8 protein-coding genes (1 of these 8 running past the window's edge) are annotated in these 57,671 nt (G+C 74.9%); all 8 read right to left on the bottom strand.

The genetic code is table 11. The features are described from left to right. A protein-coding gene (locus tag ABW16_RS26805; protein ID WP_167344297.1) for a beta strand repeat-containing protein crosses the window boundary here: on the bottom strand, positions 1 to 11,199 show its 5' portion. The gene continues 2,082 nt to the left of window position 1, outside the view; 11,199 of the gene's 13,281 nt are visible here — the first part of the coding sequence; it begins with the start codon at positions 11,197 to 11,199; the stop codon falls past the left edge of the window. Between the two features lie 442 nt (positions 11,200 to 11,641). Further along, the gene (locus tag ABW16_RS27850; RefSeq protein ID WP_052956981.1) at positions 11,642 to 24,502 is read right to left on the bottom strand and encodes a beta strand repeat-containing protein; all 12,861 of its coding nucleotides are present in this window, start codon (positions 24,500 to 24,502) and stop codon (positions 11,642 to 11,644) included. Then, positions 24,465 to 26,063, bottom strand: coding sequence for a PGRS repeat-containing protein (locus tag ABW16_RS26530; protein WP_157864261.1), 1,599 nt, complete (start codon positions 26,061 to 26,063; stop codon positions 24,465 to 24,467). The genes ABW16_RS27850 and ABW16_RS26530 overlap by 38 nt, the downstream gene beginning before the upstream one ends. A gap of 661 nt (positions 26,064 to 26,724) precedes the next feature. Next, positions 26,725 to 32,964, bottom strand: coding sequence for a PE family protein (locus tag ABW16_RS27845; protein WP_157864260.1), 6,240 nt, complete (start codon positions 32,962 to 32,964; stop codon positions 26,725 to 26,727). 361 nt (positions 32,965 to 33,325) lie between these two features. After that, positions 33,326 to 40,180 carry a PGRS repeat-containing protein gene (locus ABW16_RS26520; RefSeq protein WP_052956978.1) on the bottom strand — a complete coding sequence of 2,285 codons (6,855 nt, stop codon included), beginning with the start codon at positions 40,178 to 40,180 and terminating at the stop codon, positions 33,326 to 33,328. Between the two features lie 76 nt (positions 40,181 to 40,256). Next, positions 40,257 to 46,655, bottom strand: coding sequence for a PGRS repeat-containing protein (locus ABW16_RS26515; RefSeq protein WP_052956977.1), 6,399 nt, complete (start codon positions 46,653 to 46,655; stop codon positions 40,257 to 40,259). Between the two features lie 57 nt (positions 46,656 to 46,712). Then, complete coding sequence (locus ABW16_RS27840) at positions 46,713 to 51,905, bottom strand: PE family protein (RefSeq protein ID WP_200900684.1); 5,193 nt, start codon at positions 51,903 to 51,905, stop codon at positions 46,713 to 46,715. 58 nt (positions 51,906 to 51,963) lie between these two features. Then, a complete protein-coding gene (locus tag ABW16_RS27835; protein ID WP_459542294.1) occupies positions 51,964 to 57,384 on the bottom strand; it encodes a PE family protein in 5,421 nt (1,806 codons plus the stop codon). Positions 57,385 to 57,671: the final 287 nt, after the last annotated feature.

The following is a 57,671-nucleotide window of genomic DNA, read 5'->3' as shown; positions in this document are numbered from 1 at the left end:
CCGGACAAAGCCGCCCTGAATGTTGCCGCTGCCACCCTTGCCGCCGACGCTGCCGGCACCATCAGCATTGCCACCGGTGCCACCGTGGCCATCACCGGAAGCACTGCCTCCGGTGCCGCCCTCCACACCGGCAGTCACAGCCGAGTAACCACCGGCACCACCGGCGCCACCAGCGGTGGCGTTGCCGCCCGAGCCGCCCGTCGCGGTACCCGCAGTGACACTGCCGCCCAAGGCAGCCGTGACATCAGCGTCCGAGCCGGCACCGCCGACACTGCCGGCGCCGTCGGCCGTACCGCCGTTCCCACCGGTAGCCGCACCGTCGGTGATGGTGCTGGTGAGGCCGTCGGCAGTAATCCTGCCCGCGCCACCGGCGCCGCCGACACCAACATCGGTGCCCCCACCGCCGGTACCACCCGCGGCGTCGCCATTGGTGACCGATGCGCCGTTGCTGGCACTCACGGTGGCCGCACCACCGGCGCCGCCGCTGGTCCCGGAACCGGCGGCACCGCCGACGAGACTGCTGCCCGCGACGCTGCCGCCGGTGGTAGCCGTCACCGTGGCGCTGCCACCGGCACCGCCGACACTGGCCTCACCACCGGCAAGGGTGGTGTCCGCGACGGAGCTTCCGCTGCCGTGGAGCTCGACCTTCACCAAACCGCCGGCGAAGCCGTCCGTGCCGTCGCCACCCGTAGCGGTGACGTTGCTGACGGTCGCATCGTCATAGACCAGGAAGTTGCTGGTGCCGCCCGACGCCGCAGAGGTGACGTAGCCGGCACCGCCGTCGCCACCGTTGGCGTGGCTGTTGAGGATCTGTGCGCCCTCACCGATTGCCTGCAGGGAGCCCCGGCCGCCACCCGCACCGGCGAGACCGTCGTGACCGTCGCCGCCCGCGCCGCCCGTGGCGGTTCCGGTGACTGTGCTGTTCACACCCGAGGCCTGCAGCCAGCCGGTGCTGCCGCCGCCGCCGGTGTTGCCCCCGCCCAGGCCGTCGCCGGCGTCGCCGCCTTTGCCGATGCCCGAGGCGTAGGACCCGTCGGCGGTCGCGGCCACCTGACCGGTGCCGGCAGCCCGGGCGTCGCCGCCGGTCCCGCCGTCGAGACCGCTGCCGCCGTTGGCGCCGAACGCGCTGCCGTGTGCTTCCGCACCGACGCCGTTGCTCAGCACGACTGCCAGGCCGCCGTTGCCGCCCGTGCCGCCGCCGGTGGCGTCGCCGCCGTCACCGCCGGTGGCGTCACCGGTCGCGGTGCCGCCCACCGGGCCGCCATATCCGGCCTGGACCCAGCCGCCGCTGCCGTCACCGCCGACACTGTTCTCGCCGGTTGCCGTTCCGCCGTTGCCGCCGACGCTGTCGCCGTCCGCGGTGCCGTACGCGCTGGCATTGGTCGAACCCTCGGCCCCGGCGCCACCCTTGCCGCCGTCGATACCGTCGCCGCCGTTGCCGCCGGTTCCGGTGCCGCTGGCCGAGCTGTTCGTGCCCGTTGCCTCGACGGCGCCTCGTCCGCCTGCGCCACCGATGCCACCCGTTCCGGCACCGCCCGTGCCGCCGTAGGCGCTACCGGTTGCGGTGCTGCCCGTGCCATCGGCCAGTACCGCGGCCTCGCCACCGGCCCCACCGACACCGCCGTCGGTGCCGATGCCGCCGGCGCCGCCGTAGGCGTAGGCGTCGGTGATCACACCGCCGTTGGTGGCGGCGATGGTGGCCGCACCACCGACACGATCGGTGCCGTCGACGGAGAAGAGCGAGAAGGCAGAGACGCCGCGAGCAGACTCGCTGCCGCCGTTGCCGCCACCGCCATTGCCACCGGTGACGTGGCTGTTGGTGACGTGGCTGCCGTTATCGGCAGTGATCGACGCCTCGCCGCCGGCCGCACTGGCTGAGGCGTCGCCACCCGTCGCCGAGCTCTCCTCGATCGTGCTGTCGCCGGTGGCGTACACCGTTGCCGACCCGCCAGCGCCGCCGTCACCGCCGTTACCGCCGGTGACCTCAGTGTCGGTGACAGAGCTGCCCGTGTCGACCGTCACGGTGGCACCGCCACCGTCGCCGCCGTTACCGGCGTTGCCGCCCACGAGCGTCACGTCGGTGACCGTGACGCCTGCGCCGTCAGCGTTGATGACAGCCGCGCCGCCCGCATAGCTGTCGCCGCCATTACCGCCGGTGACGGAGCTGCCGGTGATCGCGGCCCCGTTGGTCGCGGCCAGGGTGGCATCGCCACCCGCGCCACCGTTGCCGGCGTTACCGCCGGTGATGCTGCCGCCCGTGATGGTGCTGGTCGCGTCGACAATGACGTTAGCCGCGCCGCCCGCGTAGTCCGCCGTGGCATTACCGCCGGTGATCTCCACGTTTTCCACGGTGCCGTCGATGACGAGGGTGGCGACACCACCGGTCAGTCCGGGAGCCCCGGGACCGCTGACAGTGCCGTTCGCGCCGTCGCCGCCCTTACCACCGGTCACCGTGGAGCCGCTGGTGGATCCGGTGCCGCCCACGTAGGCACCGCCACCACCACCGCCGCCACCACCGCCGTAGCCGATGTCGCCGGAGCCCAGGTAGCCCACGCCACCGACGCCGCCGTCACCGCCGAACGCTCCGGCGCCGACCCCCGCACCGGTGCCACCGACGCCGCCGGTACCGCCACTGGCGCCAACGCCGCCGTTACCGCCATTGCCACCGCTACCGCCAGACTGCGGGATCCCTCCGATCAGGCCCGAGGCGTCGCCGCCGTCGCCACCGTTACCACCGGTACCACCGGTGCCGGCGGCTCCGACGGTGCCGCTTGCTCCCGTGGTGCCGCCGGTGCCGCCAGCACCCGCCGCCCCACCAAGACCACTGCCGCCGTTGCCGCCGTTGCCGCCCTTGCCGGCCAACAGACCGGTGCCTCCGTCGGCACCGTCGCCACCGTCACCGCCCTTACCCCCGGTACCGCCGGTGCCGCCGTTTCCGCCCTGGCCGCCGGCACTGCCGGACAGGCCCGTGCCGCCCTTGCCGCCCGCACCACCGGTGCCACCGGCGCCGGCGTTACCGCCATTACCGCCCGCCGCACCCGGGGTTACTGCGTCGGCACCGTTGGTGCCGTCGCTGCCGGTGCCACCGGCGCCGCCCTTACCACCGGTACCGCCGCCAATACCGTTACCGCCGGCGCCACCCGCACCGCCCGCGCCGCCGGCGACGCCGTCGACGCCGGGGCCGGTGGCGCTGGGGGTCGGACCGGCGTCGCCGCCGTTACCACCGGCGCCACCACTGCCGCCGTTACTGGTGGATCCGGTGCCACCGGCGCCACCGGCGCCACCGATGCCGGCCGCACCGCCCGTGGCGTCGCCGCCGTTCCCGCCCGCACCACCGTTGCCGGCCGCGGTGCCCGCGCCCTGGTTGCCGCCGGCACCACCGACACCACCGTTGCCGGCCTTGCCCGGGTTGTAGTCCGAGGCGTCCGGGTTGACGTTGTTTCCAGCGCCCGCCGCGCCGCCGTTGCCGCCGGCGCCGCCGTTGCCGGCCGCGATGCCGGAGGCGCCATCGGCGCCCTTACCGCCCGCACCGCCGCTTCCGGCCCAACCGCCGGCACCCACCGCGCCGTCCTGACCGCCGTCGGTACCGGTGCCGCCCTGGCCGGCGGCGCCGCCGTCGCCGCCGTTACCGCCCTTGCCGCCGTCGAGGCCGCTGCCCGCCGTGGCGTTGGCGCCCGCGGCGCCATTGAGACCCTGGCCGCCCTGGCCGCCTCGGCCACCATTACCGCCGCCGACGCCACCGATGCCCTGACCGCCGGCGCCACCGGCACCACCGGCGCCACCATTACCGCCGTCGTAGCCGTTGCCATTGGCATCGGTTCCCGCGCCTGCGGCCGCCTGGCCGCCGCGGCCACCCAGACCGCCGTCGCCACCATGTCCGTTGGCTCCATCAGCGGCGTCACCGGCACCGGCGCCGCCGGCACCCGCGTTGCCACCGCTACCGGCGTTGCCTCCCAGGCCACCGTCGCGACCGGGAGCGCCCGCCACCGATCCCGGGTTGCCGGCCGTACCGCCGCGGCCACCCAGACCGCCGTTGCCGCCGGCTCCACCGACACCGCCACTGGCTGCGTCAACGCCTTGGCCGCCGGCTCCACCGACACCGCCGTTACCGGCGGCACCGCCCAGACCGCCGTCGCCGGCCGCGAAGCCCGGCGAGCCGTAACCGCCGTGGCCACCGGTGCCACCGGTACCTCCGTCGCCGGCGGCACCGCCGGTACCGCCGATCACACCGTTGCCGCCGACACCACCGTTACCGCCGTTACCGCCGACACCGCCGTTACCGCCGTCGGTGCCCTGCAGCGAGCCCCAGCCGCCACGGCCGGCTTCGCCACCGACACCGCCGGCCCCACCGGTACCGCCCGTGCCGGCGTTGGACTCGCCGCCGCCGCCACCCACGCCGCCTTCGCCACCATTGCCGGCGTTGCCGCCGACCACGCTGTGGTCGTAGCCGTCGGAAAGGGAGCCCGGGTTCTCTGCGCTACCGGCCCAGCCGCCGACACCACCGGCGCCACCCTTGCCGCCGGTGCCACCATTACCGATCAAGCCGGTGGCCGCGCCGCCCTCACCGCCAGCACCGCCCTTGCCGCCGGCGCCACCGGCACCGGTGGTGTTGCCGCCGTGCCCGTTCTGGTAGCCGCCGTTGCCGCCGTTACCGCCGGCACCGCCGGCGCCACCGGCGAAGCCGTCACCGGCGGCGTTGTCGGCGCCGGCCGCACCGGCACCGCCGTTACCGCCAGCACCGCCGTTACCCGCGGGCTTCAAGGGGTTATAGTAGATGTTCTGGCCGAACAGCGCGGTGTCGCCGCCGTTACCACCGGCCCCACCTGCCTGGCCGGTGCCGTCGGGGAGCTGGCCGACACCGTCTCCACCGTCACCGCCGTTGCCACCGTCACCACCGAGACCGACCGCGCCCTGGGAACCGTCGGCCGCCGAGGTGCCGTCACCGTTGTCGCCGCCGGCACCGCCGGCGCCACCCCGGCCGACCAAGCCACCGGTTCCGCCGTCACCGCCCTTGCCCGCGGCGATGTTGGAGGCACCGTCGCCGTCGCCGCCGTCACCGCCGTTGCCACCGTTTCCGGCGTTCCCCCCGACACCGCCCGATCCGCCGACACCACCGGCACCGTGCTGACCGGATCCACCGCCACCCGCCGCGCCGGCCGCACCGCCGGCACCACCGGCACCGCCGTCGCCGCCGACGGTGGCGTTGCCGCCAGTGCCGCCCTTACCGCCGGCAACGCCGGTGTTGCCCGAGTTGTCGGTGCCCGCAGCGCCATCGACACCGGAGCCGCCGGCACCACCGGTACCGCCCTCGCCACCCTGACCGCCATTGCCGCTGACACCGGAGATCACGCCACCGGCACCGCCGGCACCACCGGCGCCACCCTTGCCACCGGTACCGCCCGCGGTGGTCGCCGACGCACCCGCCGTAGCGCCATCAATTCCAGCCGCACCGGTCGCGCCCGCGCCGCCGGCACCGCCAGCGCCGCCGTTGGCGTGCGACCCACCGGCGCCACCGGCGCCGCCCTGGCCGCCGGCCTGGCCGGTCACGCCGTCGGCTTGCAATCCCTGGGCGTCGCCGCCCGCTCCGCCGTCGCCGCCGGCGCTGTCGGTGCCGGCACTGCCGGTGTTGCCGTCGCTGCCACCGGCGCCCGCTCCGGCCAGGCCAACGCTGCCGGCCGCTCCGCCGTCGGCGCCGTCGCCGCCCTTGCCACCGGCCCCTGCGGTGTTGCCACCGCCACCACCGGCGCCGTCACCGCCCTTGCCTGCGGTGCCGGCGTTGCCACCGCTGCCGGCGTTACCGCCGTTGCCGGCGGTTCCGGTGGCACTGCTGCCGCCCGCACCGCCGTTGCCACCGACACCACCCGTGCCGGCGTTGCCGCCGTCAGTGCCCGAGTCGCCGCTGCCGGCTTCGGCGGTGTAGCCGTCACCACCGTTGCCGCCGTTACCGCCGAGGCCGCCCGCACCGCCGGCGCCACCGACGAAGCCGGTGCCACCCTTACCGCCGGTACCGCCGGAGCCACCACTGGTGCCGTTCTCGCCGTCACTCCCGGCGGCGACGCTGCTGTGTCCGCTGTAGCCGTCGCCACCCTTACCGCCGGCGCCACCGGCACCACCATTGCCGAGGTTGGCGCGATCAATTCCGTTGGCTTCCAGACCACCCTGGCCGCCGTTACCACCGGCACCACCGGTACCACCATCTCCGCCGGCAACACCTGCGGTGTGGCTCTCGGAACCGACAGCGCCGTCCTTGCCGTCGCCGCCGTTACCGCCGACGCCGGCCGCGCCGTCCGCGCCGCGCCCACCACCGACCTCGAGGCCACCGTGACCGGCGTTGCCGCCGACACCGCCATCACCGCCGGCAGTACCTGCGGCCGCAGTTGAATCGGTGGCGGCGTCATAGCCAGCACCGCCGGCGCCACCGTTGCCACCCTTGCCGGCCGCACCGTTGGCACCGCTGGCGGCCTGGGCACCGGTGCCACCGGCGAGACCACCCGCGCCACCGGCACCGGCGTTACCGCCGTCGCCACCATCGCCGCCGGTGCCGCCGGTCGGGTCAGATGCACTGCCCGCCTGGCCAATTGAGCCGTCGGCGCCATCAGCGCCGCTGCCCCCGGCGCCACCGACGCCACCGGCACCGTCCACGCCGGCCGTGGCACCGGTACCGCCGACGCCACCATCACCACCGACGCCACCCTTGCCGCCGGATGCGCCCGGCGCGGCACCGTTGTCCGCGGCCGCGTCGTATCCGGCGCCACCCGTCCCGCCGGCACCACCATCGCCACCGTCGCCCTGCGCGGCGTGCGAACCGTCGGTGTTCAGGCCGCCCTGGCCGCCGTTACCACCGGCGCCACCCTTCCCGCCGGCCGTGCCGTCGGGGTCGGCCGCGGTGCCGGCGTTACCGACGGCACCGTCCTTACCGTCGCCACCATTGCCGCCGACGCCGGCCGTGCCGTCCGCGGCGTGCCCGCCACCGACCTGCTGCCCACCGTGACCCGCGTTGCCGCCGACGCCACCGTTGCCACCGGAAGTACCCGCGGCAGCGGTCGCGTCCGAGGCTGCGTCATAGCCAGAGCCACCGGCACCACCGTTGCCGCCCTTACCCGCAGAGCCGTTCGTGCCGGCCGAGGCGTAGTTGCCGCCACCGGATGAACCACCCGCGCCACCGGCACCGGCGTTACCGCCGTCGCCACCATTGCCACCGGCCGTACCGGTCCTGTCCTCCGCGGTGCCCGCGGTACCGGCCGTGCCGTCTGCTCCATCGGTGCCCGAGCCACCAGCGCCGCCGACTCCACCGGCGCCGTGCGCACCGGTCGTGGCGCCGCTACCACCGGCGCCGCCGTTACCACCGGCGCCACCGTTGGTGCCCGACGTGCCCGCTGCCGCACCCGCGGCAACTGCGTCATAGCCGGCGCCGCCCTTGCCACCGGCACCACCAGCACCGCCATTGCCCTGCGCGGCATGCGTGGTGCCATCAGCCTGCAGACCGCCCAGACCGCCGTTACCACCGGCGCCACCCGCACCACCATTGGCACCAGAAACACCCGCAGTCGTGGAGTCGGCGCCGGCATAACCCGCACCGCCCGCAGCACCCGCACCACCCACACCCGCAGTGCCCGCAACTCCATTGGCAGCCGGACCACCGAAGCCCGCCCCACCGGTACCGCCCTTGCCGGCGTTACCGCCCGCACCACCGGCACCACCATCGCCACCATCGACATGCGACGCCGTACCCGCCGCACCCGCGGCACCCTTGCCACCCGCACCACCGGAACCGCCGGCACCGCCGTTACCGCCGACACCCTGCTGGCCGGCCACCGAACCCGTGCCCCCGGCACCACCGGCACCACCGTTACCACCATTGGTGCCCGACTCACCGGCACCACCAGTGGCACCGGCCACCGTCGCGTCAGCACCCGCCTTACCGCTGTAACCAGCACCACCGGAACCACCAGCGCCACCATTGCCGCCCACACCGTCGGCAGCACGCGTGCTGCCATCAACCTGCAGACCGCCCAGACCGCCGTTACCACCAGCGCCACCCGCACCACCATTGGCCCCAGAAACACCCGCAGTCGTGGAGTCGGTGCCGTTGAAGCCCTTACCGCCCTGGCCGCCGGCGCCTCCGACACCGGCGTTGCCATCGGTTCCGCCCGCGGCCGCGACACCGCCGCCGCTGAGTCCACCGCTACCGGCCTTGCCGGCGTTACCACCCGCACCGCCGTTACCGCCGGCGGTGCCGTCGACATGGCTAGCCGTGCCGTCCGTACCGGTTGCGCCCGCGGCACCCGCGCCGCCGTTGCCGCCGTTACCACCGACACCGCCGGCGCCCGCCGCGCCATTGTTGGTGCCGTGCCCGCCGACGCCACCGGCGCCACCGTTTCCGCCGGCACCACCGTTGGTGCCACTGGCGCCCGCGGTGGCTCCGGCCACGCCTTCGAGTCCGTTGCCGCCCTTGCCGCCGGCGCCACCGTCGCCGCCATCACCTTGGGCAGCACGTGTCCCGTTGGTCTGCAGACCGCCCTGACCGCCGTCACCACCGGCGCCTCCGGCGCCACCGTTGGTGCCATCGACACGCCCTGTGCTGCCGTTGACGCCGTCGAAACCCTTGCCGCCGGCGCCGCCCTTACCGCCGACACCGGCCGAGCCGTCGTTGCCGGAGGCGGCGGTGGAGCCGTTGCCGCTGTCGCCGCCGACGCCGCCCTTGCCGGCGTTGCCACCGGCGCCGCCGGTCTGGCCCGCCGTGCCGTCGACGTGGGTGGCCGTGCCATCGGCGCCGTTGCCGCCCGTGGCGCCGTCACCGCCGGATCCACCGTTTCCGCCCACACCGCCGAGGCCGTGGAGGCCCGCGTTGGTGCCGGTTCCGCCGACACCGCCGGCGCCACCGGCACCGCCGTTGCCGCCGTTCTCGCCGGCCGCACCGGCGGTGGCCCCATCTAGGCCTTCGTAGCCGTTGCCGCCCTTACCGCCGGCACCACCGTTGCCGCCATCGCCGTCGGCGGCGCGCGTGTTGTCGGCGTTCAGGCCGCCCTGGCCGCCGTTACCGCCGGCGCCACCGGCCTGGCCCGCGGTGCCATCGGGGTTGGCCTGCGAACCAGCGACACCGTCCTGGCCGTCAGAACCGTTTCCGCCCTTGCCGCCGACACCGGCAGCTCCCGCGGCCGCCCGAGAACCGTTGGCTTCCACGCCACCCACGCCGGCGTTGCCGCCGGCGCCACCGTTGCCGCCCGCGGTACCCGAGGCCGCGCCGTTGTCGGAAGCGGCGTCATAACCGGCACCGCCGACGCCGCCATTGCCGCCCTTACCGGCGACGCCACTGCTGCCGCTGGCGGCGTGGTTGCCGTTGCCGGAGTCACCACCGGCACCACCGACACCGGCGTTGCCGCCGTTGCCACCGTTGCCGCCGGCCCCGCCGTCGGGGTCAGATGCGTTGCCCGCCAATCCAATTGAACCGTCGGCGCCATCGGTTCCGGATCCACCCTTACCGCCGATGCCACCCGCGCCATGAGTGCCCGCCGTGGAGCCAGTGCCACCGGCACCACCGTCGCCACCCACGCCACCATTGCCGCCCGAGGTGCCGGCCGCAGCGCCCGCAGCCACCGCGTCGTACCCGGCGCCGCCCTTGCCGCCGGCGCCACCGTCGCCGCCGGCGCCCTGCGCGGCGTGCGTGGTGCCGTTGGCCTCGAGGCCGCCCTGACCGCCGTTGCCGCCGGCGCCACCGGCACCACCGGCCTTGCCATCGGGGTCGAGCGCCGTGCCCGCAGCACCTGCGGCACCGTCTTTGCCGTCGCCGCCGGCGCCACCGGCGCCGGCCACGCCGGAGTCCGCGCGGGAGCCATCGGTCTCAAGACCGCCCAGACCCGCGTTGCCGCCCGCACCGCCATTGCCGCCGGCGGTACCGGCCGCCGCGGTCGCATCCGTCGCCGCGTCGTAGCCCTTGCCGCCGACGCCACCGCTGCCGCCCTTACCGGCGGTACCGGCCGCGCCGCTATCGGCCTGACCACCAGCACCCTGACCACCAGCACCAGCAAGCCCAGCGTTACCGCCTGCGCCACCGGCCTCACCGGCGGAACCGTCGACATGGGTCGCGGTCCCGTCGGCACCGTCGGCGCCGTCGAGGCCGTCGCCACCGCCACCACCGTTGCCGCCGAGACCGCCGACACCCTGGGTGCCGGCCGCACCCGAAGCGGCGTTGGCGATGAACCAGCCACCGGCACCACCGGCACCGGCCACACCAGCCGCGCCACCATTGCCGCCGACGCCGCCATTGCCACCGCTGGCCCCGTCGATCTCGGAACTGGTGCCGTCAACTCCGTCAGCACCTTGGCCACCGGCACCGCCCGCGCCACCGTTTCCGGCCGCACCGCCCTTGCCGCCGGCACCGAACAGGTACGAGCCCCGGCCACCGGCGCCACCGTTACCGCCGGCACCACCATTGTTGCCGTTCCCGCCATTGCCGTCGCCGCCGTTGGCGAAACTGCCGGCGAGACCGGCGGCACCGGCCAACCCGTCACCGCCCTGGCCGCCCACACCTGCCGTGCTGAACAGTCCCCACAATGCGGCGTCGCCACCGATGCCACCCGTGCCACCGACACCACCCGCGGTGACCGCGTCACCGCCGTTACCCCCGGCGCCACCCTGGCTGAACCAGGCGAACAGACCCGCGGCACCGCCGTCGCCACCATCGCCGCCCAGGTAACCGTCACCGCCGGCGCCGCCGTCACCACCGAACAGACCACCCTGGCCGCCCGCGCCACCGTCGATGCCGGTGCCGGTGCCGTCGGCATCCCAGCCCGCACCGCCAGTGCCGTAAATCCACCCGCCCGCATAACCGTCGGGGTGCAGAGCCGTGCCGTCCGCGCCGTCGCCAAACGGCCTGAACCAGTCGATGTCACCCCAATTGAACGACGCGTCCGCAGCGCCCGGCACATCCAGCGAGGCGGCCCCGATACCTGCCAGGTTTAGGTCCGCCAGGATCGCATCCCACATGGCCTGGTCACCCAGACCATCGAAGAAGGGCGACCAACTGCCCGGATCCAGAACCACCGCCCAGGCCGCCTGGTCACCCCAGTTGGCACCCAGGTCCGCCACGGCATTACCCAGGTCGGCACCCAACAGGTCCACCAGTAGATCGTCAAAATCGGCATGCGCCGGGGGCGCGGCCGCCCACGGCCCCAACCCGAACGCGAGAAACGCACTCACCGCCGTTCCGGCGCCGAACACCCGGTTGCTGCGATGAATCTTTCGACCACTCTGACGATGACGAGACATGGCACGTGCCCCTTAGCTGCAGATATTGACGACGGTGGCAAATCTGATGGGGGGCTAGGCTAGCAGTGGCAAATTCTTAGTCAACCCCTATTTCTGTGAGGAAACTGGAAGGGGGTGCCCGGGTGGATTCGCGGTTGACTGAACAGGTATTACCCAAGCAGCGAAGCGCTTAAGTTAATGCTCGAAATATATTCACAGTCGATCCCAACCACTTATATATTTCTCAGATTAGGTAAAAATACCGACGATTTGTTTGCCAGAGCGGACGGGCCGGGCCAGGCCGGTCAGCCCTGGGGCGTCACGACCATCGGAAGCGCCAGCGCCATTACGGCCCGGTCGAAGGACCGGGCCGTAATGCGTGGCGTGTCGGGGGTTACGGGTTGTTCGCGCCGTCCGCACCCAGAACGTTTTGGTTGTTGTTCGGGTTAGGCCACCCCGGGTTTTCTCCCCCGTTGACCGCATAGACGTCGGCCTCCGTGCCACCGCCGCCGGTATGACCGCTGCCGCCTTCGCCGCCGCTCCCACCGACGACCGTGTTGTTGTTGGCGGTCGGGTTGTCGCCGGGGCTCCCGGCGCTGGTCAGTGCGGACCCGATGTTGCCGTCAGCGCCGGCGCCGCCGGTCCCGCCGCCGCTACCCTTGCCGCCGTCGCCGCCGGTGGCGCTGCCACCGGTGGACGTGGTGTTCTCACCCAGTGCCGTGATCCGGCTGGTTCCGGCGTTGCCGCCCTGGCCACCATCCCCTTCGCCACCGGCGCCGCCCTTGGATGTGCCGCTGGCGACAGCGTTCGCCCCACCGGCGGCGATACTCGCCTTGCCACCATTACCGCCGTGGCCACCGTTGTGGGCTACGCCCCCGGCACCACCGGTCGACGTTCCGCTGGCCGTCCCGCCGGGGCCGCCGAGGCTCGGGTCACCGAAGCCGCCGGTGGTCTTGGCGCTCTCGATGTCGGAGCTTCCACCGTTGCCGCCCTGGCTGCCAGGCCCGTCGGCAGCACCGCCGGAACCGCCGGTGGAGATGCCGTAGGAGTTGCCGCCGAGGCCGTCGGCCTCGAGTTCACCCCACGAGCCGTTACCGCCGTGGCCGCCGTTGCTTCCGGCGCCGCCGTCGCCGCCGATCGCGATCGCGGTATTGCCGCCTCCGCCGATCGAGCCGCCCGCGGCGTCGACGATCAGTTGACCGCTGCCGCCTTCACCGCCGGTCCCGGCATTGCCGAGCCCACCGCTGCCGCCGGTGGCAGTAGCGCCGGTGATGGCGCTGCCGGCCCCGATCGCCGAGGCGACGGCGAAGCCGCCGCCGCCACCCGCGCCGCCGTCCATCCCGTTACCGCCGACACCGCCCGTGACAGTGGTGTCGGTGACATGCGCACCGCCAACCGCTTGGATGCCGGCTGCGCCGCCCCCACCTCCAGTGGCGCCATTGGTGCCACCCACGCCGGCGTTGCCACCGGTTGCGTGACTGTTGGTGATCAGGCTTCCCGACCCGGTGGCGGCCAGGCTCGCCGCGCCACCGGCCGCGGTGTCGCTGGCATCGCCGCCGGTGACCGTGCTGCCGGTGATGACGCCGCCGCTGCTGACCGTCGCCGTGGCCGCGCCGCCGGCGAAGTTGGCGGTGTTCTGGCCGCTGGCGATGGTGGTGTCGGTGACGCTGCTTCCGGCGCCACTGACGATCAGCGAGTTATTCGCGCCGGCATTGCCGTTGACGCCGTTGGGCCCACCGTCAGTGCCATCGCCGCCGACCACATGACCATCGTGGATGGCGCCATTGTCGGAGGCGGACATGGTCGCTGTGCCACCGCTGCCGCCGGTGCCGCCGACGCCAGTGGCCGACCCGGCACCGCCGTCGCCGCCGTTACCGCCGGTCGCGGTGCTGATGGAGTCGATCGTGCCGCCGGTGCTGGTGGAGATGCTGACAGTGCCACCGGCACCGCCCTTACCGCCGTCATAGCCGGCACCACCGACACCACCGACACCGCCATTACCGCCGGTGGCTACGCCACTGCCGGCTGCGGCCGCAGCGTTGGCTCCCGCACCGCCCGCGCCACCACTGCCGCCGTTGGTGCCACCGGTACCGCCGTTACCGCCGTCGCCACCGTGGCCGACATTGCCGGCCGTGTCGCCACCGATACCACCGGCACCGCCGTTACCGCCGGTGCTACCGACGCCGTCGCCGCCCGTGCCACCGTCACCACCGTCACCACCGGAATTGACCGCGCCAGTAGAGGTTTGGCCGCCCGACATCCAGAAGGTGCTGTTGCCGCCCGTGCCACCGTTACCACCAACGGCGCCGTTCGTTCCGTCGACGCCGCCGTCACCGCCGTTACCGCCGGCCGACGAGCCGTTGACGATCTGAGTTCCGGCCGCACCGCTCGGGTCGTAGGCCTGGATCCAGCCCATGCCGCCGTCGCCGCCGTTACCGCCGCGGCCGGCGCCACCGTCACCGGAGGTCGCAACCCCACCGGTGATGCTCCCGTTGAGGCCGGCCACGTTGGTGAACCCACCGTTGCCGCCATGCGCACCCGCAGCACTGGCACCGCCGCCATTACCACCGGTGGCCTGCGCATCAGCAACACCAGTCGGACCAGCCGCCATCACCAAGGCGCCTCCGCCACCACCGGCTTGTCCCCCGTTGGTGGCGACACCGCCGTCACCGCCGGTGGCGGAGCCACTCACCGTTCCGCCGGTGGGAGGCGTGTTGCCCGAGTAACCAGCCTGCATCTGAGCCCAACCACCATCGCCACCGATGCTGTTCGCCCCGGTGCCGCTCCCGCCGGTACCGCCGGTAGCGGTACCGGTGACCGTGCCGCCGGCACCAGCAGTGACGTCCGCCTCACCACCGGCACCACCCTTGCCGCCGGCGCTACCAGCACCGCCATTGCCAGCAACGGCGTGACCATCAGTGATGTGGCCGCCGTTGCTGGCTGCCACGCTGGCGTTACCGCCGACTCCACCGGTGCCCCCGTTGGCGTCACCGGCCCCGGCGTTGCCGCCCTCAGCGGAACTACCACTGACCGCGCTGTTCGCGCCCGCAGCAGTCACAGTGGCCGCACCGCCGACTGCGGTGTCACTACTGTCGCCGCCGTCGACAGTGCTAGCAGAGATGACGCCACCATTGGTGGCGGACGCGCTAGCGCCACCGCCCGCCCCGCCGGCACCACCGTCGCCACCGGTGACGTGAGTGTCACTGACCGAGCTGCCACCAGCCCCAGTGGCCTGGACGACGGCACCGCCACCGACGGCACCGCCACCGGCGTTGCCCGCGATCGCGCTGCTGTCGGTGATCTTGCCCCCAGCGTTGGTGGAGAGCTGCCCAGCATTGCCGGCTACCCCAGTGACCCCGTCACCACCGGTCGCAGTACCACCGGTGATGGAGTCGCCGGCGCCCTTGGTCGAGATCGTGCCGCCACCCCCGGCACCACCATTGACGCCGCCCTGGCCCGCCCCACCGTCACCGCCAGTGGCGGTGCCGTCAGCGGTGGCGTTGCCACCAGCACCAGAGGACTGCCCCGAACTCACCACACCGCGACCACCGGCGCCACCGGTGACACCGCTACCCGAGCCACTGCCACCGTCGCCGCCGGTCGCGGTACCACTGGCCTGAGTGCCGGTGCCCATGGCCACTATCTGCCCCAGCGCACCGGCACCACCGGTCCCGCCGTGATCACCCGCACCGCCGGCACCACCGTAGGTGTTGCCGGTGGCCGTGGAGCCATCCCCGGTGGCCAGCACGGTGGACTGACCACCGACACCACCATGGCCACCGCTGTTCCCGGCACCGCCGGCACCACCAAGGGCATACCCGCTGGCCGAGCTGTTGGCGCCACCGGAATAGAAGCCGGTCTGAATCCAACCGCCGGCACCAGCACCACCCGTGCTACCAGCACCGTCGGCAGACCCACCGGCACCACCGATACCGGTACCAATGGCCTGGCTACCGACCCGCTGAGCGAAAAGCCCACCCTGAGCACCGGCGCCACCCTTACCGCCGTCGGTGCCCGCGCCGCCCGCACCACCGGTACCGCTGCCGGAAGCCGTGGAACCCGACGCACTGGCAGAAACGGCACCCTGGCCACCGGCGCCACCGACACCGCCGGTGGTGCCGGCACCGCCCGCACCACCGGTACCAGTGCCCGAAGCCGTCGCACCCGACGCACTGGCGGAGACGGTGCCGGCACCACCTGCGCCGCCCTTGCCGGCGTCACCGACGCCGCCCGCACCGCCGGTCGCCGTAGTGGTGTCGTGACCATTGCCGTCGACGGTGTTGGTGACGGTGCTGCCGTTGGTCGCCGTGATGCTGGCCGCACCACCGGTGCCGCCGGTGCCACCGTTGACACCCTGAGCCCCGGCGACACCGGTGGCAGTGCCACCTTGGACGGTGCTGGCACCGCTGGCGGTGATGGTGGCACTACCACCGTTGCCGGCCGTGCTGCCAGCCGTAGTCCCCGCCGCACCAGCACCAGCGATCGCGGTGCCGTGAGCGCTGCTGGTGTCGGATGCCGTGATGGAGGCATCGGCGCCGGTGCCGCCGGTGGCGCCGGCCTGCGTTGCGGTGGCATCCCCACCGTTGCCGCCCGCGCCAGCGGTGGCAGTGCCGGTTGCGCTACCGCCATTGGGAGAGGTGATCGAGGCATTGCCGGCGATGCCGCCGTTACCGCCGTTGCCACCGGTGTTGCCGGCGCCGCCGTTGCCACCGGCGCCGCCGGTAGCCTCACCGCCGGCGCTGCCGCCGTTGGAAGTGCTGATGGTGGCGGTGCCGCCCGCAGCACCCTTACCGCCCGCACCGCCGTTGCCACCGTTGGCGCCGCCGTTGCCGCCGGCTCCGGCGGTGGCGTTGCCGTCGGTGATGTGGCCGCCGGCGGTAGCTGAGAGGGTGGCGGCGCCGCCCCTGCCACCGGCGCCGCTGTTGGCGTTACTGGTGCCGGCGTTGCCGCCGGTGGCGCTGCCGCCGTTGATGGTGCTACCAGTGCCGTCGGCGGTGACCGTGGAAGCGCCACCAGCCGCACTGGCGCTGGCGTTGCCGCCAACGGCGTCCACACCGTCGATGCTGCCGCCGTGGCTGGCGGTGATCTGGGTGCGACCACCCTGGAAACCGGTGGAGCTGTCGCCGGCCGTAGCGGTGCTGTTCGTGACGCTGCTGTTTTGGTCTTGGGCCTTGATGTTGCCGTCCTGGCCGTTGGTGCCGCTGACGCCGTTGGCGCCCGCGCCGCCGTCGCCGCCGGTGGCCTGGCCGTCGGCGGTGCTGTTGGCGCCCAGTGCTTGAACGAAGCCCTGGCCGCCCTTGCCGCCGACAACGCCGTTACCGTCGCCGGTGCCGCCGCTGCCACCGGTGCCGCTGCCGCTGGCATGCGATCCACTGCCCAAGGCCGCGACCTGGCCGGTCCAGCCGGCACCGCCCGTGCCGCCGTTAGAGCCCGCGCCGCCGGTGCCGCCGAGCACCGTGCCGTTGGCTACCGCACCATCCCCACCGACCAGCACAACGCTCTGGCCGCCGACACCACCGTGGCCGCCGGTGGTCCCGGCGCCGCCGGCACCGCCGGTGGCTTGGCCGCCGGCAACACCATTGACCCCGGCACTGCCGGTGTAGCCGACCTGAATCGAACCGCTGGCACCGGCACCACCGGTGCTGCCGGCGCCGGTGGCATACCCGCCGGCGCCGCCAGTGGCGATACCGCTGGCCTGGCTACCGGCTTTCTGGGCGAAAATCCCACCCTGAGCACCGGCGCCGCCCTTGCCGCCGTCCGCGCCAGCGCCACCCGCACCACCGGTACCGGTGCCGGTAGCTGTGGCCCCCGAAGCCGTGGCGGAGAGGTTGCCCTGACCGCCGGCCCCGCCCGTTCCACCGTTGCTGCCGACCCCGCCGGCACCACCGGTCGCGATGGCCGTGTCACCGACACCCGTGCCGCCGACCGTGCCACCGTTGCTGGCGAGGATCGCGGCGGAACCGCCGGCCCCGCCCGTTCCACCGTCGGTGCCGGCCGCGCCGACATGACCGGTGGCGGTGGCGTCGATGACGGTGCCACCGGTGCTGGCCTTGACGGTGCCCGCGCCGCCCGCGCCCCCGACCCCACCGTTGGCGTCACCCGCGCCGGCGTTGCCACCGGTCCCGGTGCTGCCGCTGACCGTGCTACCGGTGCCGTCGGTCCGGACCGAGCCCTCACCGCCGATCGCGCCGGTGCCACCGTTACCGCCGGTCGCGGTGCTGCCGGTGATGGAGTTGTTTTCGCCCTTGGTCGAGATGACGCCGACCCCACCGTTGCCGCCGTTGACGCCGTTCTGGCCGTCCCCGCCGTTACCGCCGGTCGCGGTGCCCTCGGCTGTGGAGTTGGCGCCAAGACCAGACGATGCCCCCGAACTGACGATGCCTTGACCACCGTTACCACCGGTGATACCGGTACCGCTGCCGCTGCCGCCGTCACCGCCGGTAGCGGTACCGCTGGCCTGAGTACCGGTGCCCATGGTCACTATCTGCCCAAGCGCACCGGCACCACCGGTTCCGCCGTGGTCACCCGCACCACCGGTACCGCCGTAGGTGTTGCCGGTGGCCGTGGAGCCATCCCCGGTGGCCAGCACGACGCTCTGGCCACCGACACCACCATGGCCGCCGGTGGTCCCGGCGCCACCGGCACCACCGAGGGCATACCCGCTGGCCGAGCTATTGGCGCCACCGGAATAGAAGCCGGTCTGAATCCAGCCGCCGGCACCGGCGCCACCCGTGCTACCGGCACCGTCGGCGGTGCCGCCGGCACCGCCGATACCCGTACCAATGGCCTGGCTACCGACCCGCTGAGCGAAAACGCCACCCTGAGCACCAGCGCCACCCTTACCGCCGTCGGTGCCCGCGCCGCCCGCACCACCGGTACCAGTACCCGAAGCCGTCGCACCCGACGCACTGGCAGAAACGGCACCGTCACCACCAGCGCCACCGACACCACCCGTGGTACCGGCACCACCCGCACCACCGGTAGCAGTACCCGAAGCCGTCGCACCCGACGCACTGGCAGAGATGGTGCCGGCACCACCGGCACCGCCCTTGCCGCCGGTGCTACCAGCACCGCCATTGCCAGCAACGGCGTGACCATCAGTAATCACGCCACCAGCCTTGGCGGAGACGCTGGCGTTACCACCGTTGCCACCAACGCCACCATCAGAACCCGCACCAGCATTACCGCCGGTCGCGCTGCCGCTGGCACTGCTGGTGCCATCCGCGGTGATCGCGGCGTTGCCGCCCAGACTGCCGGTGCTACCGGACTCGGTGGTGGTGCCAGCACCGCCCGCACCGCCGGTACCACCGGTGGCACTGCCACTGGCGGTACCACCCGGGGCGGCCTGGATCAGGGCGCCACCGCCACCGCCACCGCCGCCACCGCCGCGGCCCGCTTCAGTGGCGGTACCGGTCGCTCCAGCGCCGCCGGCCCCGCCGGGACCACCGGTGACGGTGCCGCTGGCGCCCGCACCGTCGAGGATCGCCGCGCCCGTACCACCGGCGCCACCCTGGCCGCCGTTACCGTCAGCCGTGGTGGAGGCGCCCAGGCCGCCGGTGCCACCGGAGCCACCGTCGCCACCACCCTGGGCGTAGGCGTTGCCCGCACCGTCGGTGACGATGCCCTGGCCAGTGCCGCCCTTGCCGCCCTGGCCGCCGTTTCCGGCGTTGCCGTCGGTCGCACCGGCACCGCCGGCCGCACCGGCGTTGCCGCCGTCACCACCGTTGCCGCCGTCGCCCGCGTGAGCCCCGCTGCCGCCGCCGAGGCCGTCGCCACCCTTGCCGCCGTTGGCGGCGTTGCCGCCGGCGCCGTTGAGGCCGTGTGTTCCGCCGTCACCGGTGCCGCCGACACCGCCGGCGCCGCCGTTACCGCCCTTGCCGCCGTCGCCGCCGTCGTAGTGGCCTACGACGCCCGTGCTGCCGTCGCCGCCGACACCACCGGCACCGCCCTGACCGGCGTTACCGGCGATGGCGCCGTTGCCGCCGTCGCCGCCCTTACCGCCGTTACCTCCGTCGGTGCCGTCATCGCCGTTGCTGCCGGTGGCACCCTTGCCGCCCGCACCGCCGGCACCGCCGTTACCGGCCTGGCCGGGGTGGTAGTCGTCGCCGGTGGCGTTGGCCTGGTCGCCCTGGCCGGCATCGCCGCCGCGTCCACCCTCTCCACCGTTGCCGCCGACTACGCCGCTACCGGCCGGCGCGTTGAAGCCCGTGCCGCCGGCGCCACCGTTACCGCCCCAACCGCCGGTGCCTTCACCGCCGGTGGTGCCGCCATCGGTGCCGGCACCACCCTGGCCGGCGTTACCGCCGGTACCACCGGCGCCACCGTTGCCACCTTGAGCGTTGGCCATGGTGCCGTTGGCTCCGCCGGCACCCGAACCGGCTTGACCACCCTGACCGCCCCGGCCACCGTTACCACCGCCGACGCCGCCGATGCCCTGACCGCCGGCACCGCCGTTACCGGCCTGACCACCGTCACCACCGGCCAGACCATTGCCATTCGCGTCTTGGCTGGTGTTCGCCGCGCCCTGGCCGCCCCGGCCACCCAGGCCGCCGTCACCACCGGCGCCGTCGGCCCCATCGGTGCCGCCGTTGTGCCCGGCACCGCCGGCACCGGCGTTACCACCGGTGCCACCGTCGGAGCCTTCGCCGCCGTTGCCGCCCACACCCCACTTGCCGACACCACCGGTGCCGCCTTCACCGCCGGTACCACCACCGCCACCGGCGCCACCATTGGTGGCGTTGTCGCCGATACCGCCCTCACCACCGACGCCACCGTTGCCACCGTTACCGGCCCGGCCGGCGTCCATACCGTCGAGGCCGCCCGGGTAGTTGCCGGAACCGCCGTGACCACCATGACCGCCGACACCACCGTTACCGGCGTCACCACCATCGGTGGCATTCAGACCCGAGCCACCGGCACCACCGTTACCGCCGTCACCGGCAGCGCCGCCGGCACCGCCGATACCGTCCGGGCCACCCTCGTCGCCACCGGTGCCACCTCGGCCACCGTCACCGCCATCGCCACCCTTGCCGGCCGTGCCCGCATCGCCCTGCACACCGGCGTTGCCGCTGCCGTTGTTCAGCGCACCCGCAGCACCACCATTGCCACCGGCGCCACCGTCGCCGCCGACACCACCGGCACCACCGTTGATGTTGGCCGTCGGATGCAGCGCACCCAGAGCGTGGTCAGCACCCCAACCGCCATCGCCACCGTCACCACCATCGGCACCGGCACCGCCCTTGCCGCCGCTACCGGCGTTACCGGCCAGCGCGCCGCTCGCACCTCCGGCGCCACCGTTACCGCCGGCACCACCGGCCTGGCCAGCGCCGCCGGCGTGACCGGCGTCGCTGACCGGAACGCCCGGGGCATTGGGGTTGCCGAAGCTCTCACCGTTGTCGCCGGCCACACCGTCACCACCGGCGCCACCGTTACCGCCACTACCGCGGCTACCACCGTCACCACCGGCGCCGCCGTTGCCGCCGCGGTCACCGGCATTGACTCCGTTGAAGCCGTCGCCGCCCTGGCCACCGCTGCCGGCGATGCCGGTGATGTCGTGGCCGTCCGTGCCGGCGTTACCGCCCGCTCCCGCGGTACCGGCGTGGCCGGCCGTGCCGACCTCCCCACCGTGGCCGCCGTTGCCACCGTCGACATGGGCCGCGGTACCGTCCGCGCCCTTGCCGCCATCACCGGCCGTGCCCGCGTTACCACCGTCACCGGCATCGCCGCCGACGCCGGTGGCTCCGTTCGGGCCGCCGCCGGTGGACGTACCTCCGGCGCCGCCCGTGCCGCCGTTGCCGCCGGAGCCGCCGCTGCCGCCCGAGCCGCCGGTCTGGCCGGTGCCGCTGCCGCCGTTGGCGAACGTCCCTTGGGCACCGGTGACACCGTCGCCACCGCTGCCGCCGCTGCCGGCATTGCCGCCCACACCGCCCTTGCCGCCGACGAAGCCGGCACCACCGGCACCACCGTCACCGCCGGCGCCACCGTTGCTTCCGCTCTCACCGTTGTCGCCGGGGTTGACACCGGACAGCCCGGTGTAGCCGGCGCCACCGACACCGCCGGCACCACCATCGCCACCGTCGCCCTGCGCGGCGTGGCTGCCATTGGTCTGCAGACCACCCTGGCCGCCGTTACCACCGGCGCCGCCCTTACCACCGGCGGTGCCATCAATGTTCGGGGCGGTGCCCGCCACACCGTTGGCACCGTCCTTACCGTCACCACCATCACCGCCGATACCGGCAGTGCCGTCGGTGGCGTGGCCGCCACCGACCTCTAGGCCGCCATGGCCGGCGTTACCACCGACACCACCGTTGCCACCGGCGGTACCCGCCGCAGCAGTCGCATCCGCGGCAGCGTCATACCCGGCGCCACCGGCGCCACCGGAGCCGCCCTTACCGGCCGAACCATTGGTGCCCGCCGTGGCGTAGTTACCACCACCGGACGAACCGCCGGCGCCACCGGCACCGGCGTTACCACCATCGCCACCATTGCCACCGGCACCGCCGGTGTGGTCCTCAGCGGTACCTGTAGTACCGGCCGCGCCATTGGCACCATCAGTGCCGCCACCACCAGCGCCACCGACGCCACCAGCACCGTGGTCGCCCGGTCCGGATCCGGTACCACCAGCGCCACCGTCGCCGCCGACACCACCATTGGTACCCGAGACACCCGCGCCCGCACCCGCGGCGACCGCGTCATAGCCGGCGCCGCCCTTACCGCCGGCACCACCATTGCCACCGGCACCCTGGGCAGCAGTTCCGCCACCCACCTGCTGGCCACCGGCACCACCGTTACCGCCGGCGCCACCGGAACCACCATTGCCACCGGAAACCCCAGCACTGGTGGAGTCGGCACCGTTGAAGCCCTGACCACCCTGAGCGCCGGCGCCACCCACACCAGCGGTGCCATTGGCACCACCGGCGGCCTGACCACCCTTGCCCACACCACCAACACCACCAGCGCCGGCGTTACCACCGGCACCACCGTTACCGCCGTCCTGGCCGTCGACATGCGACGCCGTACCAGCCGAGCCCGCAGCACCCTTACCGCCGGCACCACCGGCGCCACCAGCACCACCGGCGCCACCAACACCCTGCTGACCCGCCGTCGAACCCGTACCGGCCGCACCACCGGCACCACCATTACCACCACTGGTGCCCGACTCACCCGCACCACCGTCACCACCGGCAACCGAGGCGTCAACACCCGCCTTACCCGTGTACCCCTTACCACCGGTACCGCCGGCACCACCATTGCCACCGGCGCCATCGGCGACACGCGTGACGCCGTCAGCCTTCAGGCCACCCTGGCCGCCGTTACCGCCGGCGCCACCGGAACCACCATTGCCACCGGAAACACCGGCGCTGGTGGAGTCGGCACCGTTGAAGCCCTTACCGCCCTGACCACCGGCACCACCGGCACCGGCCGTGCCGTCGGTTCCGCCTGCGGCCGCGACACCGGCGCCACTGAGGCCACCGGTACCGGCCTTGCCCGCGTTACCGCCCGCACCGCCGTTACCGCCGGCGGTGCCGTCCACGTGCGAAGCCGTGCCGTCGACGCCGGCCGCGCCGGTGGCGCCCGCGCCACCGTTGCCACCGTTGCCACCGACACCGCCGCCACCGACCGCGCCGTTGTTGGTGCCGTGGCCGCCCACGCCACCGGCGCCACCGTTGCCGCCGACACCACCGTTGGTGCCACTGGCACCCGCGGTAGCTCCGGCCACACCGTTGCCACCGTTTCCGCCCTTACCGCCGGCACCACCGGCACCGCCGTCGCCCTGCGCGGCGCGAGTCCCGTCGGTCTTCAGACCACCCAGGCCACCGTCACCACCGGCGCCACCGGCGCCACCGTTGGTGCCGTCAATCCGCCCGACGCCGGTGTTGGAGCCGTCGACACCGTCGAAGCCCTTGCCGCCGGCACCACCCTTGCCACCGACACCGGCCGAGCCGTCGTTGCCGGCGGTGGCGGTGGTCCCGTCACCGTTGTCGCCGCCGACGCCGCCCTTGCCGGCGTTACCGCCGGCGCCGCCGGCCTGACCCGCCGTGCCGTCCACATGGGTGGCGGTGCCGTCGACACCGTTCGCACCCGCGGTACCCGCACCACCGGATCCGCCGTTGCCACCGACGCCGCCGGCGCCGTGGTCACCCGCGTGGGTACCGGTACCACCGACACCACCGGCACCACCGGCACCACCGTTGCCGCCGTTCTCGCCGGCCGAGCCTGCGGTAGCCCCAGCCAAGCCGGTGTAACCGGCGCCACCCTTGCCGCCGGCACCACCGTCGCCACCGTCACCGGTGGCGGCACGAGTCACGCCGTCGCCGGTCAGGCCACCTTGGCCGCCGTTGCCGCCGGCGCCACCGGCCTGGCCGGCCGTGCCGTCCGGGTTGGCCTGGGTGCCATTGACACCGTCCTGGCCGTCCTTGCCGTCACCACCGTTGCCACCGACGGCGGCGGTACCCGCCGCCGCCCGCGTCGTGCCGTCGGCCTGCAGACCACCCAGGCCCGCATTACCGCCGGCACCACCATTGCCACCAGCAGTCCCGGCCGCAGCAGTCGCATCCAAGGCGGCGTCATACCCGGCGCCGCCGACACCACCGTTGCCGCCCTTACCCGCGACACCGTTGGCGCCGCTGGCGGCGTGGTTGCCGCCACCGGAGTCACCACCGGCGCCACCGACACCGGCGTTACCACCATTGCCACCATTGCCGCCCGCGCCGCCGTCGTGGTTGGCGGCATCACCGTTCGTGCCGGCGCCACCGTTGGCGCCATCGGTACCCGAGCCACCCTTGCCACCGACGCCACCGACGCCGTGCTGGCCCGCAACGGAACCGGTGCCACCGGTCCCACCATCGCCACCGACACCGCCGTTACCACCGGACGTGCCGGCGGCCGCGCCCGCAGCGACGGCGTCATACCCGGCACCGCCCTTGCCACCGGCACCACCGTCGCCACCGGCACCCTGCGCAGCACGCGTGCCGTCGGCCTTCAGGCCGCCCTGGCCGCCGTTACCACCGGCGCCACCGGCCTGACCGGCCTTGCCGTTGGGGTCCAACGCCGTGCCCGCGGCACCAGCAGCACCGTCCTTGCCGTCACCGCCGGCACCACCGACACCGGCCGCACCCGACACACCATGCGTGATGCCGTCAGCCTGCAGACCACCCAGGCCGGCGTCGCCACCGGCGCCGCCATTGCCACCGGCAGTCCCGGCCGGCGCGGTCGCGTCAGTCGCCGCGTTGTAGCCCTCGCCGCCGACTGCCACCCTTACCGGCCGTGCCCGCCGTGCCGCTGGCGGCCTGACCAGCCGGACCCTGGCCACCCGCCCCGGCCAGACCGGCGTTGCCGCCGTGGCCGCCGGCCTGACCGTCGGTACCGTCGGGGTCCGCCGCGGTTCCCGCGGTGCCGTTCGCACCGTCGACGCCGTCGCCGCCGTCGCCGCCGTTACCGCCCACACCGCCGGAGTCCTGACTGCCGGCCGCGCCGGACGCGCCGTTACCCATGAACCAGCCGCCCGCGCCACCGGCACCGGCCTGGCCTGCCGCGCCGCCGTTACCACCGACGCCGCCGTTTCCACCGTTAGTTCCGTCGGCGCCGGCCACGGAGCCGTCAGCACCGTCGGCGCCGTCGCCACCGGCACCGCCCTTACCACCGTCACCGGCCGCGCCGCCCTTACCGCCGGCGCCGAACCAGTTCGAGCCCCTACCACCGGTACCGCCGTTACCGCCGGCACCACCGTTACCGCCGGAACCACCGTTACCGTCGCCCCCGTTGGCGAAGCTGCCGGCCGCACCCGCGAGACCGGCCACGCCGTTGCCACCGTTACCACCGATACCGGCGGCGCTGAAGGCACCCCACAGCGCCGCGTCGCCGCCGTTGCCGCCATTACCGCCAGGCGTGCCCAAATCGACTGCGTCAGTGCCGTTACCACCGGCGCCACCGTTGCTGAACCAGGAGAAGATGCCGACGCTGCCGCCGTTGCCACCGTCACCACCGCCGCTACCACCGGCGCCGCCGGCACCACCGTCGCTGAACCAGGACAACCACCCGGTGCCACCACCGTTGCCACCGTCACCGCCACCGGCGCCACCGGCACCACCAGCACCACCGTCGCTGAACCACGCGGATGAGGCGCCGCTACCGCCGTCGCCACCGGCACCACCGTCACCGCCACCGACACCGCCGACGCCACCGTGGCTGAACCAGGCGAACCAACCGGCGCCGCCACCGTCACCACCGTCGCCGGTGCCGAAGCCGTCACCACCGGCACCGCCGCTACCGCCGAACAGGCCGCTCTGGCCGCCGGCGCCGCCATCGTCGCTGGAACCGGTGCCGTCGGCATCCCAACCCGCACCACCATTGCCATAGATCCACCCACCGGCGCCACCGTCGGGGTGAGCGGCCGTGCCGTCTGCGCCATCACCGAACGGCATCAGCCAATTGATGTCGGCCCAATTGAACGACGCATCGGCAGAACCGGGCAGATCCAGCGACGCCACCCCGATCCCGGCCAGATTCAGATCCGCAAGGATCGCATCCCAGATGGCCGGCTCACCGAGGCGGTCGAAGAAGGGCGACCAGCTGCCGGGATCCAGAACCACCGACCAGGCAGCCTGGTCAGCCCAGTTGGCACCCAGATCCGCAACGGCGTTACCCAGGTCGGCACCCAACAGGTCGGCCAACACATCGTCAAAATCGGCATGCGCGGCCGGCGCCCCGGCCCAGGGCCCCAGCCCGAACGCCAGAAACGCACCGACCGCGGTCCCGGCGCCAAAGACACGGTTGCTGCTATGAGCCTTAAATCCACCCCGACGATGACGAGCCACGGCGTCTTCCCCCTTTAGCCAACGCTCAACGCCAGCACAGTAATTTTCAACTGAGGACATACGTTAACAACGATTCAGGATCAGTCAACCCCAGTGCACTCCAGCAGACCAAAGGAACTGCATCCATGCTTGTGACCCTTGATTACGGTTAGTGATGCTCCGTAAGGAGACTTATAACTCAAGTGGTTTCTCCGCATTTCACAGCTTACTGACAGCTTAGGGTCCCGCCAGCGGTTGTCAGCAATATGATCGGGCGTTCAATGAGTTTGCTGGCAGTTGTCGGCCCCGAATCGCCCGCCGCCGACTGCGTCGACTACGGCCACCGGGTGCCGGCAACCGGGTGCCGAGTCGTCTCAGCAGCCAGGCGCGCACCAGTTGGCGGATCGCCTCTCATGGCAGTTGGATCGCCTCCGACGGCGCGGCGGCACCCGCATGCGCCGGTCCAGCTACAAAAGCTTCTGCGCAGGGTTGCTACGAGGTAAGCGGGAATTCGCGTCCATTGCGATTCCGTTGTCCGGATTACCGTTCAGTAACACGTCGCCACCTGTGGCAATAAGGACAACTGTTCGCGATAAGGACTACCGTTTCTCCCTCTCCCGCCCAAAAGAGCGACGCGGCCACCCCGTTGCCGGGGTAGCCGCGTCGGTCTATCGAAGCAGGATCAGCCGTTGGGGCCCGATCCGTTCGGGCCGTTACCGCCGTGGCCGCCGTCGCCGCCCAGGCCGAGGTTCCCGCCGTCGCCACCGGCACCGCCAGCGCCGCCGGTGCCGGATGTTCCGGTGTTGTTCCAGCCGTCACCGCCGTTACCGCCGTTGCCGACCGGGCCGGTCGGGGTGCTGCCCGCGCTGCCGGCCGTGGCGTTGCCGGAACCGGTACCGGCATTGCCGCCCGCGGCGCTCGGGTAGGCGACGTCGCCGCCGTCGCCGCCGTCACCGCCGTGGTGGTTGGTGGCGTCGCCGTTTGCTCCGGCACCACCGTTGCCCGCCGTGCCGTCGGCTCCGCCGTTGCCACCATTGCCACCCGCACCGAGGCTGCCGGTGGTGCCGTGGGCCGCGGTCCCACCGAGACCACCGTTGCCGCCGTTACCGCCTTTACCGCCGATAGCGCCGTCGCCACCGTCTTGGCCGTTGTTGGCCTGCCCGGCGACTCCCGACGCCACCGCACCGGCAGCACCGTTCATGCCGCTGCCACCCTGGCCACCGTCGGCGCCCGAGCCACCCGCACCACCGGCGCCACCGTTACCGGCCTGCGCGCCGCCGAGTCCGCCGGCGCCGCCATTGCCGCCCGCGCCACCGTCCTGGCCCGCGAGACCGGAGCCACCCGCGACGGTGGCGCTGAGCCCGGCCACCCCCGCCGTACCGCTACCACCGGCACCACCGTCGCCACCGTTACCGATCGCGCCGCCATTGCCGCCCTTGCCGCCCGCACCGCCGGAGGCTCCCGCCGCCGCGTTCGGGTCGTGGGACGGGTCGTAGCCGGCGCCGCCGTTGCCGCCGTTGCCAGACGGGCCGATGGCCTGGGTTCCGTTCGCGCCGTCAGTACCGTCGGTGCCGCCGGCACCGACCGTGGTACCGGCCGCGCCGCCCGTTCCGCCAGTGCCGGCGATGCTGCCCGGGTCACCGCCGTTACCGCCGTTGCCGCCGTTGGGGGTGCTGGCATTGCCGGCGGCACCGTTGCCGCCCTGGCCGCCCTCGCCCGCGGTGCCGGCGCTGCCGCCGTTGCCACCATTGCCGTTGGTGCCCACGGTGCCGTGGCTGGTGGTGCCGGCATTGCCGCCGGCACCTCCGGTACCGCCCGATCCGGCTTCGCCACCGTTACCGCCGTTACCGCCGCTCGCGCCGGCCACCGATCCGGTGCTGGCGTCATACCCCGCGCCACCGGTGCCGCCGGCACCGCCGGCTCCACCGCTGCCGCCGTTGCCGCCGTTGCCGGCGACGTTGGCCGCCAGCGACCCGCCGTTGCCGCCCGCACCACCCTTGCCGCCGTCGCCGCCGGCCAGGCCTTGACCACCGGCGCCGCCGTTCGGGTTTGCGAGGGTGCCCGCGGTGCCGGCCGCGCCGGTGCCGCCGACGCCGGTCTTACCGTCACCGCCGACGCCACCATTGCCGCCGTTGCCGATGTTGCCGCCGTTGCCGCCGGCTCCGCCGTCACCGCCGCTGGTACCACCGGCCGCGCCTGCGTCGTTGGCGGCGTTGTAGCCGTCGCCGCCCGCACCACCGTTACCGGCCGGCCCAGTGATGCCGGTGCCGTCGGCCCCGTTACCGCCGTTGATCCCACCGGTGCCGCCGGTGCCGTGCGCACCACCGGCGCCGCCGCTGCCCGCGGTGCCGGCGTTACCGCCCGCACCGCCGTTGCCGCCGTTGATGGCCAGCGCATCGCCGTTGGCGCCGTTCCCGCCATCACCCGGTGTGCCGGCGTCACCACCAGCACCGCCGGCGCCGCCGTTGCCGTTGGCACCAGCGGTCCCGTTGGAGGCAGCGCCACCGTTGCCACCGGCGCCGCCGTAGCCGCCGGCCTGGCCGTTGCCGCCGGACCCGCCATCGGTTCCGGAGTCGCCGGCCACCGTGGCGCTGGTGCCGGCGACGCCGTCGCCGCCGCTGCCGCCCCTGCCGCCGGCCCCGCCGACACCGCCGGTGCCACCGTTGCCGGACGTCGAGCCGCCGACACCACCGTCGCCGCCCTTGCCGCCGTGGAAGCCCGCGGTGCCGTCGGTGCCGCTGATGTGGGCCAGCGTGCCCTGGTTGCCGTCGGTGCCGTTGCCGCCGGTGCCGCCTGCGCCGCCCGCTCCACCGTTGCCGATGTTGCCGCCGTCGCCGCCCTTACCGCCATCGCCACCGACGCCGGTCGCATTGTCGAAGCCGGCACCGCCGGCGCCGCCGTTGCCTGCCGGACCGGCCGGGCTGCTGCCGTCGGTTCCGCTGGTGGCAGGACCTGCGCCGGTACCGGCCGCGCCGCCGGTTCCACCGGTGCTCGAGTTACCCCCGGCTCCGCCGTTGCCGCCGTTGAGGTTGGACGCGTCGCCGGCCGCACCGTCACCGCCGTTGCCCCCGGCTGCACCGTCGCCACCGGATCCTCCGGACCCGGCCGCGCCCTCGCTGCCACCGGCTCCGGAGCCACCCGCGGCCACGCCGCCGGCCGCACCACCGTTGCCGCCCCGGCCGCCGTTGCCGGCTGAACCGGCGTCGCCGCCCTTCTCCCCAGAACCGTCACCGCTGTTGAGATAGGTGCCGTTGGTCCCGGCCGCGCCGGCACCCGCGTTTCCGCCCTGGGCGCCCGCACCGCCGGTACCGCCGTTGCCGCCATGACCGGAGATCGCGCCGCCGAGGCCACCCGCGCCGCCGTTGCCGCCCGACCCGCCGTCGGTACCGCTGGTGCCGTTGTCTCCCGCCACCGTGGCGGCGATGCCGTTGGTGCCCGCGACACCGGCACCGCCGGCCCCGCCGTCGCCACCGTCGCCGAGGTTGCCGCCGTCGCCACCGCGGCCGCCGTTGCCGCCGGACGCGCCGGCCGCGCTGGAGGTGAAGCCGTCGCCGCCCTTGCCGCCGTTGCCCACCGGGCCGCTGACGCCGGCACCCTGCGATCCGGCGGCGCCGGTCGACGCACCGGTACCGGCCGTGCCCGCGGCACCGCCCTGGCTGGAGTCACCACCGCGACCACCGTTGCCGCCGTTGATGTTGTTCACGTCGCCGTTGGCGCCGGCACCGCCGTTGCCGCCCGCGGCACCATCGCCGCCGCTGCCGGCGTTGCCACCGGCCCCGCCGGTTGCCGAGCTGCCGTCGCCGTTGGTGCCACCCGCACCACCATTGCCGCCGTTACCACCGGCCCCGGCGGTCCCGGCGTTGCCACCCGCACCACCATTGCCGTCACCGGTGGCGAACGAACCCGCTGCACCGGTCACGCCCGCCGCGGCGTCGCCACCGTCAGCGCCCGAACCACCATTGCCGCCGAGACCGCCGGCCAGCGCCGCCGACCCGGTACCGGCGTTGCCGCCCTTCCCGCCGACGCCACCCGAGCCACCACTGGTGCCAGAGTTGCCGTTGCCGCCGGCGTCGGTGCCGACACCGTTGATGCCCGCCACACCGTTGCCGCCGGCACCGCCGTCGCCACCGTTGCCGAGGTTGCCACCATCACCACCGGCACCACCGTTGCCACCGGACGCACCGGCCGCACTGGAGGTGAAGCCGTCACCGCCCTTGCCGCCGTTGCCGGCCGGGCCGCCCACACCCGCACCCTGCGATCCGGCGGCGCCGGTCGACGCGCCGGTACCGGCCGTGCCCGCGGCACCGCCCTGGCTGGAGTCACCACCGCGGCCACCGTTGCCGCCATTGAGGTGCGACGCGTCTCCGTTGGCACCCGCGCCACCGTCACCGCCCTTGGCGCCCGCGCCGCCGTTGCCGGCGTTGCCGCCGGTGCCGGTCGACGCCGAGCTGCCGTCGCCGTTGGTGCCACCGGCGCCACCGTTGCCGCCGTTACCACCGGCCCCGGCGGTCCCGGCGTTGCCACCGGCACCACCATTGCCGTCACCGGTGGCGAACGATCCGGCTGCACCGGTCACGCCCGCCGCGGCGTCGCCACCGTTGGCGCCCGAACCACCATTGCCGCCGAGACCGCCGGTCAGTGCCGCCGACCCGGTACCGGCGTTGCCGCCCTTGCCGCCGACGCCACCCGAGCCACCACTGGTGCCGGAGTTGCCGTTACCACTTGCGTCGGTGCCGACACCATTGTTCCCGGCCACGCCGTTGCCGCCGGCGCCGCCGTTGCCACCGTTGCCGAGGTTGCCGCCGTTGCCACCGGCACCGCCGTTGCCACCGGAGGCCCCGGCCACCGTGGAGGTGAAGCCGTCGCCGCCGTCACCACCGTTGCCGCCGCCGGTCACCTGGTTCCCGCTGGCTCCATGCAGGCCGGCCGTGCCGCCGTTACCTCCAGTGCCGGCGCTGCCGCCGGCACCACCGGCACCTTCGACGCCGGCGTTGCCGCCGTTGCCGCCCTGGCCACCGTCGAGGTGGGTGGCGTCGCCGTCGGCGCCCCGGCCGCCGTTACCCCCGGCGCCGGCGTCACCGCCCTTACCGCCCGCACCGCCGTTGCCGTTGCCGCCGTTGCTGGTGGCGCCGTGGCCCGCGTTACCGCCGGCGCCACCCTCGCCGCCGGTTCCACCGGCACCGCCGTTGCCGCCGTTCTCACCCGCACCGTCATTCACGCCTTGCACACCCGCGGCGCCGGTGTATCCGGCACCGCCGGCACCACCGAGACCACCCCGACCGCCGACACCACCGTCGCCGCCGGTTCCGGAGTTCGGGTTCAGGGCGTCACCGCCGACGCCGCCGGCGCCGCCCTTGCCGCCGGTACCACCGGCACCGCCCTGGCCGGCTTCCCAGCCGCCGGCACCACCGGCACCGCCGTTGCCACCGTTGCCACCGGCACCACCCTTGCCGCCGTGGCCGTTCTCCAGCAGCACGCCACTGTTGCCGCCCTTGCCGCCGTCACCGCCGTTGCCACCGTTGCCGCCGGTGCCGCCGTCCCCGACCGCGCCGGCGTTGCCGCCGAGACCGCCGTTACCACCGGCGAAGGTGAGCGCCTTGAATCCCAATTCGCCTGCGTGGGCGGCGTTGTAGGCCGCCACATCGAACCCGGCACCGCCGTTACCGCCGTTACCGCCGCTGGTGGCGGCCTGGCCGTCCGCACCGCTGGCCGCGCGCTCGGTGGTGGAGCCGCCGGTCAGGCCGCCTTCGCCACCGTGGCCGATCGCGCCGGGGTTTCCGCCGTCGCCGCCGTTACCGCCGTCGGGGTGCTCGCTGGTCGCCTCCAAGCCGGCGCCACCGTCACCGGCGATCCCGGCGTTACCGCCCGCACCGCCCTGGCCGCCGAGGCCGTTGACGCCCGCCGAACCCAGGCTGGTGCCGGCGCCGCCGAGCCCGCCCTGGCCGCCCTGACCACCGTTGGCGCCGTCGCCACCACCGGCACCGACACCACCATTGCCGTTGCTGGCGGCCTCGTCCCACTCACCGGCAGCACCGTCACCACCGCGGCCACCGTTACCGCCGACGCCGCCGGCACCACCGACACCACCGTTGCCACCATTGCCGAAGAAGCCCGAGGCCTTACCGCCGGCACCACCGTTGCCACCGTTACCACCGACCACGCCGTTGCCGCCGACCGCGCCGTTTCCGTCCGAAGCCCACACCCCGGTGGCACCAGCCAGACCCGCCGCACCGGCCGCGCCGATACCGCCCGCACCACCGGCACCGCCGGAACCGAACAGCCAGCCCGTGCCATCGCCGCCGTTGCCGCCAGCGCCACCACCTTCGCCACCGGCCCCGCCGCTACCGCCGACGCCCATCCACGAACCGCCCGCGCCGCCGTCGCCACCAGCCAAGCCCGCCAGCCCCGCACCGCCGGCACCACCGTTGCCGAACAGGCCGGCCGCGCCGCCGTCACCGCCGTCGACACCGTCACCGCCATTACCGAACAGCCAACCGCCCGCACCACCATTGCCGCCATCGACACCGGCAACACCGGTGGCCCCATTGCCGATGATGAGCGAGCCGAATCCGAACGTGTCATTGATGAAGGTGTCGACCTGGATGCCCAACGGGCTCTCAATCCAGTCGAGCATGCCGGCATGCAACGGCATGTAGACGAACTCATCGATATATGCACTCAGATCGAACGGGTCGCCACTGGCCAGCCCCGCCGACGAGTCGAACAACGACGCCCAGTCGAGGCCACCCGTGGTGTCCACCTCGGCAGCCGGCCACGCAGCCGGGTTGAAAAGTTCTAGCAGCCAGTCGAATTCACCATCGGCCTGTGCCGCAGGCGCCGACACCAACGGCGTCATGCCGAACGCCAAGAATGCCGCTGCCGCCGAACCCGCACCCAGCACTCGCCGATGCGATCCCGCCATCCGTCGCCCGGCTCCGGTCTGCCGTGCGCTCTGACGCTTTCCAGTCATTTCCTGCCTCAAGTTCTCAAACGGTGGCCCACCTGCGATGGACCGATGGATGGTTTTAATGTTTTGCTCAGCTATCGCCGCGCGCGCTGCGCGGCAACAGTCAGACCGGAGACCGATCCGCCACGGAGAATCCGCGGGGCGTCGAGCTGTCCACCCATGTCATCGCGGCAATTACCTGAACCACCCGCACCCGAATGGGTGCAGCTCGGGATACTGAGCGCTTCCTGTGTTGACAGGTGCTCGGCCCAGCTGCCCTGGCGTGCCAGAGCAGCGTTCTCATCGCGGACATCCGTTCACTCGACGACCTGACGCCTTATCCGCCAGCCGCGCCGGCGCTGCCGTCGCCGCCGCGCCCGCCGTCGCCACCGTTGCCCATGTTGCCGCCGTCGCCGCCGGCGCCGCCCTGGCCTCCGTTGCCGGATCCAGGCTGGCTGTAGCCGTCACCGCCGTTGCCACCGTTGCCGGACGGGCCGGCCGCCGGGGTGCCACTGGCGCCGGATCCGCCGGCCGTTCCGCCGCCACCGATCGTGGTTCCGGCCGCGCCGCCCTGACCGCCGGTGCCCGCGACATTGCCGGCGTCGCCACCGTTGCCGCCGTCTCCACCGTTGCGGGTGGTGGCATTGCCGTCGGCACCCCGGCCGCCGTCGCCGCCTTGGCCGGCGCTGCCGGCATTGCCGCCCTTGCCGCCGTCGCCGTTGGCGCCGACCACGCTGCCGTTCTGCGCGGTTCCGGCGTTGCCGCCGGCTCCACCGGTGCCACCCGAGCCGGCCTCGCCGCCGTTGCCACCGTTGCCGCCGTTGGTGCCGGCAGCGGTCGGGCTGTAGCCGGCGCCGCCGGTGCCGCCGGCACCACCGTCACCGCCCGCACCGCCGTTACCGCCGTTGCCCGCGGTGTTGACGCTCAGCAGGCCGCCGTTACCGCCCTTGCCGCCCTTACCGCCGTCACCGCCGGCGTCGCCCTGAAGTCCACTGCCGCCGTGGGGGTTGAGGGCATCTCCGGCCGTACCTGCCGCACCGGAGCCGCCGACACCGGTAGCCGCGCTGCCACCGGTTCCACCGTTGCCACCGTTGCCGGCCAAGCCACCGTTGCCACCGGCACCGCCCTCACCACCGTTGGTGCCCGGGACGGCACCTGGGTCAGAGGCCGCGTTGTAGCCGTTGCCACCGTTGCCGCCGTTGCCGGACGCAGTGGTGACCGGTGTGCCGCCGGCGCCGTTCGTGCCGTCGACGCCCCCGGTTCCGCCGGTGCCGTGTGCGCCGCCCTCGCCGCCGGTACCCGCGACGTTGCCCGGGTCACCGCCGTTACCGCCCTTGCCTCCGTTGGGGTTGAGGGCGTCGCCGTTGGCACCGTTGCCGCCGTTGCCACCCTGGCCCGCGACCCCGGCGTTTCCGCCGTTGCCGCCGTTGCCGTTGGTGCCCGCGCCGGCCGCACCGTGGACGGCGCCGGCATTACCGCCAGCCCCGCCGGTTCCGCCAGATCCGGCCTCACCACCATTGCCGCCGTTGCCGCCGTTGGTGCCGGCCGCTGCGTTCGCGTCGGAGCCGGCGTCATAGCCGGCGCCACCGGTACCACCCGCGCCACCGTCACCACCGACGCCACCGGCGCCACCGTTTCCGGCGTGGTTGGCCGCCAAGGTGCCGCTGGCACCACCGTTGCCGCCCTTGCCGCCGTTGCCACCAGACAGACCGGAGCCACCCGCGCCACCGTCGGGGTTGGCTGCCGTGCCCGTGGTGCCAGCCGCGCCGGTGCCACCGACGCCGGTGGCACCCGCGCCACCCTTGCCGCCATCGCCACCGTTGCCGTGCGAGCCTCCGGCGCCACCTTCACCGCCATTGCCGCCGTTGCCGCCGTTCTGGGCCGAACTGGTGGAGCTGAAGCCGTTGCCGCCCTGCCCGCCGTTACCGGCCGGGCCGGTGATCGCGGTGCCACCAGCCCCGGTGGCTCCGTTCGTGCCGCCGGCACCACCGCTGCCGTGGGTGCCGGCCGATCCGCCGTTACCCGCCGTGCCGACCTCGCCGCCATTGCCACCCTGGCCGCCGTCCGGGTTGGTGGCGTCGCCATCGGCACCCCTGCCGCCGTTGCCGGCCGTGCCGGCGTCACCGCCGCGTCCGCCACTGCCGCCGTTGCCGTTGGCGGCCGCGGTGCCGGTGGTCGAGGTACCGGAGTTGCCGCCCTGTCCACCGGCGCCGCCCTGGCCGCCGTTGCCGCCAGTGCCGCCGTTCTGGCCGTCGGCACCGGCGGACGTGGCGTTGGCGCCGTCGATTCCATTGCCGCCGTTGCCACCGACGCCGCCGTTGCCCGCGTTGCCGCCGGCGCCGCCCGTGGCGCCGGTACCGCCGGCGCCGCCGTTGCCGCCTTGGCCGCCGTTGGTGCCGGATTCGCCGTTGTCCCCGGTATTGGCACCACTCAAACCGGTGTAGCCGTTTCCGCCCTTACCGCCAGCACCGCCGTTGCCACCGTTGCCGGAGGCGGCGTGCTGGGTGGTGCTGCCCGCCAGCAGACCGCCCTGGCCGCCGTTGCCGCCTAGACCACCATTGCCGCCCGCGGTGCCGTCCACACCGGCCTGGGTGCTGGTGGTGCCGTCGAGACCCTTACCGCCGGACCCGCCATTGCCACCCACGCCCGCAGTGCCGTTGCTGCCGCCGGCCGCGGGCCCGCTGGCTCCTTGGCCGCCGGCGCCCCCGGACCCGGCGTTGCCACCGTTGCCACCCTGGCCGCCGGCCGTGCCGTCGTGCTGAGCCGACGTGCCATCGATGCCCGCAGTACCGGCCGCACCCTTGCCGCCGCTACCGCCATTGCCACCGACACCACCGGCGCCGTGCTGCCCGGCCGTCGAACCGGTACCACCGGCGCCGCCGTTACCACCGGCACCACCATTGGTTCCACTGACACCATCAGCACCCGGCGTGGCGCCATCGGCGCCGGTAAATCCGTTGCCGCCCTTACCGCCAGCGCCGCCGTCGCCGCCAAGACCGGAAGTCGCATGCTGGGTGGTGCTGCCCGCCAGCAGACCGCCCTGGCCACCGTTGCCGCCCAGACCACCATTGCCACCTGCAGTGCCGTCCACCCCCGCCTGAGTGCTGTTGGTCCCGGCCAGACCACTACCGCCCTTGCCGCCATTACCGCCGACACCCGCGGTGCCATTGCTGCCGCTGGCCGCAGCACCGGTCGCGCCCTGGCCACCGGCGCCCCCGAGACCGGCATTCCCGCCATTGCCACCGTTACCACCGGCCGTCCCGTCATGGTTGGCCACGGTGCCATCGACGCCCGCAGTACCGGCCGCACCCTTGCCGCCACTACCGCCATTGCCACCGACACCACCGGCACCGTGCTGGCCGGCGGTCGCACCGCTACCGCCGGCGCCACCGTTACCACCGGCACCACCATTGGTGCCGCTGACACCATCAGCACCCGGGGTGGCGCCATCGGCGCCGGTAAATCCGTTGCCGCCCTTACCACCAGCACCACCGTTGCCACCGGTACCGGAGGCGGCGTGCTGGGTGGTGCTGCCCGCCAGCAGACCACCCTGGCCACCGTTGCCGCCTAGACCACCGCTGCCGCCCGCGGTGCCGTCCACACCCGCCGTCGTGCTGGTGGTGCCGTCGAGACCCTTACCGCCGGACCCGCCGTTGCCACCCACACCCGCGGTGCCGTTGGAGCCACTGGCCGCAGCACCGGTCGCGCCCTGACCACCGGCGCCCCCGACGCCGGCATTACCGCCATTGCCGCCGTTGCCACCGGCCGTGCCGTCATGGTTGCTCGCCGTGCCATCGACACCCACGCTGCCGGCCGCACCCTTGCCGCCGCTGCCGCCGTTGCCGCCGACGCCACCGGCACCGTGCTGGCCGGCGGTCGCACCGGTACCACCGGCGCCACCGTTACCACCGGCGCCACCATTGGTGCCGCTCACACCATCAGCACCCGGCGTGGCGCCGTCAGCACCGGTAAATCCGTTGCCGCCCTTACCACCAGCGCCACCATCGCCACCGGTACCGGACGTCGCATGCTGGGTGGTGCTGCCCGCCAGCAGTCCACCCTGGCCACCGTTACCGCCCAAACCACCATTGCCACCGGCGGTGCCGTTCACCCCCGCCGTCGTGCTGGTGGTGCCGTCGAGACCCTTACCGCCGGAACCACCGTTGCCACCCACACCCGCGGTGCCATTGCTGCCACTGGCCGCAACACCGGTCGCGCCCTGACCACCGGCACCACCGACACCGGCATTGCCGCCATTGCCACCGTTACCACCGGCCGTGCCGTCATGGTTGGCCACAGTGCCATCGATGCCCGCAGTACCGGCCGCACCCTTGCCGCCACTACCGCCATTGCCACCGACACCACCGGCGCCGTGCTGCCCTGCCGTCGAACCGGTACCCCCGGCGCCACCGTTACCGCCCTGGCCGCCGTTGGTTCCGCTCACACCATCAGCACCCGGGGTAGCGCCGTCGCCACCGGTAAATCCGTTGCCGCCCTTGGCGCCGGCACCACCGTCACCACCGGCACCCGAGGCAGCCCGGTCCGTGGTGCTGCCCGCCAGCAGACCACCCTGACCGCCGTTACCGCCCTTGCCACCATTGCCACCCGCGGTGCCGTCCACACCCGCCGTCGTGCTGTTGGTCCCGGCCAGACCACTACCGCCCTTGCCGCCGTTGCCGCCGACACCCGCGGTGCCGTTGGCGCCAGTGGCTGCGTGGCTGCCGTTGGGGCCCTCGCCGCCTACGCCACCGGTTCCCGCGTTCCCGCCATTGCCACCATTACCGCCCGCCGTGCCGTCATGGTTGCTCGCCGTGCCATCGACACCCACGCTGCCGGCCGCACCCTTGCCGCCGCTACCGCCGTTACCGCCGACACCACCGGCACCGTGCTGGCCGACGGTCGCACCGGTACCGCCAGCGCCACCGTTGCCACCGGCACCACCATTGGTGCCGCTGACGCCGTCAGCACCCGGGGTGGCGCCGTCAGCACCGGTAAATCCGTTGCCGCCCTTGGCGCCGGCACCACCATCACCGCCCGCGCCCGAGGCAGCCCGGTCCGTGGTGCTGCCCGCCAGCAGACCACCGATACCGCCGTTGCCGCCCTTGCCACCATTGCCACCGGCGGTGCCGTCAACACCCGCCGTCGTGCTGCTGGTGCCAGCCAGGCCGTTGCCGCCCTTGCCGCCGTTGCCGCCGAGGCCCGCGGCGCCGTCGCTGCCGCTGGCCGCCACGCCATCCGCACCCTGGCCGCCCGCACCACCGGTGCCCGCGTTGCCGCCGTTGCCGCCATTGCCGCCGGCCGTGCCGTCGTGGTTGGCCGACGTGCCGTCGATGCCCGCATCACCGTCCGCGCCGTCGCCACCGCTGCCGCCGTTACCCCCGGCACCGCCAGCGCCCTGCTGGCCCGCAACCGACCCGGAACCCCCGGCGCCACCGTTGCCGCCGGCACCACCGTTGGTGCCGCTCTCGCCGTCCGCGCCGGCACTCGCGCCGCTCAAGCCGGTGTAGCCGTGGCCACCCTGACCGCCGGCACCACCGTCGCCGCCGAAACCGGTGGCGGCGTGCGTAATTCCGTCGGCGTTCAGGCCACCGAGGCCACCATTGCCGCCGGCGCCGCCGTCGGTGCCGGCGGTGCCGTCCACGCCGTCGGTCGTGCTGCTGATGCCGGCTGCTCCAGCGGCACCACTGCCGCCGTTACCGCCGACGCCCGCGCTGCCGTTGTCACCGGCGTTGCCGCCCTTGCCGCCGTTGCCGCCGGCGGTTCCGGCCGCCGCGTTCGGGTCGGCAGCAGCGTCGTAGCCGTCGCCGCCCCGGCCGCCGGATGCGGCACCGGTCGATGCCTCGCCGCCGTTGCCCGCCTGGCCGTCCACACCACCGGCGCCGGCCTGACCGCCCGCACCCCCGATGCCCGCCGTGCCGGTGGCGCCGCCGTTGCCACCGTCGCCACCGTCGGGGTTGGCGGCCGTCCCAGCTGCACCCGCGCCACCATTGCCGCCCACACCGGAGTCACCGCCGTCACCGCCATTGCCGCCGGCGCCGCCGTGGCCGGACGCACCGGTGCTGCCGTCCGAGCCGAACAGCGCATGGGTGACGCCCGCGGCCCCGGCCACCCCGGCCGCGCCGCCATTGCCACCGGCACCGCCGTTGCCACCGTTGGAGCCCGCGGTGCCATCACCGCCATTGCCGGAGCCACCATCGGCGAACGTGCCGGCCGCACCGTCGGTGCCGTCATCTCCGCCAACGCCCTGGCCGCCGGCACCACCGGCGCCACCGTTTCCGGCCGCGCCGCCCTGACCGCCGGAGCCGTACAACAGCGCCTTGGACGCCCCGCCGGCGCCACCGTTACCGCCAGTGCCGCCGTTGCCGCCCGCGCCACCGTTGCCGCCATCAACACCGGCAACACCGACCGCGCCGGCGAACCCGACCAGACCGTCGCCGCCGACGCCGCCATTGCCGCCGATGCCGAAGATCCAGCCCAGCCCGGCGCCGCCGTCACCGCCGTTGCCGCCGTCGCCGCCAGCACCACCGGCGCCACCGACACCGATCCAGCTGCCGCCGTTGCCGCCGGCGCCACCCTCGAAGCCGATGCCACCGGCCCCGCCGGCACCACCGTTGCCGAACATCCCGGCCGCGCCGCCGTCACCACCGGCAATCCCGGTCAGCGAACCGTCGTAGCCCGCACCGCCGTCGCCGAACAGCCAACCCGCGTTGCCACCATCGGGATTGAGCTCGGTGCCCGCCGCGCCGTTGCCGATGATGATCGAACCGAACCCGAACCAGGTGTTGATGAAGTCATCCACCGGCTTACCGACGAACGGGTCGTTGATCCACGCCACCATCCCGGCGTGCATCGGCTCGAACAGGTACTGGCCCAGCAACCCGGTGATGCCGAACGGGTCACCCAGCATCGCCGCCGCCGAACCCGGTTCGGCGTAGGCCGCACTCAGGGCGGTGCTCAGTTCATCGCCGGCGAACAACTGGTCCCAGTTGAGGCCCAGATCCCCTGTGCCGCCGTCGAACAACGACCCCCAGGCGTTCGGGTCGAACAGGTCTTCCAGGCCGAAGTCGGCGTGCGCCTGCGGCGCCATCCCCAGTGCCAGAAAGGTGCTCACCGCACCGGCGGCACCGACCGCCCGACGCCCGGCGTTGCCGCGAGTTCCGTGCAGTGCTGCGCTGCGACGCTTACGAGCCATTGGATCGACCTCTATCTGGATGAGTGGAGTGAGTCAGGGGAGCAGGTGCTGACGACAGCTGGCGTGGATGCGGGATTCAGCCGTGAGCACCATCGGTGCCCTTCGTGCCGGAGCCGCCGGCGGTGCCGGTCTGCCCCGCAGCGCCCGGGTCCGCGCTCACCGCGCCGCCCGCCGACGCCGATCCGGCCGCCCCGGCAGTACCGCCGGCGCCACCGGAACCGGCCGCACCGCCGGTGCCGCCGCCGCCGACACCGGTGTTCCCGTTGGCACCGATGCCTTGCGCAGTCCCCGCGGCGCCACCAACTCCGCCGTTACCGCCCGCGCCACCGTTACCGCCCTTGCCGCCGGTGCCACCGTCGCCGCCATCGCCGCCCTTGGCGTAACCGGTGCCCTGGTAGTTCTCACCGGTACCGCCGCCGCCACCGGCGCCACCGTTGCCACCGTTCTCGCCGGCGCCGCCGTTACCGCCCAAGCCGCCGAGACCGCCGTCACCGCCGTTGCCGGCGATCGTGCCGCCCTTGCCGCCCGCGCCGCCGGCGCCACCGCTGGCCCCGGCCGTGCCGTTGGTGCCGTTACCGCCGTTACCGCCGTCACCGCCGTCGCCGCCGTATGCGTAGCCGCGGGTTCCGCCGGTCTCTGCCTTGGCGCCACCGCCGGCGCCGCCGTTGCCGCCCGCGGCTGCCTGCCCGCCGTTGCCGCCGTTGCCGCCGTCGCCGGCGTTGATGTCGCCGCAGCCGAAGAAGAGCGCGCACGACGCGGACGCCCCCGTGCCACCGGCACCACCGGTCTGACCGGCCTGGGTGGCGTTGGAGCCGTTGGCTCCGGTTCCGCCACCGGCCGCCTGGCCAGTCGGGGGGGTGTAGCCGGCGGTTCCGGCCGCACCATTGCCGCCGGCACCGCCGTTGCCGCCGTTGCCGATGGTGCCGGCGTCGCCACCCTTGCCGCCGATGCCACCGATCTGCGCGGCACCGTTGACGGTGCCCTGGCCGTTGCCGCCGACACCGCCGTTACCGCCGTTACCGCCGCTGACGCCGGTCGCGCCCGCGGTCCCGCTTGCAGCCAGCTGGCCGTTGCCGCTGTCGCCGCCCAGACCGCCGGCCCCGCCGCCACCGCGGTTTCCGCCGTTGCCGCCCTGGCCTCCGTTTCCGGCGGCCGCGTTGGTGCCGCCGCCGGCACCTGCGCCGCCGGTACCGCCATTGCCGGCGTTGCCGCCCTGGCCACCGGCACCGCCTTGGCCGCCGACGCCGTGGCTGCCGGTGCTGCCGTCGGTGGCGGTGCCGCCGACGCCGCCGTTGCCGCCGACCCCACCAGCTCCGCCGATAGCCCCGCTCCCGCCGTTGCCGCCCTTGCCGCCGGTGAGTCCGCCACCGTCGGGTGCGGTGATGCCGGTCGAGCCGTTCGCGCCGCTACCGCCCGCACCACCGACGCCGCCCTTGCCGCCGGCGCCGCCGTTGCCGGCCGCGCCGGACACCGCACCGCCGTTGCCGCCCGCACCGCCGTTGCCGCCGGCACCACCGGTGAGTCCGGCCGTGCCGGATCCTCCGGCGTTGGCGGCGTTTCCGCCGGCTTGGCCCGCCGCACCGGTGCCACCGGCACCGCCGTTGCCGCCGTTGCCGATTGAGCCGCCGGTGCCGCCCTTACCGCCGTCGCCACCTCGGGTGCCGGCCGCGGCGTTGGGGTCAGCGGCGGCGTTGTAGCCGTTACCGCCGTTACCGCCGTTGCCGGATGGGCCGACGGCGGGTGTGCCGTTGGCACCGGTCGCTCCGTTCAGGCCACCCGTACCGCCGGTGCCGCGTGCACCACCGGCACCACCGGTGCCGGCGACGTTGCCCGCATCCCCGCCGCGACCGCCGTTGCCACCGTTGAGGGTGGTGGCATCGCCGGCGGCACCGTTGCCACCGTTGCCACCCTGGCCGGCCGTCCCGGCGTTGCCGCCGGCACCACCGCTGCCGTTGGCACCCGCGGAGGCCGCGCCGTTGACCGCGCCCGCGTTACCGCCGGCACCGCCGACGCCACCGGAGCCGGCCTGACCACCCTTGCCGCCGTCACCCCCGTTGGCGCCGGCCGCCGTCGGACTGAACCCGGCACCACCGGTACCACCGGCGCCGCCGTCACCGCCCTTACCGCCAGCGCCACCGTTGCCGGCGTGGTTGGCCACCAGCGCGCCGCTGGCCCCGCCGTTGCCGCCCTTGCCGCCGTTGCCGCCGGCTGCACCGGAACCACCGGCGCCGCCATTGGGATTGGCGGCCGTGCCCGCCGTGCCGGCTGCGCCGGTCCCACCGACACCGGTCGCACCCGCACCACCGACGCCGCCATTGCCACCGTTGCCGGCCGAACCACCCGCGCCGCCGTTACCGCCGACACCACCGTTGCCGCCGTTGTCGGCCACGCTGGTGGGGCTGAACCCGGCACCACCGTTGCCGCCGTTGCCGGAGGCCACGCTCACCGCTGTGCCGTTGGCGCCGGTTGCTCCGTCGAGACCGCCGGTACCGCCGGTGCCGTGCGCACCGCCGGCACCACCGGTTCCGGCGACATTGCCCGCATCCCCGCCCCGGCCACCGTTGCCGCCGTTGGGGCTGGTCACGTCTCCAGCTGCGCCGTTGCCACCGTTGCCGCCCGCGCCGGCCACCCCGGCGTTGCCGCCGGCGCCACCGTTGCCGTTGTCACCCGCGGAGGCCGCGCCGTTGACCGCGCCCGCGTTGCCGCCGGCACCACCGATACCACCGGAGCCGGCCTGACCGCCCTTGCCGCCGTCACCGCCGTTGGCGCCTGCCGCGGTCGGGCTGAACCCGGCACCACCGGTGCCACCGGCGCCGCCGTCACCGCCCTTGCCGCCAGCGCCACCATTGCCCGCGTGGTTGGTCACCAGCGCGCCGCTGGCGCCGCCGCTGCCACCCCGGCCGCCGTTGCCGCCGGCCGCACCCGAACCGCCGGCACCGCCATTGGGGTTACCGGCCGTGCCCGCCGTACCGACCGCACCGTTACCGCCGAGCCCGGTGGCGCCCGCACCGCCGGCACCACCATTTCCGCCGTTGCCGGCCGCACCCGCCGCGCCACCGTTACCGCCGGCACCACCGTTGCCGCCGTTGTCGGCCATGTTGGTCGGGCTGTACCCGGCACCACCGTTGCCGCCGTTACCCGACACCGTGGTCGCTGAGACTCCGTCGGCGCCGTGGCCGCCGTGGGTGCCGCCGCCGCCGGAGGTGGCGCCGGCCGTGCCGCCGGCGCCACCGGTCCCGGCGACGTTGCCAGGGTCGCCACCCTGACCCCCATTGCCGCCATTGGGGTTGGCGGCATTTCCGGCGGCACCGTCGCCGCCGTTGCCGCCCGCTCCGGCGTCGCCGGCGTTACCGCCGGCCCCGCCGTTGCCGTTGTTGCCGACGGTTCCGTTGGCCGCGGTGCCCGCGTTGCCGCCGGCGCCGCCGATACCACCGGACCCGGCTTGACCACCCTTGCCGCCGTTGCCGCCGTCGGCACCGGGCGTCGTCGCGGTGAAGCCCTTGCCGCCGACACCGCCGTTGCCACCGGCGCCGCCCGCGCCCCCGATGCCGCCGTTACCCGCGGTGTTGATGCTCAGTGAGCCACCGGCACCGCCGGCGCCGCCGTTACCGCCGTTGCCGCCGGAGCCGCCCTGTCCGCCGTTGGTGCCATTGACGCTGGCCTGGGTGCCGTTGTTTCCGACCGGCCCGCTGGTTCCGGCAGAACCTGCCGCACCGGCACCGCCGTTGCCACCGTTGCCGTGGGCGCCGCCGTTACCGCCTGCGCCGCCGTCGCCGCCGAATTGTCCTGCCGCGGTGGGGCTGAAGCCCGCGCCGCCCTGGCCGCCATTGCCGGAGGCCCCGATGATTTCGGCGCCGTGTGCGCCGGTGGCACCGACCGTCGCCCCCACACCGCCGGCCGCTCCGCCGTTGCCGCCCGCGGCGGCGGTGCCGACATCGCCGCCGTCGCCGCCGTTGCCACCGTCGATGTGGGTGGCGTTGCCGTTGCCGCCGGCCCCGCCGTTGCCGGCAGCCCCCGCGTCACCGCCGCGGCCGCCGGCGCCGCCGGAGGCGTTTGCACCGGCAGTACCGTGCGCGGCCGTTCCGCCGACACCGCCCGCACCGCCGTTGCCGCCGACGGCGCCATCGCCGCCGTCGCCACCGTTCGCGCCGTTGCCGCCGGCTGTGCTGGCGTTGGCCCCGGTCACCCCGTTACCGCCGTTACCGCCCGCGCCACCGGCACCGCCCACGCCGCCGGCGCCGCCGTTGCCGGCCTCAGCGCCGCCCTTGCCGCCGGCACCACCGGCGCCGCCGCTGCCGCCGACGGTGCCGTTGCCGCCATCGGGGTTCACCGCGTTGCCGACGGCCCCGTTCGTGCCGTCGGCACCGGATCCACCGGCGCCACCGTTTCCGCCGTTGCCGTGATCGCCGCCGTCACCGCCGGCGCCGCCGTTGCCGCCCGATTCGCCTGCGTTGGTGGCGCTGAATCCGTCGCCGCCCGCGCCGCCGTTGCCTTGGCCGATGGTGGCGGTGCTGCCGGCCGAACCCGCTGCGCCGGTGTGGGATCCGGTGCCCGCAGTGCCGGCGCTGCCGCCGGTGCCGGTGTCGCCACCGTTACCGCCGTTGCCGCCGTCCCGATGCGCAGCCGTGCCAGCCGCACCGGCGCCACCGTCGCCGGCCGTGCCGGCGGCGCCACCGCTACCGGCGTTGCCTCCAGCTCCGGTGGAACCCGCGACGCCGTGGGCCGCGGTACCGCCCGCGCCGCCGTTGCCGCCGCTGCCCCCGTTGCCGCCGCTGCCCGCGTCGCCACCATTGCCGCCGATGCCGGTGCCACCGCCGTCGAACGAGCCGGTCGCGCCGAGGACACCGTCGCCGCCTGCGCCACCGTCCGCGCCGTGGCCGCCGCGACCGCCGGCCCCGCCGTTACCGGCTACCGAACCGCCCTTGCCGCCGACGCCGCCGGTGCCGCCGTTTCCACCCGTGTGACCGTCGGTGCCGTCGGGGTTGGTGGTGCTGCCGTCGCTGCCGGCGATGCCGGCCGCCCCGTTGCCACCGTTGCCGCCCGCACCGCCGTTGCCGTAGGCGCCGCCGTCACCGCCGGCGCCCCCGTTGCCGCCCGATTCGCCTGCGGCCGTGGGGCTGTAACCGTCGCCACCGGCGCCGCCGTTGCCACCGACACCGGTCACGTCGGCACCGTTGATGCCCTGCTGACCCGCTACTGCTCCGGCGCCCCCGGCTTGTCCGCCCGCGCCGCCGGCGCCGGCCGTGCCGGTGTCGCCGCCGTGACCGCCCGCGCCACCGTTGAGGTTCGACGCCGTGCCGGTCGCACCCGCACCGCCGTTGCCGCCGAGTCCGGCGACACCGCCGGCCCCGCCGTTGCCGCCGTTGCCGGCCTGACCGCCGGCCCCGGCCGCACCGTTGCTGCCGAACCACGAGCTGGCCGTCCCACCGGCACCGGCCGTCCCGGCCGCTCCGCCGTTGCCGCCGGTGCCGCCGTTGCCGCCATTCGTGCCGTCGGTGCCGTCGCCACCGTTGCCGGTGCCACCGCCGGCGAAGGTGCCTGTCTCGCCGTCGTTTCCGTTGGTGCCGGCCAAGCCCGCGCCACCGACGCCACCGCTGCCACCGTCACCGGCCGCGCCGCCCTTGCCGCCCGCACCGAACAGGAATGCCTTGGACGCACCACCGGTGCCACCGTTGCCGCCGACACCACCATTACCGCCGGCGCCACCGTTACCGCTGTCAATGCCGGCGACACCGACCGCACCCGCGGTGCCGACCAGGCCGTCGCCGCCGACACCACCGGCACCGCCGATGGCGAAGAGCCAGCCGGTACCAACGCCGCCATTACCGCCATCGCCGTTGACACCACCGGCACCGCCGGCGCCGCCGATACCGCTCCAGCTGCCGCCGGCACCACCGTTGCCGCCGTCGAAGCCCGCGCCGCCGTCGCCGCCGGCCCCACCGTTGCCGAACATCCCGGCCGCGCCACCATCGCCACCGGCCACGCCGGTCAGCGAACCGTCATAGCCCGCGCCGCCGTCGCCGTACAACCAGCCGCCGTTGCCGCCGTCGGGGTTGAGCTCGGTGCCCGCCGCACCGTTGCCGATGATGATCGAGCCGAACCCGAAGGTGTTGTTGATGAAGGTGTCGACCTGGGTGCCGAACGGACTGTTGATCCAGTCGACCATCGCGTTGTGCATCGGGGTGTAAAACCACTGGTCGACAATGGCGGTGATACCACCGGTGTCGGCCGCCGAGCCCGCATAGGCCGCCGTCAGCGCGTCTGTCAGCTCGTCACCGGCGAACAGATGATCCCAGTTGAAGCCCGAATCCCAAGTGCTGGAGTCGAATAGCGGCGCCCAGGTGCTCGGGTCGAACAGGTCGTCCAAACCGAAGTCGGCCTGTGCTTGCGGCGCCATGCCGAATGCCAGGAATGCGCTGACGGCCCCAGCGGCGCCGACGGCGCGACGACGGTTGCTGTGGTTCTTACGAGCCATGGGAGTGACGCCTATCTGCTGAGTTCGGGTTAGTTGGTCGAGTCGGCGAACGTGCGGTTAGCCATGGGGTCCGGCGGTGCCCGTACTGCCACCCGGTCCGTTCCCGCCGGATGAGCCCGGATCACCGGTCGGGGTTCCGCTGCCACCGGTGCCGACGGCGCCCGCAGCACCACCGGAGCCGGCCCCGCCGCCGTTTCCACCGGGCTTGCTGTTGTAGCTGCCGCCGCCGCCACCGCCGTTGCCGCCGTTGCCGCCGTTGCCGCCCTGGCCGCTGTCGCCGCCGTCGCCACCGGGGCCATTGCCGCTGGCACCACCGGCACCGCCCGCGCCGCTGGCGCCACCCGTACCGCCGGCTCCACCGTCACCGCCGGCAGAGGCGGAGTAGAGGCCCCAACCGCTGCCGCCGGCCCCACCGGTGCCGCCGTTGTTGCCCGCTCCGCCGCGGCCACCGTTGCCACCATCACCGCCGGCGCCGTTGGTGGCGGTGCCACCGGCGCCGCCGCGACCGCCCGCGCCACCGGCACCGCCCGAGCCACCGGCGCCACCCGACTTGCTGTTGGTGGGGCTGAATCCGGCGCTGTGGCCGTTGGTGCCGTTTCCGCCGACGCCGCCGTTTCCGCCGGCGCCGCCAACGCCGCCGTTACCGGCGTCGCCGGAAATCGAGCCGCCACTGCCACCGTTACCGCCGACGCCACCCACGCCACCGACGGCTCCGTTGTAGCCGCCAACGCCATCACCACTGCCGTTGATGCCGTTGGTACCGGCCCCGCCTTTGCCGCCGGCGCCGCCGTCGCCGCCGTTACCGACGGTCCCACCGTCGCCACCGGCACCGCCGTTGCCGCCGGCCGCGCCGCCCTGGCTCAGCCAGCCGGGCGTGCCGCCGTCGCCGCCGGCACCGCCCTTGCCACCAGTGGCCCCGGCGCTGTTGCCGGTGGCCATACCGCCGGCGCCACCATTGCCACCGGCCCCGGCGGCCGCGCCCGGACCGTTGTTGTTGACCGAAGCGAGCGGGTTGGCGTTGCCGCCGTTGCCGCCGTTGCCACCGGCGCCACCGATATAGCCGGTACCACCGTTTCCACCGAGGCCGCCCTTGCCTGCCGACCCCGCAGTGTTCGGGATGGTGTGCGGGTTGCCGCCACCGTCCGCCGACGCGCCACCGGTGCCGCCGTTGCCGCCGGCGCCGCCGGTACCGTCGACACCGGTCGCGCTCGGTCCGGCGCCGGCCGCCCCACCGTTGCCGCCGAGACCGCCGGTACCGCCGGTACCGCCGGTACCCAAGGTCCAGTCACTCGAGCTGGTGTGGCCAGCCATTCCACCGGCGCCGGCATTACCCCCAGCGCCACCGGTGCCGCCGTCGCCATTGACGCCGGCAACACCCTGCACACTGCCGTTCTGAGCCGTACCGGCGGCCCCGCCGGCACCGCCGTTACCGCCCGCGGCGCCGGCGCCGCCGTCACCGCCGCGACCGCCGTCTTTTTGAGTCGCGTTGCTGGTGCCGGTAGCGCCATCGCCGCCCCGGCCACCGGCACCGCCGTCGCCACCGGCACCACCCTTACCAGCGGTGTTAGCCGCGAGGGTGCCGCCGTTACCGCCGGCACCGCCCTTGCCGCCGTTGCCGCCGATGTTGCCGTTCCCGCCGGTCGTCCCGGCCGCGGTCGCCGCCGCACCGGCGGTACCGGCCACGCCGTCACCACCTGCCCCGCCGTTACCGCCGTTGCCCGCGCTGCCGCCGTTACCGCCGGCGCCGCCGTTGCCGCCGCTGGCGCCGGCACCGGTCGGGGTGAAGCCGTTTCCGCCGTCGCCGCCGTTGCCGGACGGACCCTGCACGGGCGTACCGGACACGCCGTCGCCGCCATCGCTTCCACCGCCGCCGACCGTGCTGCCGGCCGCACCACCGTGACCACCGGCACCAGCCGCACTGCCCGGGTCGCCGCCGTCACCGCCGCGACCGCCATTCGGGGTACTCGCGTTGCCGTCGCCGCCACGGCCTCCGTTGCCGCCCTGGCCTGCGCTGCCGGCGTTACCGCCCGCACCGCCGTTGCCGTTGAGGCCGACGGTGCCGTGGTCGGTGGCACCGGCAGCACCGCCGGTGCCGCCGTGCCCGCCGGAACCGGCCTGCCCGCCACTACCGCCGTTTCCGCCGGCAGCACCGGCCACCGTGGCGTTGAACCCATTGCCACCGGTGCCGCCGTTGCCACCGGCTCCACCATCACCACCGACGCCGCCATTGCCCGCGGTGTTGATCGCCAGCGCACCGCCGGCACCGCCCGCGCCGCCGTTTCCGCCGTTACCGCCGTCGGTGCCCGAACCGCCGATGCCGCCGTTGGGGCTGCCGGCCGTGCCCGCCGTGCCCGCGGCGCTGCCGCCGCCGACGCCGGACTTGCCGCTGCCGCCGACACCACCATTGCCGCCATTGCCGACGTTGCCGCCGTCACCGCCGGCGCCACCATTGCCACCGCTGGTACCGCCGGCAGCACCGGCGTCGCCGGCCGCGTTGTAGCCCGCGCCGCCATTGCCGCCATTACCGGCCGGGCCGGTGATCGCCGCACCGGCAGCACCGTCGGCGCCGGCGTTGCCGCCGGTTCCCCCGGTTCCGACCGCGCCGCCCTGGCCGGCAGTTCCGGCAGTACCGGCGTCACCGCCGTCACCGCCCTTGCCGCCGTTGACGTTTGAGGCGTTGCCTGCTGCACCGTCCGAGCCGTTGCCGGCCGTGCCCGCGTTGCCGCCGGAACCACCGGCCCCGCCGGTGCCGTTGACACCCGCGTTGCCCGAGCCGCCTGCTGTGCCTCCGGCGTTACCGCCCGCACCCCCGGAGCCGGCGTTGCCGCCGTTGCCGCCGGAGCCGCCGTTGTTGCCGTTCGCCCCGGCCGCCGTGACCTGGGCGCCGGCCAGGCCGTCGCCGCCGTTTCCGCCGGCGCCACCGGCGCCGCCCAGACCACCGTTGCCACCGTTGCCGGCGATCGAGCCGCCCAGACCACCGGCGCCGCCCGCGCCGCCGTCGGTGCCGTTGCCGCCGCTGGTGCCCGAGCCGCCCGCGGTGGTGGCGCTCACGCCCGCCACGCCGGTGAAGCCGTTGCCGCCGTTGCCGCCGTTGCCGCCGCTACCGTGGTCGCCGCCGTTGCCGCCGGCACCGCCCGCGCCGCCGTTGACGCCGGCGGTGGAGGAGGTGAAGCCGTTCCCGCCGTCGCCGCCGTTGCCCCCGCCGGTCGGTGTGTTGCCTTCGGCGCCCTGCGCGCCGGCGTTGCCGCCCAGACCGCCGACACCGGCGGCGCCACCGTTACCGCCGGCACCCGCGATCCCGACGTGGCCGCCGTTGCCACCGTTGCCGCCGTTGATGTTTGAGGCGTCGCCGTCCGCGCCGCGGCCGCCGTCGCCGGCCGCGCCGCCGATGCCGCCCTGGCCGCCGGCGCCGCCGTTGCCGTTGGCGCCCAGGTTTCCGGTACCGGTGGCGGTGCCGGCGTCCCCGCCCTTGCCGCCGTCACCGCCGGTTCCGCCGGCCCCGCCGTTGGTGCCGTTGCCACCGTTGCCATCACCGGTGAGGTAGCTGCCGGCCGCACCGGTCTGTCCGGCGCCGCCTTGGCCGCCGATGCCGCCCTTGCCACCGTCGCCGCCACTCCCGGCGTTGCTGTTGACTCCGGTGCCGTTGCCGCCGTGTCCGCCGTCGCCGCCCAGGCCGCCGTTACCGCCCTGGCCGCCGTTTCCGCTCAGGGCGCCGGCCGCACCACCGTTGCCACCGTTGCCGCCGTCGCCGCCGGTACCGCCCTTGCCGCCGGACCAGCCACCGTTGCCGCCGGGGCCGCCCGCGCCGCCATTGCCCCCGTTGCCGCCGTCGCCACCGTCGCCGACCAGCCCGGCGTTGCCGGCGTTGCCGCCGTTGCCGCCGGCGAAGGTGAGCGCCCGGAAGCCCACATCATTGGCGTGGGCGGCGTTGTAGGCCGCCACGTCGAAGCCGTCGCCGCCGTTACCGCCGTTGCCGCCGTGCCCGGCCGCCTGGCCGTCGGCACCGCTGGCCGCGCGCTCGGTGGTGGAGCCGCCGGTCAGGCCGCCTTCCCCGCCGTGGCCGATCGCGCCCGGATCGCCGCCGTCGCCACCGTCACCGCCGTCGGGGTGCTCGCTGGTGGCGTCCAGACCGGCGCCACCGTCACCGGCGATCCCGGCGTTACCGCCCGCACCGCCCTGCCCGCCGAGGCCGTTGACGCCCGCCGAACCGAAGCCGGCGCCCGCCCCGGCCACGCCGCCATTGCCGCCAAGACCACCGTTGGCGCCGTCACCACCGCCGGCACCGTCACCACCATTGCCGTTGCTGGCAGCCGCATCCCACTGCCCGGCAGCACCGTCACCACCGCGGCCACCGTTACCGCCGACACCACCGACACCGCCGGCACCACCATTGCCACCAGTACCGAAAAGACCCGAAGCCTTACCGCCGGCACCACCATTGCCGCCATTACCGCCGACAACACCATTGCCGCCGGCCACGCCCGCGCCGGCGCCACCGTTGGCCCAGACACCGGCGGCGCCATCGATGCCCGCCGCACCGGCCGCACCGATGCCGCCGGCGCCGCCGGCACCCCCGGAGCCGAACAGCCAGCCCGCGCCCGCACCACCATCGCCGCCGTTGCCGCCGTCGACACCACCGGCGCCGCCGGCACCGCCAATGCCCATCCACGAACCGCCGGCACCACCGGTACCGCCGTCACCACCGGCCAGGCCCGCACCGCCGGCACCGCCGTTGCCGAACAGACCGGCCGCACCACCATCACCACCGGCGACACCGTCACCGCCATCACCGAACAGCCACCCGCCCGCACCACCATTGCCGCCATCGACACCGGCCACACCCGCAGCGCCGTTACCGATGATGATCGAGCCGAACCCGAACGTGTCGTTGATGAAGCTGTCGACCTGAATGCCCAACGGGCTCTCAATCCAGTCGACCATGCTCGCGTGCATGGGGGTGTAGATGTACGACTCGACCAACACGGTCAGATCGAACGGGTCGCCACTGGCCAACCCCGCCGACGGATCGAACAACGACCCCCAGTCGAACGCACCCGCGGTGTCCACCTCGGCAGCCGGCCACGCCGCCGGATTGAACAGATCCAGCAACCAGTCGAACTCACCATCAGCCTGCGCCGCCGGCGCCGACACCAACGGCGTCACACCGAACGTCAGGAACGCCGCCGCCGCGGAGCCCGCACCCAACAACCGACGACTAGCCCGAGTTGCCTTGTGGCGCTTACCAATCACAGGGGACCTCATTACTTAAGCAGGAATGGTTGATTCGTTGATCAATGCCGCGAACGTCTTAGCCGGTAGTGCCGGTCGATCCGCCACTGCCGGCGGCGCCGTTGGCGCCGTCGGCCCCACCGGTGCCCCCCGCACCGCTGGATGCGTTCGAGCCGTCGGCGTTGTGGCCGCCCGCGCCGCCGCTGCCGGCCGCGCCGCCGCTGCCGCCGGAGTCCGCGGTCCCGCCGGACCCGCCCTGGCCGGCCGTCTGGCTTCCCAATGCGGTGCCGCGGCTGGTGTTGCCGCCGTCGCCGCCGTCGCCGCCGTTGCCGCCGTGACCACCGGCACCACCGTTGCCGCCGGCGCCACCCACGCCGGCCTGACCGGCGCCGTCCGCACCGGCCGCGCCGGCGTCGCCGCCCTGGCCGCCGATGCCGCCCGCACCGCCGTTACCGCCGTAGCCGCCGTTGCCGCCGTTGCCGCCCTGGCCGCCGACCGCGGAGGTGCCGCCGACCGGCGCCGACATGTAGGCCTGCCCGCCGGTACCACCGTCGCCGCCGTTACCGCCGACGGTGCCGTCGCCGCCGTTGCCGGCCGCACCGCCGACACCACCGTTGCCGCCGACACCCGACACCGACCCACCGGCGCCGCCGGCCCCGCCGGCCCCGCCGTTGCCGCCGGTCACACCGTTGACGCCGTTGCCACCGTTACCGCCGTTGCCGCCGGTCCCACCGTGAGCGCTGCTGGAGCTGCCGCCGACGTAGGCGTAGCCGCCGGTACCGCCGTCGCCGCCGTCGCCGGCAACGCCGCCGGTACCACCGTTACCGCCCTTGCCGCCGGTGGCGGTCTGGCCCAGCCACGCGCCGGTGTTGCCCCGGCCGCCGGTGCCACCGTTGCCGCCGTTCTGGATGTGTCCGCCGTTGCTGGCGTTATTGCCCGCGGTGCCGTTACCGCCGACGCCGGCCGTGCACGAGGTGGTGCCCACGGTGCTGCCGCAGTCAGACCCGGTGCCTCCGTTACCCGCCGACGGGTTCGAGCCGCCTGGGGTGGGCGCGACCGGGTTGGTGCCCAGCGCGCCCTTACCGCCGGCGCCGCCGTCGCCACCGTTGCCGTTGGAGCCGGCCGCACCGCCGAGGCCGCCGTTACCGCCGGATTGGCCGACGTTGTTGATCACGCCGACGCCGTTGCCGCCCGCGCCGCCGTTACCGCCGTTGCCGCCGCCGCCGGCCGCGCCCACGTCGCCGTGTGCGCCGTCGCCCGCGCTGCCGACCCCGCCGGCCCCACCCTGTCCGGCCGTGCCGCGTTCCCCACCGGTGCCGCCGTTGCCGCCGTTGCTGGCGTTTGCCGCGGCGCCGCCGCCAACACCCTGACCACCCTGGCCGCCGGTCCCGGCGTCACCCGCGGCACCGCCGCGACCGCCGGCCCCGCCGGTGCCGTGGGTGGCGGTGCCGCCCTGGCCGCCCACGCCTCCCTGGCCGCCGTTGCCGGCGTCACCGGCGTTGCCGCCGTTCTGGCCGGCGACGGTCGCATTGAGCCCGGCACCACCGAGACCGCCCGTGCCGCCCGCGCCGCCCTGACCGCCGACGCCGCCATCACCGGCCACGCTGCCGCCGGCACCCCCGGTGCCGCCGTTGCCACCGAGTCCGCCGTTGCCACCATGCGTGCCGGTGCCGGAGGCATCGGTGACCCCGGCCGCGCCGGTCGCACCGGCACCGCCGTTTCCGCCCGCACCGCCGGTGCCCACCGTCCCGGCGTTGCCGCCGTTGCCGCCCTGACCACCGACCTGCAGAGTGCCGTTGATCAGGATCTGGCCGGCGCCGCCGTTGCCGCCCGCGCCACCGTTGGAGTGGCCCGCGGCGCCGTCTGCGCCATCCGCGGCTTGGATGCCATCGGCTCCGATGCCACCGGCGGCGCCGTGACCGGCCTGCCCCACTTCGCCACCGTCACCGCCGTTGCCACCGGTGCCGGCTTCCAGGTCAAGGCCGCCGCCGGCCCCGTCGCCGCCTCGGCCGCCGGTCCCGCCGTTGCCGGCCGCTCCACCGGTGCCACCAACCCCACCGGACCCGGCCGCACCCGCGTTGCCGTTGACCGCGGTGCCGCCGGCGCCACCGTTACCGCCGTGTCCGGCGTTGCCACCGTCGCCGCCGTCGCGACCGTCGCCGCCGTCGGTGCCCTGCCCCGCGGCGTCGGTGACTCCCGCGGTGCCAGTCAGGCCGTTGCCGCCGGCACCACCGTTGCCGCCGGCACCGCCGCGGCCGCCCGCGCCACCGTTACCGGAGATGGCGCCACCCGCGCCGCCAACGCCGCCGTTACCGCCGGCCGCACCGTTCCCGCCGTGGGTTCCGTCGCCGCCGGCGTCCGTGACACCCGCGCTCCCGGTCGCGCCCGCGCCACCATCACCACCGGCGCCACCGGTGCCGATCGCACCCGCGTTACCTCCGGCACCACCGTTTCCGCCGGCCTGGGCGGCGCCGTTGGACAGCACCTGTCCCGCACCGCCGGTACCGCCGGCACCACCGTTGCCGCCGCCGACCGCCGCCGCTCCCGCGACACCGCCGGCGCGCTGGGTAACACCGTCACCGCTCAGACCGCCTTGCCCTGCGCCACCGGCGTGGCCCGCGGTGCCGGCAGCACCACCGTTGCCGCCGTTTCCGGCGACCAGGTTCAACCCGCCGCCGGCACCTTGCCCACCGGCACCGCCGTCGCCGCCCTTGCCGGCGTTGCCACCGTTTCCGCCGATCCCGCCGATCCCGGCCTTGCCCGCCGTCCCGTTGACCGCGCTGCCGCCGACACCGCCCTGGCCGCCGACACCGCCGGTTCCGCCGTTGCCGCCGTCGGCACCGGTGCCGCCGTTGCCGCCGAACAGTCCGCTGCCCGCCGCGGCATCGGTGCCCGCGGCGCCGGTCAGACCGGTCGCGCCGTTGCCTCCGTTACCGCCGTGGCCGCCGACACCGCCGGCGCCACCGTTACCGGCGATCGAGCCACCGCTACCGCCGGCACCACCGACACCACCGGTGGCGCCATTGGCGCCGTTGGCGCTGTTGACCGAACCGGTCCCACCGCTGGCGCCTGCGCCACCGTCGCCACCACGGCCACCGTTGCCGATCGACCCGGCGTTGCCGCCGTGGCCACCGGCGCCGCCGACCTGCATCGTGCCGTCGGCGAGCTCCCGGCCGTCGCCGCCGCGGCCACCTTCACCGCCGTTACCGCCGCCGCCGTTGCCGCCGACCGCGCCCGCCGCGCCGGCCTGGCCGGATCCGGCGCCGCTGCCACCGGCGCCACCGGCGCCCGCCGTGCCGCGCTCGCCGCCGTTGCCACCAGTGCCGCCGCTGCCGGCGGTGGCGCCGGTGCCGCCACCGGTGCCGACGCCACCGTTGCCGCCGTTGCCGGCCGCACCCGCGGTGCCGCCCTGGCCGCCGGCACCACCGTTGCCGTTGGTGGCGCTACCGCCGACGCCGCCCGTGCCACCGGTGCCGCCGACGCCGCCATTGCCGCCGGCCGCGCCGGACGCGCCGCTGCCCGGCGTGACGAAGCCGGCGTTGCCGCCATTGCCGCCCGCACCGCCGGCGCCGCCCCGGCCACCGACACCGCCGTCACCGGAGACGGTGCCGCCGGCACCGCCCTTTCCGCCGACGCCGCCCGCGGCGCCGGTGCCACCGGTCAGTCCATTGCCGCCCGCGTCGCGGCCGCCGGTCGCGCCGGCTGCGCCGCTGCCGCCGTTACCGCCGGCGCCGCCGGTGCCGATCGCACCCGCGTTGCCGCCGTTGCCGCCGGCACCGCCCGCCTGGACCGTGCCGTCAGCCAGCACCTGGCCGTCGCCGCCGTTGCCGCCGACGCCGCCGATCGCACTGCCCGCCGCACCCGCGGCGCCGCTGGCGGCCTGCCCGCCGGCGCCGTTACCGCCGGCGCCACCGTTACCGGCCACACCCGCCGTGCCGCCGCTACCGCCGTTGCCGCCGTGGCCGGCCACTGCGTTGGTGCCGCCACCGGCGCCGTCGCCTCCGGCGCCACCGGTGCCGCCATTGCCGGCCGCGCCACCGACACCACCGACACCGCCGACGCCCTGGCCACCCGCGGAGCCGTGCGCCGCCGTGCCGCCCGCACCGCCGACGCCACCGACGCCACCGGTGCCGCCGTTGCCGCCGACGCTGGTGGTGCTGCCACCGTCGCCGCCGTTTCCGCCGCTGCCCGCGACCGCGTCCGCGCCATCGATTCCGTTGGCGCCGGCACCACCGGCACCGCCGGTGCCACCCACGCCACCGGCACCGCCGACACCGCCGTTGCCTGAGACCGAGCCGCCGGCACCACCCACGCCACCGGCTCCGCCGACACCGCCGGTCGCACCGTTGGTGCCGTTACCCGAACCGCTGGTGATCCCGGCCGCGCCGGTCGCCCCGGCGCCACCGGTACCGCCGGCACCGCCGTCGCCGACCGCGCCCGCGTTACCGCCGTGGCCGCCCACGCCACCGGCCTGGGCCGTGCCGTTGGCCAGCAGTTGCCCGGCACCGCCGGTGCCGCCCGCGCCGCCGTCGCCGCCGGTTCCGGCCGCGCCCGCGGCACCACTTGCCGCGTGGGTACCGCCGGCGCTCAGGCCGCCGGAGCCGCCGGCGCCTCCCATACCGACCGTGCCCCCGTTGCCGCCGAGGCCACCGGCGCCGGCCGCGACGGCCTTGCCACCACCGGCGCCCGTGCCACCCTGACCACCGTCGCCCGCGTTGCCGCCGGCACCGCCGGCACCACCGACACCGCCCGCACCGAATGCACCCGCGGTGCCGTGCGCCGCGGTGCCGCCGGCACCACCGTTGCCGCCGAGTCCGCCGACGCCACCCTTGCCGCCGTTGCCACCGTTCTCGCCGGTCCCGCCGGCGCCACCGCTGCCGGCGGCGGCGTTCTGACCGGCATCGCCGGTCTCCCCGGTCCCGCCGGCACCACCGGTGCCACCGACACCGCCCGCGCCGCCGGCACCACCGTTGCCCGAGACCGATCCACCGGCGCCGCCGGCGCCACCGTTGCCGGCAACTCCACCCGCACCACCCTGCAAGCCGTTGCCGTTGACGTCGTTGCCGCCGAGGGCACCCGCCGCGCCGTCACCGCCGACGCCACCGTTGCCGCCGTTACCGGTCGACCCACCGTCACCGCCCCGACCACCGTTACCGGCGGACTGGCCCGGGCTGACCGCGCTGAAGCCGGCGCCACCATTGCCGCCGTTACCACTGACGGTGGCCGCTTCGCCGGCACTGCCCGTCACGCCGGCAACGCCTCCGGTGCCGCTGCCCGCAGCGCCACCGCGGCCCGCGGCCCCGGCGATCCCGGCGTCGCCGCCGCGGCCGCCGTTGCCGCCGTTGATGTGCGCGGCAGTTCCGGCCGCGCCGTTGCCGCCGTTGCCACCGGCACCGCTGTCGCCGCCATCACCGCCGGCGCCACCCGATCCGCTGTGGCCCGCGGAGCCGAACAGGCCGCCCGCCCCGGCATCGCCACCGACACCGCCGTTGCCGCCCACGCCACCGACACCACCGTTGGTGCCGGCACCGCCGTTGCCGTTGCCGAGGCCGGTGAAGGTGCCCTGCGCGCCATCGGTGCCCGCCGCGCCGCTCCCGCCGTCACCGCCCACGCCGCCCGCACCGCCGGACCCGCCGTTGCCGAAGAAGGTGCCGCCACCGCCGCCGACGCCACCGGCACCACCGACGCCACCGTTGCCGCCGTCCCGGCCGCCGGTGAAGCCGTCACCGCCGGCACCGCCGGCACCACCGACCCCGCCGTTGCTGAAGTACAGCCCGCCCCGGCCCC

The organism is Mycolicibacter heraklionensis (assembly GCF_001021505.1).
Taxonomy (GTDB): domain Bacteria; phylum Actinomycetota; class Actinomycetes; order Mycobacteriales; family Mycobacteriaceae; genus Mycobacterium; species Mycobacterium heraklionense.
This window is presented reverse-complemented; position numbering and strand designations above follow the sequence as displayed.

Coding starts and splice junctions, on each gene's coding strand:
- ABW16_RS27845 (WP_157864260.1), bottom strand. CDS start 32,964: ATGGCGGGATCGCATCGGCGAGTGCTGGGTGCGGGTTCGGCGGCAGCG.
- ABW16_RS26520 (WP_052956978.1), bottom strand. CDS start 40,180: ATGGCTCGTAAGCGTCGCAGCGCAGCACTGCACGGAACTCGCGGCAAC.
- ABW16_RS26515 (WP_052956977.1), bottom strand. CDS start 46,655: ATGGCTCGTAAGAACCACAGCAACCGTCGTCGCGCCGTCGGCGCCGCT.